Annotated in this window: 41 protein-coding genes, 7 pseudogenes and 1 riboswitch (2 of these 49 only partly in view); of the genes and pseudogenes, 29 read left to right on the top strand and 19 right to left on the bottom strand. The window is 34.5% G+C overall.

Annotated features, from left to right (window positions below; genetic code table 11):
* The 7 genes from xylE to ABLV95_RS11655 form a co-directional block, all read right to left on the bottom strand.
* Positions 1–626, bottom strand: the start of a protein-coding gene (xylE, locus tag ABLV95_RS11685) for a D-xylose transporter XylE (protein ID WP_427705948.1). The gene continues 823 nt to the left of window position 1, outside the view; 626 of the gene's 1449 nt are visible here — the first part of the coding sequence; its start codon is at positions 624–626; the stop codon falls past the left edge of the window.
* Between the two features lie 20 nt (positions 627–646).
* Entirely contained in the window at positions 647–2005 is a 1359-nt protein-coding gene (xylB, locus tag ABLV95_RS11680) for a xylulokinase (protein WP_460875765.1), read from the bottom strand.
* A gap of 138 nt (positions 2006–2143) precedes the next feature.
* A complete protein-coding gene (gene xylA / locus ABLV95_RS11675) occupies positions 2144–3466 on the bottom strand; it encodes a xylose isomerase (RefSeq protein ID WP_460872134.1) in 1323 nt (440 codons plus the stop codon).
* 144 nt (positions 3467–3610) lie between these two features.
* Complete coding sequence (locus ABLV95_RS11670; protein WP_427705954.1) at positions 3611–4747, bottom strand: ROK family protein; 1137 nt, start codon at positions 4745–4747, stop codon at positions 3611–3613.
* A gap of 395 nt (positions 4748–5142) precedes the next feature.
* Positions 5143–5895 (bottom strand): amino acid transporter, encoded by a 753-nt coding sequence (locus tag ABLV95_RS11665; RefSeq protein ID WP_460875763.1) that lies wholly within the window; start codon positions 5893–5895, stop codon positions 5143–5145.
* Positions 5896–5899: 4 nt separating this feature from the next.
* Entirely contained in the window at positions 5900–6499 is a 600-nt protein-coding gene (locus ABLV95_RS11660) for an ATP-binding cassette domain-containing protein (protein ID WP_460872132.1), read from the bottom strand.
* The gene (locus tag ABLV95_RS11655; RefSeq protein WP_460875761.1) at positions 6496–6780 is read right to left on the bottom strand and encodes an ATP-binding cassette domain-containing protein; all 285 of its coding nucleotides are present in this window, start codon (positions 6778–6780) and stop codon (positions 6496–6498) included. Before ABLV95_RS11655 ends, ABLV95_RS11660 begins: the two co-directional genes overlap by 4 nt.
* A gap of 526 nt (positions 6781–7306) precedes the next feature.
* On the opposite strand from ABLV95_RS11655, the gene ABLV95_RS11650 reads away from it, so the two are divergent.
* From ABLV95_RS11650 to ABLV95_RS11580, 15 genes and pseudogenes are all read left to right on the top strand, one after another.
* A complete protein-coding gene (locus ABLV95_RS11650; RefSeq protein WP_460875758.1) occupies positions 7307–8620 on the top strand; it encodes a YhgE/Pip family protein in 1314 nt (437 codons plus the stop codon).
* 148 nt (positions 8621–8768) lie between these two features.
* Complete coding sequence (locus tag ABLV95_RS11645) at positions 8769–8996, top strand: hypothetical protein (RefSeq protein ID WP_460875756.1); 228 nt, start codon at positions 8769–8771, stop codon at positions 8994–8996.
* A gap of 22 nt (positions 8997–9018) precedes the next feature.
* Entirely contained in the window at positions 9019–9231 is a 213-nt protein-coding gene (locus ABLV95_RS11640; protein WP_460875754.1) for a hypothetical protein, read from the top strand.
* Positions 9232–9387: 156 nt separating this feature from the next.
* Complete coding sequence (locus tag ABLV95_RS11635) at positions 9388–9942, top strand: DUF4064 domain-containing protein (protein ID WP_460872129.1); 555 nt, start codon at positions 9388–9390, stop codon at positions 9940–9942.
* A gap of 198 nt (positions 9943–10140) precedes the next feature.
* On the top strand, positions 10141–10263 hold the full coding sequence (locus ABLV95_RS11630) for a hypothetical protein (RefSeq protein WP_460872128.1): 123 nt from the start codon (positions 10141–10143) through the stop codon (positions 10261–10263).
* A gap of 411 nt (positions 10264–10674) precedes the next feature.
* Positions 10675–11598, top strand: a complete 924-nt coding sequence (locus tag ABLV95_RS11625) for an AEC family transporter (RefSeq protein ID WP_427705961.1) — start codon at positions 10675–10677, stop codon at positions 11596–11598.
* 168 nt (positions 11599–11766) lie between these two features.
* Entirely contained in the window at positions 11767–13263 is a 1497-nt protein-coding gene (gene xylB / locus ABLV95_RS11620) for a xylulokinase (RefSeq protein ID WP_427705963.1), read from the top strand.
* A 164-nt stretch (positions 13264–13427) separates the two neighbouring features.
* Positions 13428–13536: riboswitch (TPP riboswitch) on the top strand.
* A gap of 68 nt (positions 13537–13604) precedes the next feature.
* Positions 13605–14189, top strand: a complete 585-nt coding sequence (locus tag ABLV95_RS11615) for a thiamine phosphate synthase (protein WP_427708192.1) — start codon at positions 13605–13607, stop codon at positions 14187–14189.
* A pseudogene (locus ABLV95_RS11610) lies at positions 14182–15307 on the top strand (NAD(P)/FAD-dependent oxidoreductase). Before ABLV95_RS11615 ends, ABLV95_RS11610 begins: the two are co-directional and overlap by 8 nt.
* Positions 15285–15485 (top strand): sulfur carrier protein ThiS, encoded by a 201-nt coding sequence (thiS, locus tag ABLV95_RS11605; protein ID WP_069832732.1) that lies wholly within the window; start codon positions 15285–15287, stop codon positions 15483–15485. Before ABLV95_RS11610 ends, thiS begins: the two are co-directional and overlap by 23 nt.
* Position 15486: 1 nt before the next feature.
* Positions 15487–16254: a thiazole synthase gene (locus ABLV95_RS11600; protein ID WP_427705969.1), complete on the top strand. Its 768-nt coding sequence runs from the start codon at positions 15487–15489 to the stop codon at positions 16252–16254.
* Complete coding sequence (locus tag ABLV95_RS11595; protein ID WP_427705971.1) at positions 16251–17252, top strand: ThiF family adenylyltransferase; 1002 nt, start codon at positions 16251–16253, stop codon at positions 17250–17252. Before ABLV95_RS11600 ends, ABLV95_RS11595 begins: the two co-directional genes overlap by 4 nt.
* A gap of 156 nt (positions 17253–17408) precedes the next feature.
* Positions 17409–19260, top strand: a pseudogene (nrdD, locus tag ABLV95_RS11590) (anaerobic ribonucleoside-triphosphate reductase).
* Entirely contained in the window at positions 19257–19793 is a 537-nt protein-coding gene (nrdG, locus tag ABLV95_RS11585) for an anaerobic ribonucleoside-triphosphate reductase activating protein (protein WP_427705973.1), read from the top strand. Before nrdD ends, nrdG begins: the two are co-directional and overlap by 4 nt.
* 150 nt (positions 19794–19943) lie before the next feature.
* The gene (locus tag ABLV95_RS11580) at positions 19944–20927 is read left to right on the top strand and encodes a choloylglycine hydrolase family protein (RefSeq protein ID WP_427705975.1); all 984 of its coding nucleotides are present in this window, start codon (positions 19944–19946) and stop codon (positions 20925–20927) included.
* 141 nt (positions 20928–21068) lie between these two features.
* Here the strand turns inward: ABLV95_RS11580 and ABLV95_RS11575 are convergent, their stop codons facing one another.
* From ABLV95_RS11575 to ABLV95_RS11555, 5 genes and pseudogenes are all read right to left on the bottom strand, one after another.
* Positions 21069–21635, bottom strand: coding sequence for an NADPH-dependent FMN reductase (locus ABLV95_RS11575; RefSeq protein ID WP_427705977.1), 567 nt, complete (start codon positions 21633–21635; stop codon positions 21069–21071).
* Positions 21636–21645: 10 nt separating this feature from the next.
* Positions 21646–21897 carry a hypothetical protein gene (locus ABLV95_RS11570; protein ID WP_460875750.1) on the bottom strand — a complete coding sequence of 84 codons (252 nt, stop codon included), beginning with the start codon at positions 21895–21897 and terminating at the stop codon, positions 21646–21648.
* A 25-nt stretch (positions 21898–21922) separates the two neighbouring features.
* A pseudogene (locus tag ABLV95_RS11565) lies at positions 21923–22694 on the bottom strand (LLM class flavin-dependent oxidoreductase).
* A 28-nt stretch (positions 22695–22722) separates the two neighbouring features.
* A pseudogene (locus tag ABLV95_RS11560) lies at positions 22723–23650 on the bottom strand (VOC family protein).
* 255 nt (positions 23651–23905) lie between these two features.
* Entirely contained in the window at positions 23906–24532 is a 627-nt protein-coding gene (locus tag ABLV95_RS11555; RefSeq protein WP_460872125.1) for a GntR family transcriptional regulator, read from the bottom strand.
* Positions 24533–24638: 106 nt separating this feature from the next.
* Between ABLV95_RS11555 and ABLV95_RS11550 the strand changes: the two genes are divergently transcribed.
* Genes ABLV95_RS11550 through ABLV95_RS11540 form a run of 3 tightly spaced genes read left to right on the top strand, consistent with a single transcriptional unit; the run spans position 24639 to position 28288 of the window.
* Positions 24639–25514 carry an NAD(P)-binding domain-containing protein gene (locus ABLV95_RS11550; RefSeq protein ID WP_460875748.1) on the top strand — a complete coding sequence of 292 codons (876 nt, stop codon included), beginning with the start codon at positions 24639–24641 and terminating at the stop codon, positions 25512–25514.
* A 13-nt stretch (positions 25515–25527) separates the two neighbouring features.
* On the top strand, positions 25528–26910 hold the full coding sequence (locus tag ABLV95_RS11545) for a four-carbon acid sugar kinase family protein (protein WP_460875747.1): 1383 nt from the start codon (positions 25528–25530) through the stop codon (positions 26908–26910).
* A gap of 16 nt (positions 26911–26926) precedes the next feature.
* Positions 26927–28288 carry a gluconate:H+ symporter gene (locus ABLV95_RS11540; protein ID WP_427705985.1) on the top strand — a complete coding sequence of 454 codons (1362 nt, stop codon included), beginning with the start codon at positions 26927–26929 and terminating at the stop codon, positions 28286–28288.
* 75 nt (positions 28289–28363) lie between these two features.
* Here ABLV95_RS11540 and ABLV95_RS11535 read toward each other — a convergent pair whose 3' ends face one another.
* The 4 genes from ABLV95_RS11535 to ABLV95_RS11520 all read right to left on the bottom strand — a co-directional run bounded on the left by ABLV95_RS11535 (position 28364) and on the right by ABLV95_RS11520 (position 31420).
* Positions 28364–29041 carry an ABC transporter ATP-binding protein gene (locus tag ABLV95_RS11535; protein WP_069818127.1) on the bottom strand — a complete coding sequence of 226 codons (678 nt, stop codon included), beginning with the start codon at positions 29039–29041 and terminating at the stop codon, positions 28364–28366.
* Positions 29042–29059: 18 nt separating this feature from the next.
* The gene (locus ABLV95_RS11530; RefSeq protein ID WP_427705987.1) at positions 29060–30109 is read right to left on the bottom strand and encodes an ABC transporter permease; all 1050 of its coding nucleotides are present in this window, start codon (positions 30107–30109) and stop codon (positions 29060–29062) included.
* A gap of 214 nt (positions 30110–30323) precedes the next feature.
* Positions 30324–30752, bottom strand: coding sequence for a pyridoxamine 5'-phosphate oxidase family protein (locus ABLV95_RS11525; RefSeq protein ID WP_427705989.1), 429 nt, complete (start codon positions 30750–30752; stop codon positions 30324–30326).
* 179 nt (positions 30753–30931) lie between these two features.
* Complete coding sequence (locus tag ABLV95_RS11520) at positions 30932–31420, bottom strand: LysE family transporter (protein WP_460875744.1); 489 nt, start codon at positions 31418–31420, stop codon at positions 30932–30934.
* A 129-nt stretch (positions 31421–31549) separates the two neighbouring features.
* Here ABLV95_RS11520 and ABLV95_RS11515 point away from each other — a divergent pair, with 129 nt between their 5' ends.
* Positions 31550–32098 carry a helix-turn-helix domain-containing protein gene (locus ABLV95_RS11515; RefSeq protein WP_069818131.1) on the top strand — a complete coding sequence of 183 codons (549 nt, stop codon included), beginning with the start codon at positions 31550–31552 and terminating at the stop codon, positions 32096–32098.
* 97 nt (positions 32099–32195) lie between these two features.
* On the opposite strand, the pseudogene ABLV95_RS11510 reads toward ABLV95_RS11515, so the two are convergent.
* The 3 genes and pseudogenes from ABLV95_RS11510 to ABLV95_RS11500 form a co-directional block, all read right to left on the bottom strand.
* A pseudogene (locus ABLV95_RS11510) lies at positions 32196–33766 on the bottom strand (alanine/glycine:cation symporter family protein).
* Between the two features lie 230 nt (positions 33767–33996).
* Complete coding sequence (locus ABLV95_RS11505) at positions 33997–34419, bottom strand: DUF2871 domain-containing protein (RefSeq protein WP_069818133.1); 423 nt, start codon at positions 34417–34419, stop codon at positions 33997–33999.
* Positions 34420–34596: 177 nt separating this feature from the next.
* On the bottom strand, positions 34597–35457 hold the full coding sequence (locus tag ABLV95_RS11500; RefSeq protein ID WP_427705995.1) for an oxidoreductase: 861 nt from the start codon (positions 35455–35457) through the stop codon (positions 34597–34599).
* Between the two features lie 81 nt (positions 35458–35538).
* On the opposite strand from ABLV95_RS11500, the gene panB reads away from it, so the two are divergent.
* From panB to ABLV95_RS11450, 10 genes and pseudogenes are all read left to right on the top strand, one after another.
* Complete coding sequence (panB, locus tag ABLV95_RS11495) at positions 35539–36351, top strand: 3-methyl-2-oxobutanoate hydroxymethyltransferase (RefSeq protein WP_460875742.1); 813 nt, start codon at positions 35539–35541, stop codon at positions 36349–36351.
* A pseudogene (panC, locus tag ABLV95_RS11490) lies at positions 36348–37196 on the top strand (pantoate--beta-alanine ligase). The gene panB and the pseudogene panC overlap by 4 nt, the downstream one beginning before the upstream one ends.
* A gap of 261 nt (positions 37197–37457) precedes the next feature.
* Positions 37458–38948, top strand: a pseudogene (gene mqo / locus ABLV95_RS11485) (malate dehydrogenase (quinone)).
* A 566-nt stretch (positions 38949–39514) separates the two neighbouring features.
* Positions 39515–40249: a YSIRK-type signal peptide-containing protein gene (locus ABLV95_RS11480; RefSeq protein ID WP_460872119.1), complete on the top strand. Its 735-nt coding sequence runs from the start codon at positions 39515–39517 to the stop codon at positions 40247–40249.
* A gap of 27 nt (positions 40250–40276) precedes the next feature.
* Entirely contained in the window at positions 40277–41404 is a 1128-nt protein-coding gene (locus ABLV95_RS11475; protein ID WP_460872118.1) for a hypothetical protein, read from the top strand.
* Positions 41382–45974 carry an Ig-like domain-containing protein gene (locus ABLV95_RS11470; RefSeq protein WP_460875740.1) on the top strand — a complete coding sequence of 1531 codons (4593 nt, stop codon included), beginning with the start codon at positions 41382–41384 and terminating at the stop codon, positions 45972–45974. Before ABLV95_RS11475 ends, ABLV95_RS11470 begins: the two co-directional genes overlap by 23 nt.
* Before the next feature lie 131 nt (positions 45975–46105).
* Positions 46106–47626, top strand: coding sequence for an aldehyde dehydrogenase family protein (locus tag ABLV95_RS11465; protein ID WP_460872115.1), 1521 nt, complete (start codon positions 46106–46108; stop codon positions 47624–47626).
* A gap of 215 nt (positions 47627–47841) precedes the next feature.
* Complete coding sequence (locus ABLV95_RS11460) at positions 47842–51096, top strand: Ig-like domain-containing protein (protein WP_460875738.1); 3255 nt, start codon at positions 47842–47844, stop codon at positions 51094–51096.
* Positions 51053–53179 (top strand): Ig-like domain-containing protein, encoded by a 2127-nt coding sequence (locus ABLV95_RS11455; protein WP_460875736.1) that lies wholly within the window; start codon positions 51053–51055, stop codon positions 53177–53179. The genes ABLV95_RS11460 and ABLV95_RS11455 overlap by 44 nt, the downstream gene beginning before the upstream one ends.
* Positions 53131–57671: the 5' portion of an Ig-like domain-containing protein gene (locus tag ABLV95_RS11450; RefSeq protein WP_460876755.1), read on the top strand. Its footprint extends 127 nt past the window's final position; only the first 4541 of its 4668 coding nucleotides appear in the window; its start codon is at positions 53131–53133; its stop codon lies beyond the right edge, outside the window. Before ABLV95_RS11455 ends, ABLV95_RS11450 begins: the two co-directional genes overlap by 49 nt.

The following is a 57671-nucleotide window of genomic DNA, read 5'->3' as shown; positions in this document are numbered from 1 at the left end:
GGTACTAAAAATAATAAAAAGAAAAATGCAATTGCCGGAATTGCTTCAGTCATAAACATGTAACGCCATCCGATTAGTTCAATCCAACTTTGAGATTGACCAAAAGTAATACCGTAGTTCACAAAATAAACGACTAACATACCAAATATAATAGCGAATTGGTTCCATGAAACAAGTCTTCCTCTTATAGAAGAAGGGGCAATTTCACTAATATACATTGGAGATATTGCAGAGGCTAATCCTACACCAATACCACCGATGACACGATATAGATTAAATGTTATCAGTAAACCAAGACTAGATTCACCCGGTTCAAAAAATAAAAACTCAGGATAGCCTGATAAAAGTGCAGAAACTATAAATAAAATAGCCGCTACTTGTAATGATTTTTTACGACCGAGCCGACTTGAGAAAATTGAAGATAACAAGCCACCAATAATACAGCCGATTAAGGCACTAGAAACTGTAATACCATGGACAAAGCTACCGTAATCTTTAGTTAAATATTTCTGGAGGGATTGTTCAGCCCCAGAAATAACTGCAGTGTCATAGCCGAATAACAACCCGCCAAGCGTTGCGATTAAAGCTATTTTAAAGATAAACTTCTTATTATTATAAGTTGACATATATCCATCCCCTTGATAAATCACTTAAATTTACTTAGTTTTTGAGTTACTGGTTGTGTAGCGTCATAGATTGTTTTATAAATATCAAATAAGTTGTGGTATGATTTACTATTTTCTTCAATAGGAGATACTTTTTGATTATATGTAATCCATGATTGACTCATTTCATTGAAAGTATCAAACCACGATTCACCCATGGCGGCTAACATCGCCGCACCATAAGCTGGACCTTGTTCTTCAGTTCTTGTGGTAATTGCCGCATCGAAAACATCTGCTTGGATTTGGAGCCACTCATGATTTTTTGCGCCGCCCCCGATAGAAACAATTTCCTTAATGTTAATACCGTTGTTTTTCATAATTTGAATGCTTTCATTTATAGAATATGTGATACCTTCGATAACAGAACGTTTCATATCGAGTTGTGTGGTATTCGCATCCAAGCCGATAAAGCTGCCTCTAACTGCCGCGTCATTATGTGGTGTACGTTCACCGAGTAAATAAGGTGTGTACATTAATCCATTAGATCCAACCTCAGAATCAGAAATCGCTTTTAAGAATGCACTAAAATCTTCATCAGGGTCTAGTAGTTGTTTTAACCATTCCAGACTATAACCAGCGGATAAAGTTACCCCCATAATGTATTTTTGGTCAGGTACACAGTGATTAAAGTAATGCACATTGCCATCATTTTCATAGTCAGCATTATTTTCAATAGATAGTGCGACGCCAGAAGTACCAATACTTACCAATTGTTTTTGTTCATCTGTGATACCAGAGCCTAAAGCGCCACATGCGTTATCTGCGCCCCCTTGATAGACATTGATATCCCAATCGATATTTAAAGATTTTTTCACATCTTCAGTTAATTGACCACTTTTTTGATGAGAAGCAATGATATCTGGACAAATAGATGCGTCAATATCTAAACTATTTAGTAGTTCAGTAGACCAATTTTCTTCTTTCAAGCTAAACATAATTGTACCTGCCGCGTCTGAAGGTTCTGTAAAAATGTTGCCAGTTAATTTATAAACGATATAATCTTTTGGCAACATAAATTTATGGATTTTGTTGTAATTATCAATTTCATTATTTTTCAGCCACATTAGTTTAGGTAATGTAAATCCTTCTAACACAGTGTTTTGTGTGAATTTCAGTAGTGCGTCGAGACCTAATTTATTTTTGATTTCCTCAACTTCATTAGAAGTACGTGTATCATTCCATAAAATGGCAGGTCTAATGATTGCACCAGCTTGATCAATAACCACTAGGCCATGCATTTGACCTGAAAAACTAATACCAGTGATTTCTTTTTGTGCATATTTGTTTAATAAATGTTTTAAACTCTCAATTGTTGCGTCATACCAGATATCTGGATTCATTTCGCTGTATCCAGATTTAGGATGCTGACGTATGATAAGAGACGCTGTATGAATCTACAACGTCTCCATTTTTATTAACAACAATAGACTTTAAGGAACTTGTACCAATATCTATACCGATTACATAAGTCATTTTTATCAGTCTCCATTATTAATGTTTAAAATATATTGATTCATTTGAGCTTTAATTACTTCTAAACGATCAGAAGTGTTATCAATCTCATTAATGTTGAAAGCATATTCCTCTAATTCTTTAAATGAAGTATTACCTTCAACTATTTTTTTACCAATACCTTCAGCAAAAGATTTATATTTTTCATCTACAATGTTTTCAAAGAAATTATCTTCAATCATTTTGTGTGCTACTTTTAAACCAAGTGCAAATGTATCCATACCGGCGATATGCGTTAAAACTAAATCTTCTTGTTTGAATGAAGTTCTTCTTGGTTTAGCATCAAAGTTTAAACCACCTGGATTTAATCCACCATTTTTTAAGATTTCGTACATTGCTAATGTTGTATCGTAGACGTCAGTAGGGAATTCGTCTGTGTCCCAACCTAATAGTGGGTGACCTTGGTTTGCATCTACTGAACCTAATAAATCATTATCACGTGCATATCTTAATTCATGTTGGAAAGTGTGCCCGACTAATGTTGCGTGGTTTGCTTCAATATTGAATTTGAATGTTTTATCTAAGTCATATTTTTGTAAGAAAGCATGTGAAGTCGCAACATCAGTATCATATTGGTGTGTTGTAGGTTCTTTTGGCTTAGGTTCAATTAAGAATTGTCCTGTATAACCAATTTCTTCTGCATAGCTTTTAGCCAATTTTAAGAAATTAGCTAAGTTGTCTAACTCTAATTTCATGTCTGTGTTTAATAAACTTTCATAACCTTCACGTCCGCCCCAGAAAACAAAGTTTTCAGCGCCTAACTTTTTAGCGATTTCTAATGATTTCTTAACTTTTGCAGCGGCATATGCGAAAACTTCAGCGTTAGAAGAAGTTGTCGCACCATGTACAAAACGTTCGTGTGTAAAGTTGTTTGTCGTATTCCAAAGTAATTTTTTACCAGTTTGATCCATTTTTTCTTTAATAAGGTCTACAATGATATCTAAATTTTCATTAGATTCTTTTAATGTTGCACCTTCTGGAGCGATATCTATATCGTGGAAACAGAAATAATCAATACGTGTTTTTTCCATAAATTCGAAAATCGCATCAACTCTTGCTTTAGCTTTGTCCATGTCGTTTAAGTTATCCCAATCACGTTCAGCCGTACCAACGCCGAATGGGTCAGATAAGTCAGCTGTAAATGTATGCCAATAAGCCACACCAAATCTTAGGTGTTCTGCCATTGTTTTGTCGCCTACTTTTTCTTCGGGATTATAATATTTAAAACTAAAAACATTATTTGATTTAGGTCCTTCGTAATTTACTTTATCAATATTGAAATATGTCATGATAATCCTCCTATAACTAGTTGGTTAGTTTATTAAACAAACTAACTTTAGAGATAATATAGCACGGAAAATTATTTTTGTAAACGCTTTCTAAAATATTTCAAAAAATAACCCTTCTACAAAAATGTAAAAGGGTGTGTTTGTTTAGTTAGATTTTAATTGAATATCATCAATGTTTAATAATTTCTGCATAATTGCGATTGAGCCACCTAATAAGGTTGCGTGTTTCACATTCGTAGTAAGGTTGAGTTGTACGGAGTGAGTCGAATATTGATCTAGCTGTGTTTTAATCGAATCTAAAATAACAGGTAATTCATTGATTAATGTGCAGTTAACATAAATCATATCCGGATTAAATTGTGTATTTAAATTGTGAACTAATACTGCAATTTTGGTCGTAAAATATTCGATTTCTTGAATAACAATATCGTTATGTTGATGGTAAAGTTCAATAAGTTCTGGAAGTGATATATTTCGTTCAAATTGATTACTAATACTTTGAATTAATGCTTCTTGGGAGCAAATATTTTCAATTGTGTTGTATGTTTCACCGCTTTGAAGTACGAGCGTTTTACCGATTTCTCCAGCTTCGCCATTAGAGCCACGATATAATTTTTTATCGATGATTAAACCTGCACCAATGCCTTTGTGAATACTTAGAGCAATTAAATTTCTCATTTCTGAATTACTATGGATGCTTCTTTCATAAATTGCTGATAAGTTTGCTTCGTTTTCAATAATTACTGGAACTTGAGTCAGTGATCTTAACTCATCTGTAATGGAAATACCTTCACTTTCATGGAAGGGAAGGTGAATAATAGCTTGATTGTGATCTACAATACCGTGAATTGAGACAGACATACCCAACAAGCCATAGGAAGTATCATAACTTTCAGAAGTAGGTATATTTGTTTTTAATATAGCCAAGATACTACTCACTTTTTTGTCAGGTAAGTTATATGATTCATGTTTTAACACGGTACCATCAAAATAATTGTACATTAATTCTACAGAGCTATATGTTAAATCCATAGAAATATAATAACCATAATTTTTATTGATTTTTAGGAGGATTGGTTTGCGTCCGCCGCTTTTCGTACTATTACCTTCGCCCACTTCAATGACTAAGGATTTCTTTTTCAAAGCGTTTAATATATTAGAAATAGTAGCTTTATTGATTTCTAAATTCTTAGATATTTGAGTGCGTGAAATATTATGATTGTTGAAGATTTGTTTTAATACGCGTCTTTCGTTCATACTGATTTTTAAATTATTTTCCATTTTTTATTACCTCATATAAGTTTAAACAGGGTTTAAATGCGATTTTTGTCTAATATTACAACAGTGTAACACATTGCTCCAAAGTTATAGATTATAGATAAAGTTATGTTAGCGAGTAATATTAGTGATACATGTCTTATATTATATATTATAGTAGAGAGATTTAAAAAATGGTAATTGAAGATAAGATAAAACACAAAAATCATCTAAACATTTAAATGTTTAGATGATTTTATAGTGTCGACAAGATCTCCGACTTTGTTGGCAATCATTATATGCACTGCACGCTTTCCACAGGCACAGTCTGTAGTATCCAGTTAGTGATTTGAGCCGGCCCAAATCACTGTCATTCTTTAAAATATATTATAACCAATTATTCATTGTGATGTTTTAAGTTAATATTCTAAGCGTTTGAACAGTTTTAAACCTGCGAGATAACATACGATAGAGTAAACGAGTGTTATTAAAATAATAATTACGAGTTTAGTAAAGAATTCATTGATATTATTTGCTTCTTCATAGCTGTTAGGAAAGAAGTATTTAAATCCATGAATGAGCGGGGCAGCAGACATTATCATTAATAATATCACCACGCCAAGTATGTTAAAACCTGTTGAGAGTTTCATAGATAACATGATTCCAAAGAAAACAGCTATTAATGTAATCCCATAGATACCTATAATGCCTAAAATATCACTGTAGTTAATACTCGCAGAAGATGATAAAAAATCTCCCGAAGCATAATTGAATTTAATAATGTATGTAAAATATAAAACTTGAGAAGCAATGAACAATAGGATGAAATAAATAACATACATAGATAATAAAGCAGCTATTTTAGAGTTATAGAGATATGTACGGCTAATATCTTTATAAAAAATTAAACGACCAGATTCATATTCTTCATAAAAAAGAAAACTAATAAAATATGTAACTAAAATTAATGGTACAGCAAATTGTGATTGAGCAACTAAAACGCCATAATAGAAATCTAGTCCGGTGAGTCCATTTGTTTCTCCATTAATTTGCATAAAGTTAGTAGGGAGGATGAGTGTAATTAAATATAAAAATGGATAAAGTGCAATTAAGTAAAAAATTAAAGCTGAATTGCGAGTGGATATATTACAAAATATATGTTTAGTAAGCATTTTCTCACTGCCTTTCAAATTCATCATAATGGTGATACAAATTATCTTGTTCGCTGACTGTATTTACTAATGTGTAATGATTAACTACATATTTCATAATATCGTTATACTCCGCAGAATCGATTTCAATAGAAATTTCATTCATAGAAATATTTTTGATTGTTGTAAATAGGTCTAATAATTCTTGTCTATGCTCAGGATAAATTTGTTCCTTAACTACAATTTTTAAAGCTTGGTCTTTGTTGTAATCAATATGATGAAGTTTGCCATTTTTTATAATCACGAATTTATCACAAACCTCGGATAATTCATTTAACTGGTGACTTGAAATAAGAAGCGCAATGTTTCTTTCTTCCACCCATGTTCTTAAAGCGCTAATGAGCGTTTTAACACCGTCAGGATCGAGACCAACAAATGGCTCATCCATAATTGCTAATTCAGGTTCATCTAGTAAACACATCGCCAAAGATAACCTTTGTTTCATACCAAAGGAAAAGTCTTTCACTTTTTTATTTTTAGTATGTGCAAGTCCAACAAGTTCTAGAACATTATCGATATTATCAAGATATTTTTCCTTATTATTTACTTTTAAGTAGTAAATCAAATTTTTTTAGCGGAAAAGTGTTTGAAATAAACTGTATCAATCATAATGCCTACGTTTTTCATAACGTTATTATTTTTAAAAATATCTATACCATTTAAAGTGATAGATCCTGAAGTTGGTTTTTTAGACTTAGCAATAATTTTCATTAATGTAGTCTTACCAGCGCCATTTTTACCGATTAATCCAATAATATCGCCTTTATTAATCGTTAAAGAAATACCATCAAGCACATTAAATTCAGAATCTTTAAAGCGTTTATAAAGATTATCTATTTCAAGCATAATTACTACCTCCCTTTGTATAATAAAAATATCAGGTTTCATGATATTGAGAATAAAAGATAAAATTAAGTTTACTTAACTAGTATTAATCTATAAATAACACGTTTAAGGTTTATATTATATTTAATATAATGAATATATAAGGGGTGGTCAATATATATAAATACATATTTTATGAACAAATTATGTATGATGAATGCAATTAATTTACCAAATTTATATATTTTTCAGAATAAAACGCAACCTAGAAATATCAATATGTACTTCTATTAAACTGAGCTAAGTTACCATAGAGATATTTTTATATTTCGCTAATATTTTATGATTGACAAGTTATTTTCAAGAGCGTATTATATAAAAATGTACATGGGGTGTACTGTATAAATAAAAACACGCCACATATTGAAAAAATGGACGAATTCAAGGATTAACACGCTCCATAACGTAATATTTATAGCGTTTGGGATTATTTTCAAACTAATAGTACATGGGGTGTACATTTTTAAAAAAGAAAGGTAGATAGTAAATGTTTAATGAATTTAAATTTATATTTAGAAATAAAATGTTGATTGTATCTCTTATAGCCATAGCGCTTATCCCTCTAATTTATGTGGCACTATTTGTAGGCTCAATTTGGGACCCTTATGATAAGACAGATCAATTGGAAATATCTATTGTAAATCAAGACGAATCAGCCAAATTAAATGGTGAAAAAATAACAATTGGCGATGATTTGGTAGATGAATTAAAAGATAATGAGGATTTTAAATTCCAAACAGTTTCCGAGAAAAAAGCTGCACATGAATTGGAAAAAGGTAATAGTGTCGGAACAATTATTGTACCTAAAGACGCATCTAAAAATGCAACGACATTATTAGATGAAAATCCTAAAAAAATTAATTTAGAAACGCAAGTTAATCCGGGATCAAGTTACACGGGTAGTCAAACTGCTCAGAAAGCAATTGATACAGTAACAGACACAATTAAAGATGACATTCGTGAAAATTACTTAACTGAAATATTTGAGAGTACGAAAAAATCACAAGATGGTTATCAAGATACATCTGACGCACTTGGCGAAATGTCTAATGCAGAGTCACAATTAATTGATGGTAATCAGCAAGTCAGTGATGGCTTACAACAATTAGTCCCAGCCGTAGGTCAACCCGCACAGCAATTATTATCAGGTAATGACCAAGTTACTGATGGTTTAAATCAATTACAGGAAAATAATAATCAATTACAAGCTAAGTTAGATGAAGCAATCACGAGTCAGCAAGATGTTTCACTTGAAGATGACAATGAAAAAGCATTAAATAATGTGACAAAAACAAATGAAAATAATCCTACTGAGGCTGGCAATTATGGCGAAACAATTGTACCTTATATGGCGAGTGTAAGTTTATTTGTTGGAGCAGTGTCATTTAGTGCGATTTATCCTTTGAGAAAAACATTAAACAAAGGTGTTTCCTCAACTAAACAAGCGCTTGGTAAGCTATTACTTTATCTACTACAAGGTAGTTTATCAGCATTGTTTATGAGTAGCTGGGTTATATTTGCATTCAACATGTCGATTGACAACGTAGGACATTTCCTATTAGTGAGCTTCTTATGGGCTATTGCCGCAATAACGATTACGTCATTCTTAGCGTTATTCTTGGATAGAATTGGATTATTCTTATCCATGTTATTACTCATATTACAATTGAGTTCAAGTGAAGGTATGTTCCCAATTGAACTTTCAGACAGTTTCTTTAGATGGATTCATCCATTTTCTCCAATGTCCTATGCGATTCAAGGATATAGAGAAGCAATCTTTACCAATGCTCGGACACTTTGACTTTAGTTTCATTGTAATACTATTAAGTGCTATTATTATTGGAATGATATTATTACAATTCTTAGTGCTATTATGGTTTAACAAGAGAGAAAAAGTTCCGTTTTCAGTGGAATTTAAGTAAAGCTAAAGCAATATAGGGGTGAAAAGTATGGAAAATGAAAACATCAATCAAACGATAGAAGAAGCCATTACCAAATTTCAGTTTGTTATGTTGCATTTAAATAAAGAAATTGTAGAAATGATAAAGGAAACAGGTTTAGGTAATTTTCTATCAAGAGAACAAATTGAAGCAATGAGAATAATACAAACTGAAGGTAAAGTGACGATTAATGAACTTGCAATGTTGCAAAATATATTTAAAACGGCAGACTTCTAAACGTATCGTTAAATTAGAAGAAATGGGCTACGTTGAAAGAGCCTATACAGATAATAAACGTATTAAATTAGTTAAACTCAGTACAGAAGGGGAGACTTTTTTAAAAAAGGCAAATTCAGTTATGATTGAAGCTGTTAAAGAACGTATAGGTGACAAATTCACAACAGATGAAGTACATGAGTTTGTAGACCAATTGGCAAGACTTAATGACGCATTTAAAGCACATAAAAACTGATGAAAAAGGCTCGTATACAATGCGAGCCTTTTTTGTTATTTTATTATTTATCATTTCAAACATATTTTGTTTAGAATGAATAGACTTAAATATTAACAATTAGTATAATTAGCATTGTAATTGAAGCGAATAAATAGAAATAGGAGGCGCACGATTATGATAAAAAGAACAACTGAACGCGTACTCACATGGATAGGTATTGCATTGCAATTAATTGGTGTAGTACTTATCGCAGTTTTCATACCAATGATAGGTAACAATGAGGTAAAAGAAACAGTCATTCAACAAATGATGGCAGATGATCCAAGCTTCTCATATGAAGATGGTACAAATATCTTCGGTATGTTGAGTAGTTTATTAACAGCAGGTTTGGTTTTATCTATAGTAATTTTAATCATTGCAATCATTGGAGCTATTCTAATAAATAAAAAAGCTAAAGCAACAGGCATCTTACTTATTCTAGTAGGTGTTATTTCATTCTTAGGAAACTGGATAAATGCGGTATTATGGATTGTTGCAGGTGTTATGTTATTAGTAAGAAAACCAAAACAACCGATTCATGGCGATGGTGAAATGTATAATGACAATAAGCAAGACGCAGTGAATGAGCCATATGAAAGATCTAACTCTAATCAAGATCAAGATTTAAAAGACTTTGATGATTTAGATGGAAAACCGAAACAAGAGCAAAATGATCCATACAAATACTAATTAAACTCGATAATTAAATAAACCAAAAACAAACTAGGTTTCCATATGATTGGAAATCTAGTTTTTCAAATTACAAATATTATAGTCATATTCACATTCATAAAACCGTAAAAAATATGTTATATTTTAATAAAGAACTATTCTATTAAATTAATTGTTATCAGGGCTATTTTCTGATATTAAAATGGGGTGAAAAATATGATGATGGTAATTGGAATGCTATTACCTATTTTGGTAGTTGGATTTATAGTGATGTCAGTGTTAGAAGAGAAAAAAGAAATCGCAAAAAATAATATATTAAGTATTGGAAAGAAACACTAATCTTAGAATGCTTAATTACAAAATAGAGCTAATTTCTTCGTGAAATCAGCAATTTAATTGAAGGTTAGGCTTACCTCTGAGTGAAGGAAGACTAGTGGAAGTCTAATTCTCGACTCAATATGTGGAAATTATAGCGTTTTAGCTATTCAAAGTTCCAGATGACCAAGTTAAAAAGAGTCTGGATTTCAGAAGCCTAAAAATGAAATTCCATACATAAAATATTTATAAAACAACGGATTGTTTAACGTGAAACAATTTGTTGTTTTATTTTTTTACGTAAATGTAAGGATGAAAAAAGATTTTATTAGTCAGACAAACGGTAAATTAATTAATATTCTGCTATGATAAACTATAATAATTAATTTATATAAGTCTAATTCATATATGATTTTGAACAAAGGGGGGCATATAATGAGTGAAATGTTGTATATTTTACAAACTGTACTTTTACCTATTTTTATCATGATTTTTTTAGGATTTATTTTACAAAAGAAATTCACTTTAGATTTAAAAACACTAGCTAAATTAAATATATATGTGTTTGTTCCAGGTTTTATATTTGTGAAGTTTTATAAAACAGACTTTGCTATAAAGCTTTTATTTTACATAGTTATTTTCTTTATTTTGTATATGATCGTCCTATATGTCATTGGTAAACTGTTGTCTACTATTCGTAAAACAGATAAAGGGGAAGCTACAACGCTGACGAATAGTATTCTGTTTTTCAATTCAGGTAATTACGGCGTTCCAGTTAATGATTTAGTTTTTAAGGGCGATCCATTGGCTATGTCTGTGCAGGTTATTGTGTTGTCATTACAAAATATATTCACTTTTTCATACGGGATTTTTGCGATTCAGTCATTGCAAATTGGGAAATTAAAGGCGCTACTTGGATATTTTAAAATGCCAGTTTTATACGCTTTGGTGTTAGCTATTATTTTAAATTATAATAATGTGCCAATCCCAGAATTTATTTGGACGCCAGCAAATTACGTAGCGGATGCAATGATTGCTATTGCGTTATTATTGCTAGGTGCTCAAATTGCGAATATTAAATTCAGCTTTAAATGGTCAATTTCTTATATTTATATATTTGTGAGATTAGTTATTGGCCCACTCATTGCTTTAGTGATTATTAAGTTACTTGGTTTAGAAGGCGTGATTGCACAAACATTATTTATTGCTTCTGCTATGCCAACATCGGTAAATAGTTCAGTTATTGCACAAGAATATGATAACCATCCAGAACTTGCTGCACAATTGGTCTTTTTATCAACATTACTAAGTGCAGTAACAGTAGTCATCGTCATCTATTTTTCTAGAATTCTATTTTAAATATCTAGTCAACATTTTGGGGGCCGGAATACGAAATCAAATTTTGATTTCTGTTCCGTTCCCTTTTTTTTAGAATTTTGATTTTTTTATCGAACGTGTTATAAATAGGTCGTATATCACATATTACGAAATAAAAATTTAAAATCTATTTATAAAGGACCGATTAAATTGACTGATGCAGTGTTAGGTATCGATATTGGAACAAGCTCCGTTAAAGTAATAGCAGTAAATAGACAAGGTAAAGTTTTACAGAGTGCAAGCGAATCTCTAGATATCATACAGCCACAAAATGGGTTTAATGAGCAACATCCAGAAGCGTGGTTTGAAGCAACTAAACAATGTATTAAGCGATTAATGGTGACAGATGAAGTTAAGTATATGCATATTAGCGGACTATCACTTTCAGGACAAATGCATAGTTTAGTGATATTGGACGATAATGACGAACCACTAAGAAATGCCATTCTTTGGAACGATACAAGGACTACACCGCAATGTGAAGTTATTAAAGAAAAACTAGGTGATTATGTGTTAGATAATCCTGTATTAGAAGGTTTTACACTTACGAAATTATTATGGATAAAGGAAAATGAACCTGAACATTGGCGCAATACTAAAGTATTTTTATTACCTAAGGATTATGTTCGATTCAAATTAACTGGCAAGTTAAATATGGAATATTCAGATGCCTCGAGTACATTATTATTTGATCATAAGTGCAAAGCTTGGGATGAAAATATTGGTAAACAATTTGGTGTTCATAATATTTACCCTGAACTTGTAGCTTCACATAAATTAGTAGGCTATATGGACGACAAGATAGCAAAAGAACTCGGACTAAATGCGCAAGTGGCTGTTATAGCAGGCGGTGGTGATAATGCATGTGGAGCGCTTGGTGCGGGAATGATTAAAACGAATGAAACACTCTGCAGTATTGGCACTTCAGGCGTGGTTTTATCATGTGAAAGTGAAAAACATACGGAATATCGCCGAAATATGCATTACTTTAATCATGCATTAGAAGATATGTCTTATGTTATGGGCGTGACACTTGCCGCAGGAGACAGTTTGCAGTGGTTACGCCGAAATATATTAGGACATTTAAGCTATGATGAAATTATTACTGTGGCAAGCCAATCACAGGTTGGCAGTAATGGATTATTATTCACACCCTATCTATCGGGAGAACGTACGCCACATGGGGACTCCAACATTAGAGGGAGCTTTATAGGTTTAAGCGCCTTACACAGTAGAGGTGACATGGCACGGGCAGTTATTGAAGGTATAACTTTTTCTTTATTCGAGTCGATAAAGTATTTACGCGATTGTGGTAAAGATATTCAACATATCGTGTCTATCGGTGGCGGTGCAAAAAGCGACTTTTGGTTGCAATTACAAGCGGATATATTTAATACTGAAATTAGTAAATTGAAATATGAAGAAGGACCTTGTATGGGTGCGGCAATCTTGGCTGTATATGGTCTAGGATGGTATGAAAGTATCGAAGCGGCTACAAAGCAATTTATACGTTATGAAAAATCTTTTAAACCAGATAGTGAGAAGCACAAACAATATATGCTGTATTTTGATTTATATCAAAGTGTATACCGACAAACTCAAAGCCTTACAGCTGGTTTACTAAAAATTTCTAAAGCTAAAACATAGTTACAAGTTGAATTATTTAAAAATAAGTAATAGTATCGACTTTAACACTTAGAAATCAACTTAAATTATAATACCACTTGAAATAATCAATGGAATAGGTTAAGTTGTATGTAATAATTCTTCAACACATATTTAATAATTATTATAAAAAATCAAATAGCTTAAATAACCACTGGAAGTGCCTTGCATAAGGCTGAGACCGAAGTAGTAACTTGGGAATTCCTTGAACCTGATCCAGTTTGTACTGGCGTAGGAAAGTGGCGTTATAAACATGCGAATTCGTTAATCCAACGTCATTTTTCTTACCAGAAAAATGACGTTTTTTATTTGGAGTGAAAACATTGTTTATAGCAATTACACAGTATAAGTATTTAAATTCAGTAGACATTAAGCAGTATATCAATATAGCGCAGTTTATAGACTATTTAATTATCAGAACACCAATGGAGACGACTGAATTGATTGATTGGGTTAATTTGCTTAGCCAATCCGGCTTTCCTAAAAGTAAAATAATTATTCATGACAATTTAACTGTATTAACACGATGCAAGTTACGTGCGATTCATTTTAAAGAAAAAGATGAACGCATAGCGGATTTTAAATGTAATCATCCTGACATCCAAGTCAGTATGTCTACACACGACACAAAACATATAGCGCAAGCAGAAGCATTACAGTTAGCTTTTGTCTTATATGGACATATTTTTAAAACCAGTTCTAAACCGAATCAACATCCAAGAACAGAAAATGAAATAAATAAAGCGTTAAAATTCAATATCCCAATTATCGCGTTAGGTGGTATCAATACACAAACTTTAAAAGAGCTACCTAATGGATTCAAAGGCATTGCAGGGATTTCCATTTTTGCGCAACAAAACATAAATGAAATCAAACAGCTGAAGGAGGCTTGGAAGACGTATGTATGATGTCATAATCATTGGCTCCGGTGTAATGGGTATGTCAATCGCAAGAGAATTAAGTAAATCAGATATCAAAATTGCTGTGATAGATCGTGATATACCAGGGAAACATGCTTCATTTAAAGCTGGAGGAATGCTTGGTGCTCAAAATGAATTTACTGAAGACAGTGATTTGTTTCATATAGCGCGAGAGGCTCAAGAAATGTTCGAGCCACTGAGGGATAGTTTGCTAGATGAAGTAGGCCTAGATATTGAATATCTGGATAGTGGTTTAATTAAACTCGCAAGTAGTATTGATGATAACCCAAGTGTTGAAAAGCAATACAAATTTCTGCATCAATACAACCGAGCTGTGGAATTATTGCCTGCAAAGTCACTGAAACAAAGAACGAATGGCAACGTAATATCAGACAATTTATCCGCGATGTATATACCGAATGATAATCAAATCAATGCCAATAAGTACACGAAAGCATTATTAAAATCGTTAGAACAACGAGGCATTCATCGTATTTACAACACAGAAGTTAGTGAAATAACACCATTAAATCCGGGCTATCGTGTGGTAACGCATACAGATGTGTTAACTGCGGAAAAGGTAATGGTCGCTCGGAGGAGCTTGGAGTGGGAAATTATTGAGCCACTACATGCCAAACAGTAGTGTTACAGGAGTTAAAGGTGAAGTGTTACTTGTAGAGCATCCCAATCTGTCTTTAGAAACAACGTTATTTACTACAAATGGTTGTTACGTTGTTCCGAAAATGAAAAATCGTTATTTAATTGGAGCTACAAGTTACTTTGATGATTATTCAGTAGGCGTCTCGCAATTAGGGAAAAAATGGTTGTTACAACAGGCTACGACGCATATTCCTAAATTAAGAGCAGGTAAATTAATCAATCAATGGTCAGGCGTTAGACCTTATACCTCAGGTGAAAAACCCATTATGGATGAAGTAGCTAAACATTTATTTATTATTTCAGGACATTATCGCAATGGCATTTTATTATCACCTTACGTTGGAAAATGGATGAGCAATTGGATTCAGTATGATCGTAAGCCGGAACAATTTGCAGATTTTATAATTGAAAGGGGTAAGACCAATGAAGTGCATTATAAATGGTGACAACTTTACTTTTGATAAGACATTAAGTATTCAGGAAGTGATTCAAGAACTAGATTTGGATGAAACACGTATGATTGTGGAACATAATGACCAATTAATTCAGCGAGAACAGTTTTCAAAGCATAAGGTTACGGATGAAGATCGTTTGGAATTATTAGAATTTGTAGGAGGCGGATAACATGTTCAATATAGGAGAATTTAAGTTGAATTCAAGATTATTATTAGGTACAGGGAAATTTGATAGTGAAGCAATACAAACGGAAGCAATCGAGGCTTCCGGGACAGAGGTTTTGACCTTTGCAGTACGTCGAATGAATTTATACGATAAAAATTTACCCAATCCATTAGCGAAAGTAGACTTAACTAAATTCATTACTTTTCCTAATACTGCAGGTGCCAAATCAGCAGAAGAAGCAGTCCGCATAGCTGAAATCGCAAATCATGCGGGTGTCTGTGACATGATTAAAGTAGAAGTTATAGGAGACGATGAAACATTATTGCCCGACCCTTTAGAAACGTATAAAGCTTGTGAAATCTTGTTAGATAAAGGTTATACAGTTTGTCCTTATATTTCTAATGATGTGGTATTAGCAAAACGATTAGAAGATTTAGGTGTGCATGCCATTATGCCACTCGCATCACCGATAGGCACGGGCAGAGGTATTAATAATCCTTTGAATTTACGTTATATTATCGAAAAAGTAAATGTTCCTGTCATAGTTGATGCGGGTATCGGTTCTCCTAAAGATGTCTGTCATGCAATGGAACTCGGTGCAGATGGTATCCTACTTAATACGGCAATATCTAGTGCACAAAATCCAGTGAAAATGGCCGAAGCAATGAAATTAGGTATTAATGCGGGTAGGTTGAGTTATGAAGCGGGAAGAATACCAGTGAAATACACAGCACAAGCTTCGAGTCCTACTGAAGGTATAGGATTCCTATGACACAACGCTATGATCGACAAATGCGTTATGAAGCATTTGGTAAATATGGACAAGCACAATTGCAACAGACACATGTCATGATCATGGGCGCAGGTGCGCTTGGAAGCCAATGTGCAGAGTTGCTAACTCGAATGGGTGTTGGTCAGCTCACCATTATCGATATGGATATTGTAGAACAATCCAATTTACACAGACAGGCTACTTATGTTGAAGCAGATGCCACGCAAATGCTGCCTAAAGTAGAAGCGTTAAAAGTGCATCTTGGACAAATTAATAGTGAAGTTCAAGTACAGGCGTTATATCAAGAGATTACAAATACAAATATTGAAGTATTACTCTGTCAACATCAACCTGACATTGTTCTAGATGGAATGGATCATTTTGCGATTAGATATTTGATTAATGAAGTTTGTCATAAATTAGGTGTGCCATGGATTTATGGTGCAGCTGTAGGCAGTAAGGGCACAGTATATGCTATTGATTATCAGGGGCCATGCTTAAAATGTATGCTTGGTACAACGCCATCTACAGGGGAAAGTTGCGCAATAAATGGTGTGCTTCCTCCAGTAATTCACCAAGTGGCAAGCATGGAAGTCTCAGAGTTATTAAGGTGGCTGTCTGGAAAAGGTTTTTCTAAAAAATTAACAACGATGGATTGCTTTACGATGCAATATAAAACACTCAATATAGATTCATTAAAAAATAGTAACTGCCCTATCTGTAACGAAGGAAATTATGAATATCTCAACATGGCTCAACCAAATTCTATTGAAAAACAGTGCGGTAATGTATTTCTACTGAGATTTACTCCTCAAATATTTAAATATACAGATTTACTTCCAGTGAAAGTTATGAAAAGTAATCATTTCGCTAAAATGATAGCTTATCGAGATTATCAAATAACGCTATTTAAAGACGGCAGAATGAACGTGTATGGTATTGAAAATGAAGACCAAGCAGTAGCATTATATGAAGAATTTCTAAAATGCTTAAAGTGATAAATGAGTTAATGCATTTATTGCAAAAACAAACTAAAGTTCATGAAATGTTTAAAAATATATGACAAATTCGTTAACGTAGATGTTCATATTTGAATCACTATATATAGTGTTATAAATTAAAATAAAACGCAATATATAGTAAAGAGGGATAACGTGAATAAACTTGAAACGAATTTAAAAAATCTTATTACTAAAGATCCTACAGTAGTTAATGAAAATGCCAATAAAGATAGTTCTACTTTTTCAACAATGAGAGATTTAACAGCGGGGGTCGTTTCTAAATCATATGCACTGGACTATTTACTTCCAAAGCATGTGGCTGAAGCACATAAACAGGGAGATATTCATTTTCATGATCTAGATTATCATCCTTTTCAACCGCTAACGAATTGTTGCTTAATTGATGCTGAAAGTATGCTAGAAGATGGTTTTCAAATAGGTAACGCAACAGTGACTTCACCGAAATCGATTCAAACAGCATCTGCGCAGTTAGTACAGATTATTGCGAATGTATCGAGTAGTCAGTATGGTGGTTGCACGATTGATAGAGTAGATGAATTGTTAAGTAAGTACGCTCAATTTAATGAGCAAAAACACCGCAAAGTTGCAGAAAAATTTGTGCATGCGGCGGATATTGATACATATGTGGATAATCAAGTGACACAAGATATAGGTGATGCTATTGAGAGCTTAGAGTATGAAATAAATACTTTATATACATCTAATGGACAGACACCGTTTGTAACACTTGGTTTTGGACTCGGTTTAGATAAATATAGCCGTAAAATTCAGCAAGCAATTTTTCAAACGCGTATTAAAGGCTTAGGTAAAGACCGCATTACCGCAATTTTTCCTAAATTAGTATTTTCCATTAAAAAAGGCGTGAATTTCAGCGAATCAGATCCTAATTATGACATTAAACAACTTGCTTTAAAATGTTCTACAAAGCGTATGTACCCAGATATTTTAAATTATGATAAAACTGTTGAATTACTAGGTGATTTCAAAGCGCCGATGGGATGTCGTTCATTTTTACCAAGCATGGAAAAATGAAGCAGGTGAATATGAAAATAATGGTAGATGTAATCTTGGAGTAGTAACACTCAATGTACCACGTATTGCATTAGAATCTGATGGTGATATAGAACTATTTTGGAAATTATTCCATGAACGTATGAATATCATGCATGATGCGTTAGTGTATCGTTTAGAGCGAATAGCAGAAGCAACACCTGATAATGCTCCTATTTTATATAAAAATGGCGCATTTAAGCATCGCTTAACAGACAATGATAATGTGATGGACCTATTTAAAGGTCAACGTGCAACATTATCTATGGGTTATATCGGTTTATATGAAGCGGCTACAGTATTCTTTGGTCCGAATTGGGAAAGTAAATCCAAAGGTAAAGCATTTACGTTAGCTATTTTAAAAGCTATGAAAATTTATCAACTGCGTTGGACAGAAAAATACGATGTGTGGTTCAGCATCTATAGTACACCGAGCGAATCTTTAACAGATAGATTTTGCAGATTAGATCGAGAAAAATTTGGGGATGTTGCTGATATTACAGATAAAGGTTACTACCAAAATTCATTCCATTATGATGTACGTAAAGACATTACACCATTTAAGAAAATTGATTTTGAAAAAGATTATCCTGTATATGCAAGCGGTGGGTATATTCACTATTGCGAATATCCAAAGCTCAATCATAATTTGAAAGCTTTGGAAGCGGTGTGGGATTATTCCTATGACAAGGTGAGTTATCTAGGGACGAATATTCCTATAGACCATTGTCGTAAATGTGATTTTAAAGGAGATTTCAAAACAACGGCTAAAGGTTATCAATGCCCTGAATGTGGTAATGATGACCCAACAACTGTAGATGTCGTTAAACGAACTTGCGGTTATTTAGGCAATCCTGTACAACGGCCGACAATTGAAGGTCGACATAAAGAAATGTGTGCACGCGTTAAGCACTTGAAAGATACGACATTATGAAAATCTTAGAAATCACTAAGGGACAAGGTTATATTGCCAAAATAGAAGCGCAGAGTTTTGTTGATGGCGAAGGGGTGAGATGCAGTATGTATGTTTCTGGTTGTCCTTTTGCCTGTGAAAATTGCTATAACAAAGCTGCTCAAAATTTTAGATACGGAGAGCGTTTTAATGACCCGATTTTAGAAGAAATTATGAATTATTGCGAACCAGATTATTTTTCAGGTTTAAGCATTTTAGGTGGCGAACCTTTCTGTAATGTAGATATTACTTTAAAATGTGCCCAAGTATTGAGGCAACGTTTTGGTAATTCCAAATCGTTATGGGTATGGACAGGATTTTTATATGAATATTTAGTTCAAGATACTGCTGAGAGAAGGGCATTACTTGAGCTCATTGATGTATTAGTAGATGGGCCTTTTATCAATCATTTGTTTCAACCGAACTTACCTTATAAAGGTTCATTAAATCAACGCATTATTGATGTACCAACTTCATTGAGCACAGGCAAACGATGCGAATATATTACGAATTAAAAAAGAACTTAGTTTTTAATATTTTAACTCGGTTACGCAAGCGAATTAGTATTAATATAGTAAGAAGTTTCCTAATATGGAGAGGAACAAGAAACTGAATGTAATCACTATAGATAGAGATTGAGCATAGCGTAAAGGAGTAGATTATGAATGTGTACAGGATTTTCATTCTTATCAAAAAGTAACCAGGCGATTTTAGGACGTACAATGGATTTTGTTTATCATTTGGACGGACAACCCGCAGTACAACCACGTCATTTTTATTGGGAATCGCGTGTTGGATATAAAGGTGAGACGTTGTATGGTTTTATCGGAGCAGGCAGTGATATGGCAGGCTTTGTATTTGGAGACGGCGTGAATGAACACGGCGTGGGTGCTTCCGTACAGTACTTTAGAGGTTATGCATCGTATGCCTCTGAAGTACGAGAAGGCTTTATAAATATTAGCCAAAATGAAATTATTACATGGATACTTGGCTATAATAAAGATATTGAGGATTTAATCGAAAATGCTAAATCAGTCAATGTAGTAGCGCATGTAGTAAACGAAATTGCAGAAGTTCCACCACTGCATTACCACATTTCTGATGATACAGGCAGATCTGTCGAACTTACCTTTCAAGATGGTCGTGTCATCATAAATGAAAATCCAATCGGTGTATTAACGAATAACCCAGATTTAAATTGGCACTATGAAAATTTAAGAAATTATACAAATATTACGCCTCATAAACCACAGGAAAGTACATTTATGGGGCAACCGCTAAAATCCTTAGGAAATGAAGGGGGCACTTATGGGTTGCCAGGTGGCTATACAGCACCAGAGCGATTCGTGCGTACTGCATTTTTTAAAAATTATCTTATAAACAGTGACAAACCTGAGTATGATGTATTAGATGCTTTCAAATTATTAGATGGCATTAGTATTCCTAAAGGTGCTGTGCTTGATGAAAATGGAGAATTGCATTATACCCTTTACCAAACTGTGTTCAATTTAACAACACGCACAATGTATGTTAAATGGTACGATACAAACCAAATAACTGAATTGCAATTAACTGAAGACCTCATCACAAAAAAAGATATTACAGTTTTTGAAACAGCTAAAGGTTTAGTTACCAATAAATTGAATTAATAACACATTGATTATAATGATGAAAGATTAAAAAATACGGAGAGACGATGATATTTATCGTTTCTCCGTATTTTTATAAAAACACAACAATTTTATAATTAAAAATTAGCGTACTTAAGTTTAATTCGTGAAATTCACACATTAAAAGTCATACTGGTCATTTTCTTCTTCTATTATTTGTGAATACACTTTGGCGACGCGTAATGTTGATGTTGCTAATTCATCTATTCTAAATAAGATATCATCATTTACAATCGTACCTTGTGAGAAATCACGTTCTTCTATAAAGACATAAGTTTGAATAATGTGTGCCTTCATATAACCTAATATTGGTTTTAATTGTGTTTCAGGAATTAAATAATGCTTAGGCGAACCGGCCGTGGCTATGATTCCGATAACTTTATCTCTAAAAGCGTTAACAGGAAGTAGATCAAATACGTTTTTTAAAGTGCCAGGAATGGAAGCTTGGAATATTGGGAAACCAATAAAAATAATATCGGCTTGCATTAAGGCAGTAGTGAATTCTAAAGTATCGCCTGAATAATCTAAATAATTGCGACCATCACTAAATGACAAATTCAAATTTTTTAAATCAAAGAATTGAATTTCATGTTCTTCATATTGATGAGAAATTGCTTCGTTTAAATATGTCATAGCTGTACTTGTTTTTGAACCGACAGTTGAACCGGATAGAATTACGATCTTCATACTAAGTCACCTACTTTTTCAGATGTTTTTTGACTCCAGGTATAATTTCATTACCGATAAGTTCGATATTTTTCATGATTTTATCGAAAGGTACACCACCAAAATCAATTTGGGCCATAAACCTTTGATGATTATATAGTTCATGTTGGTAAAGTATTTTTTCAATGATTTGCTGAGGGCTTCCTACCATTAGAGCATCTCTATAATCAGGTGTATTTGCAAATTGTTGTTTTGGATAACCAGTACCTCTTATAAACGACATACCGACATTAATATGAGGGTAAAATTCACGTAAAGCTCGCTTGGGTTGTATCAGCAGTATAGAATAAACTTGCTGTAGAAACAGGTAATGCTTCTGCAGAATTGTCAAAGCCATATTCTTTGGCAGTTAAACGGTATTCGTCTATAGCATTTTTAAATGCCATTGCCGGACCACCTAAAGTTGTAATCATCATTGGAATACCTTGACGACCAGCCTTGATGGCACTAGCAACAGGGCCACCTACCGCTCTCCAAATGGGTAACACATTATCAACAGGCCTTGGATAAATTTCTATGTTATTTAAGTCAGGTCTGAACTTACCAGACCAAGTAATTTTATTTGTTTTATTAAGCTCTAAAAGTAAATTTAATTTCTCTTCATAAAGTTCGTCGTAGTCATTTAAATCTAAACCAAATAAATCAAATATACCAGTGCGTGATGCTCTTCCCGCTACGATTTCTGCGCGACCGTGAGAAATAAGGTCTAGTGTTGCAAAGTCTTCAAAAACTCTAACTGGATCAGCAAGCACTAATAATAGAGGATGAACTAGAGATTTTAATCGTATTTGTTGCTTGTGCGATTGCACCTAAAATAACAGTGTGTGCTTGTGTAGTAAAATGTTCTTGATGGCTTTCACCAACGCCGAAAACATTGATACCTGCTTGTTCAGCTAATTGACTCGCTTCGATTAATTCTTGTATACGTTTTTCAGAACTTACTTTTTCACCTTTATGAGGATTAAGTAAGTGGTCTCCAAGTGAATAAAGACCAAATTCTAATGGGGTGTTTTCATTCATTTTTAATTTAGCCATATCGTATCATCCTTTATAAATCATGTAGTTTAGACTCTATTTCTGTTCTTTGGTTTTCCATAAAATCTGGCAAATTGAGTTGTTTTCCTAGGTTTTCAATATCTGTATCAACCGTGAATCCAGGTGAGGCAGTTGCAAATTCATACATAATACTATTATGTCGATAATAAAGAGATTTGAAAAAGTAGCGGTCTATAATACCACTATTATTTCCTGGGTTATGATTGATTGTATTTAATACGGCTTCTAAATTTGAATCTTTTGGTGTGTTCACGGCGATATGATGTACATATCCTTGACCAGGACGCGCACGTTCCCCTTGTTGTTCAATAACTACAAAATCAGTATACAAACCTTCTTGATCTAATGTCATAACTGTTTCGTCAGTGTCTTGACGAAGTGCGTAATTTAATTCGTTTTTTAAAAAATCGATGGTTGGTTGAGCTTTACGTACTCTAAGCTCAACGGGTCCCATACCTAATATTTGATGTTGTACAGGAACATCCGTATAAGGATTTTTTCTCCAAGTTGTGGGGATTTTATAATCATCGTTAACAAGCAATACGATTTCTAGATTATCGACATCTTTAAATAATAGTGCTCGGCTGATTTAAATATGTCATATCAGTTGTCGTAATATTAGCATCTGTGAGACGTGACTTGAAATAAGATAGTGCGACTTCATTTGGAACAAGTAGTGATAAACGATGTATAGAATTTGTACCAGGACGATTCTTACCTACATTTGGAATTTCAAAAAAACTTAGTAACGTACCGACAGAGCCAATTTCATCACCGAAAAATAAGTGATACATAGTTGGATTATCTTGGTTCACAGATTTTTCAACCAAGCGTAATCCTAATATTTGAGTGTAGAAGTCTTTGTTTATTTGAGCATCTTTTGTATACATTGAAATGTGATGATGACCGACAATATTCATATGTGTACCCCCGCATTATGATAATTTCTAGTTTTAATACTCATTACCTATTTAAAAGAAAATAAACCGATGTAGTATAAAAAGTATACTAGTTATCTATAATATATGTCGAAAGTGGAAAAAAGCAATAACTGTGAACTATTATAAGTATACATAGTTTTCATTTAGTTATATTAGTTCTAGAAATCTATAATTAGTCGAAATAAAAATAGGCATGGATACATTGAATTACTATGTATCTATGCCTATTTGATGTTATTCAGTTTTTTTAAAATCTAAATAATAGAGACTGAATTCTAAATCATTTTTAAGATGTGTTTCTAATAATTCAACAGCTAAATCTATGTCTCTGTTAAATAGTGCCGCAACAATTTCCTTATGTTCTTCGATTAATCCAGGACGGCGTTGATTAATCACAGTTTGACTAAATAGATAGATAAAACTTTTATATTTTTGATACGTATCGAGTATAAATTGATTATTTGTAGCTGCAATAATCTTTTGATGGAACTTGTCATTCGTTTCAATAATTTGAGATTCAGATTCTTTATCGATATTTATTTCGGCATACTTATTTAATTCTTCTAAATCTTCTTTTGTGTATACTACTGTCGCTTTTCTTAATGCATAGGTTTCTAATAAAATACGCATTTCAAAAATTTGTCTATATTCTTCACTTGTTGGCATGAAAATATAAGAGTTTTTAATAAAATATTCTAATTCTAGTTGTTTCAAAGCCTCGCGTATAGGTGTTCTGCTTACATCATACTTCTTAGCAAGTTTAGCTTCTGTAATCTTTTCATCTTTTTTTAATTCACCAGAAATAATATCATTTCTAATCTTTTGATAAACAGTTAATTCATTAGTGTTCAATTTCTTCACCTCATTATAATAAGTGTACTATAAATAATTCTTTGAATAAATGTATACATTTTAACCGTTCTAGTATACAATAATGTTTGTAAACGTTTTCAGGAGGGTGTAATTTATGAAAATAGGATTTATTGGTCTCGGTATAATGGGAAAACCAATGGTTAAGCATTACTTGAAAGAGAATGTAACGGTTCTCGTTAATGATTTAAATAAAGAAGCAGAAGCAGAAGTTATTAATGAGGGGGCACAAGCAGTATCTGTAAAACAAATGGCTCAAGAAGTAGATCACATTATTACTTCATTACCTAATGGTGAAATTGTAAAAGCAGTTTTATATAGTGGAAAAGATGCAATTTTAAATCAGTCAGATATTAGTGTTCAGACAGTTGTTGATACAAGTTCGTTAACGCCAAATGAGTCGTTAGAGATAAGTAAAGTTTTGAAAGAAAAGCAAATTAAATATATAGACGCACCTGTAAGTGGCGGTGAGCCATTAGCAATTACTGGTGAACTCTCAGTCATGATTGGTTGTGATGAATCAGATTTAGAAATCGTTCAGAGCGTTCTAAAACCAATTGCAAAATCTGTGATAAGAGTCGGTGATGTTGGTGCGGGAAGTGTTGTTAAATTAGCGAATCAAATTATAGTAAATACAAATATCGCAACACTTTCTGAAGCAGTTGTACTTGCGAAAAAATTTGATATTGACTTAGAAAGTATGCATGAGGCAATTAAAGGCGGCCTTGCAGGTTCAAATGTTATGGAAGCAAAATTTCCTAAGATGATTGAAGAAGATTATCAACCTGGTGGCACACTTAATATAAACCTGAAAGATATGAAGAATGTAAGTTCGACAGCAGATACAGTTGGACTTACATTACCTTTAGCAAACCAAGTCAAAGAAATATATAAATCAGAAGTAGCCCAAGGGAATGGCGCAAATGATCATTCTGGTATTATAAAATATTTTGAAAAAATTAATAATATATAAATGAGGTGAGAAAGTGCTAACTGAAGATATAATTAACCAAAAAAACAATGACGAGATTGATAAGCAGTTAGATGACTTTAAATATAAAATCATAGTTTTGGATGATGATCCAACTGGTACACAAACAGTTAAAGACTTACCTGTGTATACAGATTGGTCGGAAGATTTAATTGAAGATGGATTTAAGCAAGAGAATCATATGTTTTATATATTAACTAATTCTAGAGCATTGAATGAACAAGAAACGACAAAATTGCATCAGGAGATTAGTCGAAATATAGAATTGGTTTCTCGACGTTTAGACTACCCGTTTATTGTAATTAGTAGGGGTGATTCCACTCTAAGAGGTCACTTTTACCTAGAACCTAAGGTCTTAAGTGAAGCTTCAGAACAAGCATTTGATGCGGTGTTTTATTTACCGGAATTTTTTGAAGGTGAGAGGTATACATATAACGGCGTCCATTATCTTAAAGAAGATGGGAGATATACCCCTGTTTCTGAAAGTGAATTTGCCAATGATACTACATTTGGTTTTGAATCCCAAACGATGGCAGATTTTATAGAAGAGAAGAGTTCTGGTGACGTTAAAGCTGAAAATGTACACCACATTACACTATCTCAAATAAGAGAAAGAAATAAGGAAAGTATATTACAAACATTTCACGAAGTATCAAACTTTGATGCAGTAGTGGTAGATGCATTGAATGATGAAGATATGGATTATTTTGTCTCTTGTTTAACTGCATTTTTAGCGAATGATGATAAGAAATTTATGTTTAGAACAGCGACGTCCTTTGTGAAATCGATGTGTCAGACTCCAGGTGAAATCATTAACCTAAATCAATTTAGTAATAATAACCATGGTGGTTTGATTATCGTTGGATCACATGTGAAGAAAACATCATTACAATTACATCATTTACTAAATAATACGCATATCAATCCAATTGAATTTGATGTTAAGTCAGTTACTAAAGCAGATTTAAACATATATATAGATAAAAGAATTCAAGAAGTAGAAGATTTAATTAAAAATAGTAAAGATGTGGTTGTGTATACTTCTAGAGATGTTATAAAAACTGAAGATTTAACAAATAATTTAGGGATTTCTACAAACATTTCAAATGCTTTGGTAGAAATTGTAAGGGGCTTAAGCATAAAACCAAAGTTTATTATTGCAAAAGGCGGAATAACTTCTAGTGATGTTGCAACTAAAGGCTTGGAAATTAAAAAAGCACAAGTAATTGGGCAAATAACACAGGGCGTACCTGTGTGGATGACTGGTGAAGAAGCAAAATATTCTAATATGCCTTATGTTATTTTCCCGGGAAATATTGGTAGTACTAATACGTTAACCAATGTATACAAAATGAACAGTAGTATAAAAGAGAATTAGAAGGTAGGGAGATAAAATGATGGGAGAAATGTGGCCATTAATTGCTGTAGTAATAGGGGTACTTATATTATTAATGTTAATTATTTGGCTTAAATTAAATACATTTATTGCATTAATCATTACTTCAATGGTAACAGGTATATTGCTAGGTATGCCTTTAGACACGATTGTCACAACTATTGAAAAAGGTATGGGCGATACTTTAGGGCATATTGCCATTATCTTTGGTCTAGGGTCCATTTTAGGAAAACTGTTATCTGACGGTGGTGGTGCAACACGTATTGCAGACACACTTATAAACGTTTTTGGTGAAAAATATGTGACATGGGCTATGATTATTGCTTCATTTATTATTGGTATTTCATTATTTTTAGAAGTAGCATTTGTATTATTAATTCCATTAGTATTTACATTAGCAAAAAGAATGGAAATCTCAAATTTAAAAGTCGGATTACCAATGGCAACATCAATTGCTATAACACATGGATTTTTACCACCTCATCCAGGTCCTGTAGCGATTTCTGAAGCTGTTAATGCAAATATTGGTTATGTGTTAATGTATGGAATTATTATTGGAATTCCATTAGCAATTATTGTTGGCGGAACATTTCCTATAATTGCACATAAGCTGACACCAGAAGCTTTTAAAAGAGAAGGAAATCAAGTAGCAGTTGGAGAAATGAAGGAATACGATCAAGATCAATTACCTAGTTTTGGTATTAGTCTACTAACAGCACTTGCGCCAGTTATATTGATGTTATTGGCGACAGTGGTACAACTCATTACGGGTAATGATGATGGTAATGCCAAAGGATTTGAAGGTTTTATTTACTTTATTGGTACTTCTGTAACTGCAATGCTTATCGCTGTGTTGTTTGCGATATATACAATGGGAATTAGACGTAATCAAACAATGAAGGAAATTATGGACACTGTTTCTAACGCAATTACACCAATTGCTATGTTAATACTTATCATTGGTGGTGGTGGGACGTTCAAACAAATATTAATTGATGGTGGCGTTGGTGACACTATATCAGAAATATTTAAAGGCACAGAAATGTCACCAATCGTTCTTGCATGGCTAGCTGCTGCTTTATTACGTACAGCATTAGGCTCCACGACAGTAGCGGCGATATCTTCAGTAGGAATTGTATTACCTTTATTACAAACTGCAGATGTGAATATCTCTTTAGTAGTATTAGCAATTGGAGCAGGGAGTATTTTCTGTTCACATGTTAATGATGCAGGTTTCTGGATGTTCAAAGAATACTTTGGCTTAACTATGAAAGAAACATTTTTAACATGGACACTACTAGAGTCTATATTATCTGTGGTAGGTCTTATTTTAATATTAATCACAAATTTAATTATATGATTTTAATTATTAATTAAAATAAAAATATCCCTTCATAAATATGCACTTAAATGTGAATACTATGAAGGGATTTTATTATGCTTTGTTGTCCTGAGTGAGCGTAAGCATACCATCTTCCATGTGATATACACTATCACAATACTCAGTTAGTCGTTCATCATGCGTAACAACGATGCAAGTTTTGTTTTGTTCCATCGTTTGTTCTTTTAAAATTTTCATTACTTCCATTGCATTGTTCGTGTCTAATGAAGCGGTTGGTTCGTCAGCTAAAATAATTGATGGTTTTGTATAAAGTGCTTTAGCAATCGCAACGCGTTGCTTTTGTCCGCCAGATATTTCACTTGGGAGTTTATTCTCAAGCACCGCAATATCAAGTTGCTTAACAAGTTGGTTATAACTTGCTTCGTCTAGCACATCTTTTTTCTGTTTTTGTAGTAACTTAAATTGCTGTTTTACATTTAGAAATGGCACAAGATTCGTAGCTTGAAGAATAAAACCGATTTCTTGCATCCTCGTTTTGGCTAATTCTTTCAGCGAAAGTTGAGATACTTGTTTATCATTGATGATAATTTCACCAGATGTGGGCGTCTGTAATGCGCCGGCCATTGTTAGGAATGTACTTTTTCCAGAACCAGAGGGTCCGATAATGGCAATCAGTTCATTTTTATTAAATTTCAAAGATGTAGGTTTTACAGCTTCAATTGTTTGATTCCCATCTTTAAAGCTTTTAGTGACGTTTTTAAATTCTAGCATTTATTTATACACTCCTATTTATCCTATTGCCTTGAGTGGATCTACTTTTCTAATCGTCAATATCGAGAAGAGGCTACCTAATAGAGAAACTATGATAAGGACGACGCCGTATACTAATAACGTAGTAACATCAAATTTAACTGGGACCACACTTGGTAAAAAGGCACCAGTAAGTAAAGTTAGCGCAAGACCAATCACTGTACCAATCATCGCAATGATGAACGTTTGTGATAATACAACTTTTGCTAAATATCCATTTGTGAAACCTTGTGCTTTTAACACACCGAATAAATTAGTTTTTTGTAACGTAATGACATATAAAAAGATGCCAATCACTGTTGCAGAAATAATAAATAAGAATGTAATCATAAAGTTTAACGTTAAGTTTTGAGCTTGATAACCTGGTAAGTTTTCAACGAAACTTTCAATTTCTATAGCTTCTAAATCACTATTTAAATCTTGTTTATTCCAATCTTTATCTCTGACCACGACCGCATTGGTTTTATCTTCATTTAATGAAGGATTAATTTTTTGTATTGTACTATTATTAGAAAACAGCACTGGAGAGGCATTGTATTTAGCACTTTCACTAAAGCCTACAATTTTCAATTTTTCATCTGATTGTGATAACGATAATTTATCTCCTATTTTAAATCCTTTATCTTTTAGAGTTTCATCGGCTACTACTTCATTGTCAGATTTAACTTTTTTGCCTTCTATCATATCAGGTACTAGGAAAGAATCAGAAGTGACACCAAATAGTAAGGCATTTTCTTCTGCATTACCATTAGAAGCGATAACACCTGTCTGTTTTAAAGTCGTTTGTTTATCATATGTATTTCCGACATCATCTTTATTGAACGAAGACTGCTCTACAGTTTCATTTGCATCTTTATTTAATACAATAGCATCGGCTTGCCATTTATCGATACCTTCCCTATTCATATTCATCAGTCCGCTTGCTAAGCCAGATAAAAGGAAGAGTAGGTAACTAATCATAATTAAGACACCGATAATCAAGCTGAATTTCAACTTGTTACGTTTAATTTCATTCCATGCTAAAAACATAAATTACCTCCTATATGTAAATTGTCACTAGATTTATATAAATTAAAAAATTCATTTTCAACTTATTTTATAAAGCTTACTTCTATAATAACCTATTTAAATATAGAATGTATTCATTTTCTATGTGAAAAAGACAGTGTATCTTGAATCGTAGATTATTTAACGAAAGACAAAACACTTGTATAAGTTATTACTTATACAAGTGTTTTGAAAATTAACCTTCAAAATTTATAGTTTGTGGTTCGTCTAATGTTTTATCATTCATTATCTTAAGAGATTTTGGATGAGCTTTAACTACACATAGTTCTGGGTCAGTTTTGTTATCGAAAAATGATTTGTCTTGGTTTTTCCATAACCAATCAATTGTTTCTTGATCTTGAACAATTGATAATGTGGCATCAATTTCTAGAAAACTACGATTATTTGTATCATCGTAACCAATTAAAATATGTGCACGTGGGTTTGACTCAATTTCTTCAATTTTTATTGAGTTAACATTTGTTTTTGTATAAAGCGTGTTACCGTCATTATAAAAAATCATATATCTACTGTTAGGTATATGATTATATGCGGTAGATAACACCCCGACACGTGATGTGTTGAGTATTTCGTTAATCTTGTTAGTTAAATTAGTATTATCCATATATGAATCACCTCTATATATTTTATTCCCTAATAGTGAGAATTAAAAAGTAAATTCAAAGGAAATTTAATAAAGTTCAATTTGATAATAATCATTCTAAAATCATCATAAATGCTAAAACTACAAGACATGCAGACATACTAACTTTATAGATGAATTCATATTTTAATAGAATTTTTTTAAAACAAAGGCCCATAACGGCCCAGTGCGACTGCACCTGAAACACCGATAAGTGCAATGATAATTGTATAACTCAGTGTAGCAAGAAAACTTATATTTTGAGTAGTGACATAGGTCACGATAGCAGTAAGTACATAAACGATTGTTTTAGGATTCATATATTGAAGAAGCAAACCATCTCTCATACGATACGTATTGCTTTGTTGAGCGTCTTTACTATCATGTTTAAATACAGAATAAGCAAGATACAATAAGTAAATAAATCCCACTATTTTAATTACAAATATAAAACTTGAAAAGTAAGCGACCATATATTCACTAAATAACAAGCAAAACATGGAAAGCGTTAAAAAACCTAATCCAATACCAATTAAGAATTTCGCAGTGCCTTTAAGACCTAATTTTAAAACGCCGTCTAATGCTAATAAATTGTTAGGGCCAGGGGTATAACTCATAAAAAACGTATAAAAAATAAATGATATAAACAAATTGCATTCTCCCTTCATTATCCTGTATTATGGAAATATAATCACAAAACTTCCGCTCAATAGGATATTTCCTTTTAAAAGGATTTTATATCCATTGAACAGGAAAGTCAATATAAAAGGGGTCAAATAATGGAATTTCATAAAATAGTAGCTAAGAATATTTACTTATATAGAAAGAAAAATAAGATTAGCTTGGACAAATTATCAAAACTCACAGGGGTGAGCACATCTTCATTAAATGAAATTGAAAAAGGTAATACGATTCCTTCAATAAATACCGTTTGGAAAATTAGTAATGGTTTAAAATTATCGTTTAGTAGTTTAATGAATGAGGCAGAGTCAGATTATACACAGTTAAAAAAAGAAGATGTTGTACCTGTGACTGAAGATGAGGGAAAATATCGTGTTTATCCATATTTCCCATTTGAAAAGAGTAAGTCCTTTGAATTCTTTTATGTAGAGCTCGATCCAGGAGCAACATTAGATGCAGAACCCCATTTATCCGGTTCAGAGGAATCGATTATTGTAATTGATGGGCAATTAGAAATGCATTTAGAACATGAAACGCTTCATTTAGGCGAAGGCGATGCCTTGAGGTTCAAATCAGACATCTCTCATAGTTATATTAATAATGGAGAAAATATGACTCTAATATCTATGGTTATTGACTATCAATAAATTAAAACCCATGTTCCTCGATGTAGTTGAGGGCATGGGTTTTGTTATATAATTCATACTATAAAATAAGTTTATAAAGTTTTGCTCTGAATATTTATTATTCTTGTTTATGAGCATCTTCATTATTTTTTTCTCTGTTAAACCAAAAATATGCATTAGGAGCATCTTGTTGAGTGGGTTTATAAACAGCCAAGCTGCCAGAGCCTTTCGATTTTTTCTGATTTTCAAAATCTTTTAAAGCACGAAAGGCGGGTTTACATAAAATCCATATAGCTATAATATTTAGCCATGCCATCATACCAACACCTACATCGCCCATGGCCCACGCGAGCATCAGCGGTTTTAATAGTGCCGTATGCAGTGGCAAAAATAAGTAGGAAACGAGTCAATGTAATATAAAAATTTGATTTTTTAGTACTCATATTTCTAGTGAGATACGCAATATTTGTTTCAGTAATGTACGAATAAGCTAATATGGTAGTAAATGCAAAGAAAAACAATGCAATAGCTATAAAATAAGAGCCGAACCCAGCAAAATTTGGATCAAATTGGTAGCTATCACCTTGAAATGCTTTATCGATACCAGATTGTACATACATGGCAGTCCCAGAAAAATCTTTAGAGCCATCTGCATTCAATACATAAACACCATTATCTTCAATTAAATTAGGCTGTCCCTGTGTATTCTCTGTGCCATCTGTTGTATTATAAGTTCCTGAAATTAAAATAATTAATGCGGTAGCTGTACAGACGAAAATAGTATCTATATAAGCTGAGAAAGCTTGTACAAGCCCTTGTTTTGCTGGGTGAGATACTTCTGCTCGCTGAAGCTGCATGGGGCCCTGTCCCTTGACCTGCTTCATTTGAATATAATCCACGTTTTACACCAATTTCAATCATTGCGCCAATAATGCCACCAAAAGTAGATTGCAACCCTAGTGCAGATTTAAAAATAAGTGCGAACAATGCAGGAACTTCTTCAATATTTAAAAAAATTACAATAACAGCTAATAAAATGTAAGCTATAGCCATAAAAGGGACAATTGCTGTTGCCATACTGGCAATGCGTTTAATTCCACCAAAAATGATAAGCGATAGTAATATTACGAGAAAAATAGTGACTGCCCATTTTGGAACGCTAAAAGCACTATGTAATGAAGTTGCAATTGCATTGGACTGTACGCCTGGCATTAAAAGTCCGATTGAAATAATAGTCACTATGGCAAATATCAACGCAAATATTTTTCCGAACTTTCCTCCAATACCATTTTCAATGTAATAAGCAGGGCCGCCTCTGTATTCCCCATTTTCCTTTTGTTTATATATTTGTCCCAATGTAGACTCTACAAATGCAGTGCTTGCGCCTAGTAAAGCTGTCACCCACATCCAGAAGACTGCACCGGGGCCGCCAATAAATATGGCTGCTGACACACCAACGATATTCCCTGTGCCAACTCTGCCCGCTAAAGATAATGAAATAGCTTGAAAACTAGAGATACCTTGTGGAGATTTTTCTCCTTTGAATAATAAACGTATCATTTCTTTAAATTGTCTCACTTGTGCGAAGCGAGTAATAAGTGAAAATATCAGTCCTGTTATTAATAAACCAAAAACTAACGGAGGACTCCATATAATTTTATCTAAGAAATCAATGAATTCTGTAATCAAATTAATTCTCCTAACATAAAATGGATTTTATACTGACTTATGTAAGCGCTTGCTCGCAATTGTACACGTCTGAAATCTGTGAGCAAGAGTGTCAATTAATTCATTAACATTTTAATGAATTAAAATATGGAATTAATTTTTAATAATTTTATATATGGAGGGAATTGAAAAAATACAAAAAAATCTGTTCAAGTTTCTATTATTGAGACTTGAACAGATTTTTTGTTATGCTATTTTCTTTTTTCTGCAGTGGCGTTAATTCTTTTGTTTAATAACACAAAGAATAATATGAATGCGATAGAAATAAAGATGTGACCTAAACCAGCAATGCCCGCGATTGCAGGACTTACACTGAATCCTTTGATAGTAGCAATACCATTCACAAATTGCATTGCTACAGTTACTAATACGCCTAAGTGGAAAATATAAAAGAAACTATTAAATAATTTACTATTACGAGTCAATTTAAGTTGATGTTCGATAACCATGAAAATCAAGAACATAATTGTACCTAAAACTAATAAATGTGTGTGCGTTACATTTAATTGCGAATAATCGCTGAAATTTTCTCCTTTTGACATTTCTCTATAAAACAAACCACTAAGTAATCCTAATAAAGTATAAAAGGCAGAGCTGAACATTAATTTTTTCATTTTTTCTTCCTCCAAATTGTTAATAACTATAATATAAAGTGATTTTATGAACTGTTTATGAACAGCATAAAAATAAATTAACAGTTTATAGCAATATGAAAGAAAAGCATGATAACGAATGAAATATAAATTTTAATATTGGCATATCAAGTAGAATAAATTTTAAAAAATAACATATTAATATTTTTGTTGTGCCAATAATAGTGGATAAATAGTATCGAGTACAGGTGTAACCAATTGATGTTCTCTTGCTTTTTTGAATAGAAAGCCTTGGATGCCTGCTATTTCTAATGGATTAGCTGAGATGATGTCATAATACATACTTGTGCCCATTTGATTGGGATAACCTTTGTAAATTGTCATAATATCATCGACAATGTCATCATCAAAGTACACATTTTCAGCTTGTGCAATGGCTACACCTTCAACTAATAGTTGCTTGCAAAGGTGTTTGATACCCGGAACTTGAAGTACTTCGGCAGTACGACGACTTAATGCAGTGACACTATTAATGGCTAAATTAACAAGCAGTTTATACCAAATGGCATAATCAATATCGTTTGTGAGTTCAACTTCTAAAGAAGAGCCCGCTACAATATCACGGAATGCACGCGTTTCTGGACAATCTTCTAAAATGAGTTTGTGATCACGATAATGCGTTACGGTAGAATCAGATTTTTGTCCGCTAATATAAACAACAGCTTGAAATACGTGAGGATGTTCAAAGCGTGACAACTGACCGTGCCCATTTTGAGCGAGTATAATAATGGTTTGCTCATGGATTAAATGTTCCATTTCTCTTAATACATCATCAAGTTGAGGTATTTTAACAGCAATAATTAAAACATCAACTGGGTTTTGATCAGTTATTAATGGCGTAACCTGTAAAGTGCGTTCATGTTCAGTATTATTATTGGCATAGTAGGTGAGCGTTTGAGGTCGGCGACCGAGTAAGCGTAAATCAGGATGTGTTGCTAAAAGATCAATTGCAATCGTGCTACCTACTGCGCCAGGTCCAATTATTGCAATTTTGTTCATGTTTTTAATTTCCTTTTCTAAGTAGATTGGTTAGTATATGGATAACAATACAAATATAACAAACTGCGGAGATGATTTTAATTGAAAACATTAAATCAGTTAATAGATATGAAACAGAGTAACGATAAGATATCAATGGTGACAGCATATGATTATCCTAGTGCGAAGCAAGTTGAAGCGACACAGATAGATACAATATTAGTTGGTGATTCATTAGGGATGACGGTCTTAGGTTATGACAGCACAGTACAAGTAACAGTAGACGATATGATTCATCATGCCAAAGCTGTACGACGAGGTGCGCCAGACACATTTGTAATTGTAGATGTGCCTTTTGGTGCGGTAGGTGTAAACGAACAGTCGGATTTAGAAACAGCTGTAAAGTTATATCAACAAACTCAAGCGAATGCGATTAAGGCTGAAGGTGCGCATTTAACTCAATATATTGAAAGTTGTAGCAATATGGGTATCCCAGTTGTTTCACATCTTGGGTTAACACCCCAAAGTGTTGGTATAACAGGGTATAAAATGCAGGCAAATACCAAAGAAGCAGCGCAACAACTTATAAATGATGCGTATGCTGTACAACAAGCAGGTGCTGTTATGTTAGTGTTAGAAGCTATTCCAAGCGATTTAGCTGCTAAAATCACTGAAAATTTAGATATCCCAGTTATTGGAATTGGCGCTGGTAAAGGCACAGATGGACAAGTATTGGTGTATCACGATTTACTAAATTATGAAGTGAATCATCAAGCGAAATTTGTTAAACAATATGGTGATTTTTCAAAAGGTGTTCAAGCATTATCTCAATATGATACTGAAGTTAAGTCACAACAATTTCCGAGTGATGCGTACACTTACAAAAAGCAGGTCATGAATGAGGTGTCTGAATGACTGAGTTAATTACTACTATAGAAGAAATGACTGAGATGTCTAAGCAATGGAGAAAATCAAATAAATCAGTGGGCTTTGTACCTACGATGGGCGCCTTACATGAGGGCCATTTAAAAATGATGTCACAATCTATTTCTGAAAATGATATGACAGTTATTAGTGTATTTGTAAATCCACTGCAATTTGGGCCTGATGAAGATTTAGATGCGTATCCTCGAGACATTGAAAGTGACACAGCAAAAGCGACTGTCAGTAGGCGTAGATTATATTTTTTATCCGAGTGAAAAAGAAATGTATCCGGAACAACCTACAATTGAAGTGAAGGCTGGACGTCTAGCGTCAGTATTAGAAGGCGCACAGCGTCCGGGTCATTTTGACGGCGTAGTGACAGTAGTAAATAAACTGTTCAATATTATACAACCACAGCGTGCTTATTTTGGAAAAAAGATGCACAGCAGTTAGCTATAGTGGAAAAAATGGTTGAAGACTTTAATCATGCAATTGATATTGTAGGCGTAGACATTGTTCGTGAAGCGGATGGTCTAGCTAAAAGTTCACGTAATATTTATTTAACACCAGATGAAAGAGCAGAAGCGCCTCACCTCTATAAAAGTTTGCAGTTAGCACAATCATTATATAATCAAGGTGAACGCAGCAGTTTGAAAATCATTGAAGCTACCCGTGATTATATACAACAATATACGAGCGGGGATATCGAAACAGTAGCAATTTATAGCTATCCTCAACTTGTCGAGCAACATGAAATTACAGATAGAATTTTTATATCGTCGGCAGTCAAATTTAGCCAGGCACGTCTAATAGATAATATTATTATCGGTGATTAATTTGTCTTAATGTATTTACATGTTTAGTGAACAATTCAGTTAGATACAATATTCTCTCAATATACAATTTACATTTTCTTAGTGTTGATTTATCATATATAGAGAGAGATATTTATCGAGAAAACGATTATATGATAATTAAATAGTTTTAAGGGTATAAATACAGTAGTGAAAATGATGTATGTGTTATCTCAAGAACGAAACAACTATGTTTTATCTTATATAATTAATTAAAAAGTGATCACGAGAGGTGGTAAAAAAATGAGTGAATCTAACTCAAAAGATGTCATTTTAATTGGTGCTTGGTGTTTTAAGTACAACATTCGGTACGATGTTAAAAGATCTTGCACCAGAATGGAATATAAAACTTTTTGAAAGACTCGAAAAACCTGCAATTGAAAGTTCTAACGAACGCCACAATGCTGGTACTGGACATGCCGCATTATGTGAATTGAACTATACAGTTGAACAAAAAGACGGTTCAATCGATATCGAAAAAGCAAAAGAAATTAACGAACAATTTGAGATTTCAAAACAATTTTGGTCTCACTTAGTAAAAAGTAATCAAATTCAAGATCCACAAGAATTTATACGCCCATTACCGCATATTAGTTTTGTGCAAGGCGATAAAAATGTGAATTTCTTGAAGAGACGTTATGAAGCACTTGCGCCTTTATCAATGTTTAAAGGTATAGAATATACAGAAGACCATAAAAAACTACAAGAGTGGATGCCATTAATGATGGAAGGCCGCGATCCAGAAGAAGTAGTTGCGGCTAGTAAAATAAACGAAGGTACAGATGTGAACTTCGGTGAACTTACAAGAAAAATGGCTAAAAACTTAAACGAACATGAAAATGCAGAACTTTTCTACAAACATGAAGTTCAAGACTTCAGCCGTCGTAAAGATGGTAAATGGGAAGTTAAAATTAAAGACCTTAAAACTAATAAAGTAGAACATCACATTACTGACTATCTATTTATTGGTGCAGGTGGTGCTTGCAATTCCAATGCTACAAAAAACTGGTATTCCAGAAAGTAAGCATTTAGGTGGTTTCCCAATTACAGGAGAATTCTTAGTATGTAATAATCCTGATGTTGTAGCTAAGCACGAAGTTAAAGCTTATGGTAAAGAACCTGAAGGTACACCGCCAATGACGGTGCCTCACTTAGATAGACGCTATATCCAAGATGAAAACTCATTATTATTTGGACCATTCGCGGCGATTGGCCCTAAATTCTTGAAAAATGGTTCTAATTTAGATTTATTTAAATCAATTAACCCTAGCAACATAATCACTATGTTAGCTGCAGACGGCGAAAAACTTCCCGTTAATTAAATATTCTATTCAAGAAGTATTAGCTAAAAAAGAAGATCGAATGAAAGAATTACGTCGATTTGTTCCTGATGCTAAAGATAAAGATTGGGATATTATGCAAGCTGGTAAACGTGTTCAAGTTATCAAAGATACAAAAGAACACGGTAGAGGATTTATTCAATTCGGTACAGAAGTTGTAAATTCAAAAGACCATTCTGTAATTGCATTATTAGGTGAATCTCCAGGTGCTTCTACTTCAGTTTCAGTTGCATTAGAAGTAATCGAGAAAAACTTCCCAGATTATATGGCTGAATGGGAACCTAAGTTGAAAGAAATCATTCCATCTTATGGTAAATCATTAATTGAAGATTACGCATTATTAAAAGAAATACGACAAGCAAATAATGCTGAACTTGAATTAAACAATAAATAATAAGTAATAAACTATCCCTTGAAGTATCATGCTTCAAGGGATTTTTGTATCTAATTTTAATTTTTTTAAATACTACAAACATGTCAAAATTAATTAATGACATTTCTTACTATTTTAACTATTAAACTTCTATTTTTTTATTTACATTGATGTCAACTGTATTTATAATATTTAAGAACTCAAGTTACAAATGCTACTTTTAAGATACAATAAGAAGTTTATTTTGAATTTTCAATACTAATTAATAATAATATAAAGTTCATGTATACGCATAACATCTAATAGTAAAACCCTACAATTAACCTTCAGTATAATCCTACACGAACTTAATCGTTAACTTTCAAGTTTAAAAGCAGAACTTTTTTAATGCTATTCATTTTAAATTATTATCTAATGCATTTTACATTTAATAAGGTAAACGCATAAAATCATTATTTGTTTTATTATTTATTAAAGGAATTCAACTTTTCTATTTTAGATGATATTAAAAATTAAAAAACTTCTTGTGTTTTAAAACTAATTGTGTAATATTGAGTTGTACAAATCTATTTTGAGGTGGAAATATTATGAAAAACAAACAAGGGTTTTTACCTAATAAAATGAATAAATATTCTATTAGGAAATTTACAGTTGGGACGGCGTCACTTTTAATTGGAGCTACATTAGTCTTCGGTGTGGGAAGCGAAGCACAAGCAACTGAGTTAGACGCGATTACAACCAATGATAGTAGAATTAATAAAGGGGAAGCATTGGATATAAGTGATATAAAAAGCATTGAAACAGAAACGCAAAATGTAGAAAAAGAATCAATTACTAATTCAACTGAAATTATAGATACAGAGAAAAATGCAGAAAAGACTGAACCTAATACATCACAAATAGAAACGGATACTACAGAAAATGTTCAAGATACGAATAATACTGTAGAAACAGCAAAAGAAAATACAGCTAGCGAGACTTCTATAGACAACAAAAATCAAGAAGTTAACGATACGGATACTACAGAAAATAATGTTATTAAAGAAGAAACATCAACGAATGAAACAACAGAAACTGAAGAACCAAAAGCTGAAAATTCACAAACTACTAACGTAAATGAAAAGACATTAACAACTGAAGAATCATTAAATTCTGGAGAAAAAGCGACTACAAATGATGAAGTAAATATGGATGAGTCAAAAACAACTGATGAAAACCAGTCGGAAATTACTGAACAGAAAATAGAAATTGAGAAAACACCTCAGAAACCAACAGAGTCAATTAACGAAGAAATACAAAAAGAAGAAACAGAAGCAATATAACGAACAGAAATAGCTAGCGACAGCAATGTGAATAATAAAACTGAAAAGACAGATTCGGAAAACACAATAATTGAATCAGATTTGACACAACAACTATCAACTACTACAGATAAAGAAGCAGAAGTTAAATCCTATTTAAGTACTGAATTGTCAGATGAAGATACGACAGCAATTATAGATCAAGCAAATATTAATTTTGAAGAAGCATCTGATGAAGAAATCAATAATGAAATCCTAAAAGCACTAGCGATTCAATTAGCTAATGAACAAGATGCGAATACAATTTTAGCTACGCCAAAAAGAACTATGCTTCGTACTATGGTAGCACCAACAGCATTGGTAACAGCCAGTGAACCAAATGAACAAATAGATAAATCACTTGACTATATGGACAACTATACATTCGCTAGTTTAATCTTTGATCCAGTAGCATTATCTTCTCAAGCTGTTTTAGATGGTAAAGAAATCAATTTTAATATTGAAAGTTATATGTCAGGAGCAAACTCTGGGGATAGATATAAGATTGATTTGAAACTAGATCCAATTATTGCTAAGCATGTTACTAAAATATCGGTGAATCCAGCCAATCGTAGCAATCCAGTAGAATTAGTACGTCTAACTGATGACCAAGGTAATCCAACAAATACATGGGAAGTTAATTTTATCAGAGCAAATGATGGATTGTTTGGTGGTGCTGAATTGTTAGGACAATATACAGCTGAAAACGGTAAGATTTATTTGGATGATACAGTAAGAAATATACTTAAAGAAGCAGGTGATTTAAGTAACAATAAATTAAATTACCAAATGTTTGTGAGAGATTCTAGAGATAATAAAATTGTACGTACTACAGAAAGTAGTGGCTATTTCTTAACAAATGCAGACTCAGATTTAATACAGTTACAAGATAAGATATCCACTGCAAATAGTAAATCATTTACCTCAAGTAGTGGCTCTGCGGTGTTTAATACAGATATTGGTAATAATGGTGGCATTATAATAGACCAACAAGTTATGAAAGATGGCATTTTCAATTATAATATGGCTGGAAATAAGCAATGGTCATACAATTATCAAATTGATAAAGATTTGTTACCTTATATCGAAGGCGCTGAATTACACATGTATGATTATGCTCGGCTTAGGTGGATTTGATAAAACGTATTATCCTGCTAACAAAGTAGCTGATTTAACGTTAGATTCGATTGGTAATGGCAAAATCACAAGTGAGAATTTAAACAACTTGATATCATTCAATAATGGTTTGCCAGAAACTGTAGGTATGAGAATCGTTTTAAAATTAAATCAAAGTGTAAATAATATCTTAACTAAAGAAGCATTGTATGATTCTGCAGGTAATTTAATTAGTGAAACAACTAAGCAAAAAGAAGATTTTACATTTGCAGGCTATTTAACTGATAACGCCGGTCTACTTATCAATAATACAATGGGTACTTCAACATTAGCATTACAAGATTATGATAAAGATGGTCTGTTAGATAGATATGAACGTCAAGTATCATTTAGTGATGCTGAGGTTGTAGATACTGATGGTGATGGGAAAAATGATGGAGATGAAGTAGTCAAATATAAAACATCTCCACTTGTAGGTTTACCAATAGCTGCAGATATTAATATGTCAGATACTGTAGTAAGTGGTTCAGTCCCATTAAAAGAAGGAGCAGTTTCGCAAACTGCAAAAGTAATTAATGCCAATAACCAAGTCATTGGTACTGCATCAGTAAATAGTGATGGAACATTTAGCGTTGTTATACCTAAGTCACCTTCAGGTGTATATACAATAGCTATTGATTCACCAAATTATGATAACGATGAAGTAAGCAAATTTAATATTATTGATAATACGATAGTTCCTACACCGACGATAGATCCAGTAGATGATAATGATACAGTACTTGTTGTTCATGGTGCTACAGGGTCAACAATCACTGTTACTGACAGCGACCGCAATGTAATAGGAACAGTGAAAATAGCAAGTGACACTACTTTTGGGAACATTATATTATCTAATCCACTTAAAGCAGGTACAGTACTGACTTCAACTGCTAGTGAAAATGGTAAGACAAGTTCTCCATCTAAAGCAATAACGGTTACTGATGCAACCGCACCTGACGCTCCAATAATTAATCCTGTTACAAGTGAAGATACACAAGTGAGTGGGACGGCAGAGCCAGGAACGTCAGTTAGAATTAATTTTCCTGGTGGAGGATATACTGCGATAACTACAGATAGCAATGGCAATTATACGATTGATATACCTCATGGTGTAATACTTGATGGTGGCGAATCAATCACAGCAACTTCAAAAGACGACGCAGGTAATATATCCGAAACATCGACAATAACAGTAATTGATATAACAGCGCCAGAAGCACCAACGGTGGAAGAAGTAACGAGTGAAGATACACAAGTTAGTGGTACTGCTGAACCAAATTCAGAAGTAACTGTAACATTCCCAGACGGAACAACAGTAACAGGTACAACAGATGAGCAAGGCAACTACACAGTAAAAATTCCAGAGAAAGTTGAGCTTGAAGGCGGCGAATCAATCACAGCGACTTCAAAAGACGACGCGGGTAATATATCTGAAACAGCAACAACAACAGTTATTGATATCACAGCACCCGAGACACCAACGGTGGAAGAGTTAACAAGTGAAGATACACAAGTCAGTGGCACAGCAGAACCAAATTCAGAAGTAACAGTAACATTCCCAGACGGAACAACAGTAACAGGTACAACAGATGAAGACGGTAACTATACAATAGACATTCCATCAAACGTAGATTTAGAAGGTGGAGAAGAAGTAAAAGTTGTAGCTACTGATAAAGACGGCAATGTATCTGAAGAAGCAACAACAACAGTTATTGATATCACAGCACCCGAGACACCAACGGTGGAAGAGTTAACAAGTGAAGATACAGAAGTAAGTGGCACAGCAGAGCCAAATTCAGAAGTAACAGTAACGTTCCCAGACGGAACAACAGCGACTGGCACAACGGATGAGCAAGGCAATTACACAGTAGAGATTCCTTCGAACATTGATTTAGAAGGTGGAGAAGAAGTAAAAGTTGTAGCTACTGATAAAGACGGCAATGTATCTGAAGAAGGATCAACAACTGTAACTGATATCACAGCGCCAGAAGCACCAACGGTGAAAGAAGTAACAAGTGAAGATACACAAGTCAGTGGCACAGCCGAACCGAATTCAGAAGTAACCGTAACATTCCCAGACGGAACAACAGCAACAGGCACAACAGATGAAGACGGTAACTATACAATAGATATTCCATCAAACATTGATTTAGAAGGTGGAGAAGAAGTAAAAGTTGTAACTACTGATAAAGATGGCAATGTATCTGAAGAAGGATCAACAACAGTAACTGATGTGACAGCACCAGAAGCGCCAACGGTGGAAGAGTTAACAAGTGAAGCTACACAAGTCAGTGGTACTGCTGAACCAAATTCAGAAGTAACAGTAACGTTCCCAGACGGAACAACAGCGACTGGCACAACGGATGAGCAAGGCAATTACACAGTAGAGATTCCTTCGAACATTGATTTAGAAGGTGGAGAAGAAGTAAAAGTTGTAGCTACTGATAAAGATGGCAATGTATCCGAAGAAGGATCAACAACAGTAACTGATGTGACAGCGCCAGAAGCACCAACGGTGGAAGAAGTAACGAGTGAAGATACACAAGTTAGTGGTACTGCTGAACCAAATTCAGAAGTAACTGTAACATTCCCAGATGGAACAACAGCAACAGGTACAACAGATGAAGAAGGAAACTACACAGTAAAAATTCCAGAGAATGTTGAGCTTGAAGGCGGAGAAGAAGTGAAAGTTGTAGCTACTGATAAAGATGGCAATGTATCCGAAGAAGGATCAACAACAGTAACTGATATCACAGCGCCAGAAGCACCAACGGTGAAAGAAGTAACGAGTGAAGATACACAAGTCAGTGGCACAGCAGAGCCAAATTCAGAAGTAACCGTAACATTCCCAGATGGTACAACAGCAACAGGTACAACAGATGAGCAAGGCAATTACACAGTAGAGATTCCTTCGAACATTGATTTAATAGGTGAAGAAGAAGTAAAAGTTGTAGCTACTGATAAAGATGGCAATGTATCTGAAGAAGGATCAACAACAGTAACTGATGTGACAGCACCAGAAGCACCAACGGTGAAAGAAGTAACGAGTGAAGCTACACAAGTCAGTGGCACAGCCGAACCAAATTCAGAAGTAACAGTAACGTTCCCAGACGGAACAACAGCGACTGGCACAACGGATGAGCAAGGCAATTACACAGTAGAGATTCCTTCGAACATTGATTTAATAGGTGAAGAAGAAGTAAAAGTTGTAGCTACTGATAAAGATGGCAATGTATCCGAAGAAGGATCAACAACAGTAACTGATATCACAGCGCCAGAAGCACCAACGGTGAAAGAAGTAACGAGTGAAGCTACACAAGTCAGTGGCACAGCAGAGCCAAATTCAGAAGTAACCGTAACATTCCCAGATGGAACAACAGCAACAGGTACAACAGATGAGCAAGGCAATTACACAGTAGAGATTCCTTCGAACATTGATTTAATAGGTGAAGAAGAAGTAAAAGTTGTAGCTACTGATAAAGATGGCAATGTATCCGAAGAAGGATCAACAACAGTAACTGATGTGACAGCACCAGAAGCACCAACGGTGAAAGAAGTAACGAGTGAAGCTACACAAGTCAGTGGCACAGCAGAACCGAATTCAGAAGTAACAGTAACGTTCCCAGACGGAACAACAGCGACTGGCACAACGGATGAGCAAGGCAATTACACAGTAGAGATTCCTTCGAACATTGATTTAGAAGGTGGAGAAGAAGTAAAAGTTGTAGCTACTGATAAAGACGGCAATGTATCTGAAGAAGGATCAACAACTGTAACTGATATCACAGCGCCAGAAGCACCAACGGTGGAAGAGTTAACAAGTGAAGATACACAAGTCAGTGGTATTGCTGAACCAAATTCAGAAGTAACCGTAACATTCCCAGATGGAACAACAGTAACAGGCACAACAGATGAAGACGGAAACTATACAATAGATATTCCATCAAACATTGATTTAGTAGGTGGAGAAGAAATCGCCGTTACTTCAACCGATAAAGATGGAAATATTTCTGAAAGTACTAAAGTTATAGTTATTAATAAAGAAGAAACGCCAAATACAGGAGAAACACCAAGTACAGGCGAGGCACCAAGTACAGGCGAAACGCCAAGTACAGGCGAGGCACCAAGTACAGGCGAGAGACCAAGTACAGGCGAAACGCCAAATACAGGCGAAACACCAAATACAGACGAGACACCAAGTACAGGCGAAACGCCAAATACAGGAGAAACACTAAATACAAGTGAAACTGTAATTAAAAAAGGAAAGCTAAGCAAGTCACAAAATATAAGTACAAACGAAAATTCAGAAATTAAAAAAACAAGCGACAATCGTATTTTGAATAACAATACATTGGATTCAAATATTAATGACAAATCAAAACGCGCCAATAGCAACAAACTTAATTCAGAAAATGAATTGCCGGAAACAGGTCAAGATGAAACACGTAATAGCACTTTATTCGGCACATTAATTGCAGGATTAGGCGGCTTAATATTGCTTGTGATGCGTCGTAGAAAAAAAGAAGAAGACGAAAACAAATTGTCATAATAAAATAATATTGTAAAGGCTTTTCATCCATTAAGGGTGGAGAGCCTTTTCTTATAAAATTCAAATATTATATAAGAAAGCGCTTACTTTATTTTGGTGAGGGTATAAGACCCAATAAAGGAGGTTTTACAATGATATATACAAATCCAAATCAAGAAGATGCAAAATACAAAGTGAAATCGAAATATGCTAATTTTATAGGTGGAAAATGGGTTGAACCCCAAGAAGGAAATTATTTTGATAATATTTCACCAGTTACAGGTGAAAGTTATGCCAAGATACCAAAGTCCACACAAAAAGATGTTGATTTAGCTGTTGAAGCTGCCCAGAAAGCACAAGTTGAATGGGGTAAAAAATCATTATCTGAAAGATCACAGTTATTGTTAGATATAGCTGATCGCATTGAAGAAAATTTAGAATATTTAGCAGTAATAGAAACTTTTGATAATGGAAAGCCAGTGAGAGAAACACTTACTGCAGATTTACCATTAGTAGTAGATCATTTTAGGTATTTTGCAGGTGTGATTCGAGCCGAAGAAGGTGGCATTTCACAAATAGATAATGATACAGTTGCATATCATTACAAAGAACCATTAGGTGTAATTGGACAAATTATCCCTTGGAACTTCCCTTTACTTATGGCAACTTGGAAGATTGCTCCAGCGATTGTAACAGGTAATACAGTGGTACTTAAGCCTGCAGAACAAACACCAGTATCGATTTTACATTTTATTGAACTGATAGAAGATATTTTACCAGAAGGTGTGCTTAATATAGTAAATGGCTTCGGCAATGAAACTGGTGAAGCACTAGCCACGCATAAAAACATAAATAAAGTTGCGTTTACAGGTGAAACAACAACTGGAAAAATTATTATGAAGAATGCTAGTGACAATGTCATACCGGTTACACTTGAACTGGGTGGTAAATCACCGAATGTATTTTTCAAAGATATCATGGATAAAGATGACGAATTTTTAGAAAAAGCTGTTGAAGGCTTAGTCATGTTTGCACTAAATCAAGGTGAGGTATGTACATGTCCTTCAAGAGCACTTATTCATGAAGACATCTATGAAAAATTTATAGCTTTATGTATAGAAAAAGTGAATAAAATAAAATTAGGAAATCCTTTAGATGAAACAACAATGGTTGGTGCGCAAACTTCAAATGAGCAACAAGAAAAAATCAAAAAATACTTAGATATTGGTAAAGAAGAAGGTGCTGAAATTCTTGTAGGTGGAAATGTTAGACAAGAAAACGAGAATTTAGAAAATGGATTTTATATTGAGCCAACGATATTCAAAGGTGACCAAAGTATGCGTATTTTCCAAGAAGAAATATTTGGTCCGGTATTATCTGTCGCAACTTTTAAAACAAATGAAGAAGCTCTAGAAATGGCGAATGATACGATTTATGGTCTTGGGGCAGGTATTTGGACGAGAAATCAAAATACTGCGTATCGCATAGGCAGAGGAATTCAAGCAGGACGTGTATGGGTTAATAATTATCATACTTATCCAGCGCATGTCGCTTTTGGCGGGTATAAAATGAGTGGTATTGGTCGAGAAAATCATTTAATGATGTTAGACCATTATCAACAAACTAAAAATTTACTTGTAAGTTATGATACAAAACCAACAGGTCTATTTTAATGAAAAAGAAATAAATATAATGAGAAATTTAAAACTATTGCGCTAATGCGTGATAGTTTTTTTGTTGTTACTAAAATTATTTCCAATTGTATATTTTCGTGAACCTAATAAATAATTTTCTAACTTAATTTTTATATTTAAATCCATATAAAACTCTTAAAAAAATAATACAATTGTGATATTGTATTATCGACTAAGAATAATGGAGGAAAATAATGAAAAACAATCATGATTTAACACCCAATAGAAAGAATAAATATTCTATTAGAAAACTTTCAGTTGGCACAGCGTCATTATTAGTAGGAAGCGTATTAGTATTCGGATTATCTAACGATGCGAATGCAGCAGAAAACGATCTTCCAAAAGATTCCAAAGCACTCAGTACTAATGTGAATGAAGATGATAACCACTTAGTTAATACAGAAAAAGCAAATAGCAACAAACAAGAGCCAGTCAATGACTTTTCAGAAAGCCATGATATTCAGAAGGACAATTTAAAAGCAAGTCATAGTGCTTCAGAGCAAAGTATTGTTCAAAGTAAGCCAACAGCAAATAACACAAATGAAATTGACACTAGCAATAAAGAACCAGAAGTAGCTGTAAATACTAATGAAAGTAAAGTTACTGACAATAAAGAGAATAATAACAACGCGACGAATGTAATTGAAAAAGAAAATGCGGCGTCAAAATCTAATAAAACTAATGAAGAGAATAGTGAAATTGTAAAAATCGAGAATAAACTAAAAGCTGATAATAAAGCAAATGGTGAAAAAGAAACTAATGTAATTGAAAAAGAAAACAAAGAAAATAGTGAAATTATAAAAAACGAAAATAAAAAAGTTAATAATGTTGATGACACATCTCCAAATTACGAGGATAGACAAACAAGTGATGTAGCAGAGGAAACTACAATAAACCAAAGCGAGGCACAATCTAAACAAACAAGAGATGTTAATAGTTATATAGCAAATAATACTAGTAATAAAATAAAAGCAAAAGATGAAGTAAATACACAAAGAGAAAATACTAATTCAGCTAATGCGAACACTGCCGCAGATAGAAGTGGAAGTGAAAGAGCAAGAGCGAGAGCGCTGAATACAAATGAATCCAATAATAATGTTGCTAAAGTGAGAAGAACTCGTTCAGTCATAATCAGAAAAAAATCACCCAGAGCAATGACAGAAGATAGTTCTTTGGAAACATTAGATTACTCAGATAACTATACATTCCAAACCTTGATTTTTGATCCTAGTATATTAACAAGTAACGAAGTTTTAAACGGTAAAACGATTCCATTTGAAATCCATAGTTATTTGACTGGGGCAAATTCTGGAGATAGATATAAAATAAATTTACAACTAGACCCAGTGATAGCTAACCATGTGACAAGAATTACTGTTAATCCTGTTGGTAGTACATCACCAGTAGAGTTAGTTAGATTATCTAATAAGCAAGGTAAATTGACTAACATTTGGCAAGTTAATTTCATTAGAGCAAATGGTGGTTTATTTGGTGGTGCAGAAATATTATCGCAATATACAGCCACTGGAGGACGTATGGAACTTGACACTACCGTTAAAAATATCTTGAACAGTATGAAAAATAAAAAAGATAAGTTAAATTATCTAATATATGTGAAAGACGATTTTGAAAATAAAAAAATACAAACCTCAGAAACCAGTGGTTATTTTTTAACACCATCAGATACAGAAATAAATAACATTACCCCATCACAATCTAATAATGCCAATAATGCATTTAAAGCAAGTAGTGGAACAGTACAATTTGATTCTACAATCGGTAATTTCGGTGGTGCAATCATAGATCATCAAATATTAAAGAATGGAATATTTAACTATGGTGGAAAAATACTTGATCTTGGGTTAAATAAACAATGGGCATACCATTATCAAATTGATCCAGCTTTATTACCATATATTTCTTCAATAGAATTACATAAATTAGATTTTAATGGTGTAAGTGGTTTTGATAAGAAATATTATAAAGGAAATAGAGTAGCAACGCTTGCAGTTGATGCAAATGGTAGAGGTACTATTACAGATACTGACTTAAATCAACTCATAGAATTTAATAATTCATTACCAGAAACTGTAGGTATTAGAATTGTACTTGTATATAATCAAAGCCCTAATAATATATTAACTAGGGGTGCTTCTTATGATGCGAACGGTAATTTAATACCTAGTACAACCCGAGTAAAAGAAGACTTTGCATTTAATGGATACTTAACAGATAGAAATGGAGGAATGATCGCTAATACTTTTGGTTCTTCAACGTACTACATTCAAGATATAGATAAAGATGGTTTGACGGATAATTTTGAAATTCATAAATCTCATTCTGACCCATTTAATGGTGATACAGATAGAGATGGTAAAAATGATGGAGACGAAGTTTTAAGATATCAGACCTCTCCATTAGTAGGCAAACCTATTGTAAATGATATCACGACAGAGGATACCATCATTAACGGTGATGTCCCATTAGATCAATATGCAGCAAATCAAAAAGTGAAAATTTTGAACGCAAATGGCACGGTAGTAAGTCAAGGTACGGTGAATAGTAACGGTACATTTAGATTAAACGTATCGAAATTAACGCCTGGTACTTATAAGGTGGCTATAGACTCACCTAACTATCGAAATGATGAGGTAAATACATTTAAGGTAATTGATATAAAATCATTATTAAAACCAAGTATTGCCCCGGTTAACGATCAAAGTACAAGCCTTCAAGTCAATGGTGTTGGAGGATCTACTATTGTGGTCAAAGATAATAATAACAAGGTTATTGGAAAAGTGGTGTTAGGAAACAGCGAGACAACGAAAACATTGCAGTTGACCCAACCACTTAAAGGCGGAACAATTTTGACTGCTACTGCTACAAAGAATGGAAAAACGAGCTATGCATCAGATCCAGTAACTGTGACAGATATAACAGCACCAAACGCACCAGTGGTGAATGAAGTCACAAGTGAAGGTACACAAGTAACAGGAACAGGTGAAGCAGGATCGACGATTACAGTTCAATTCCCAGATGGAAGTGTGGCAACAGGCACAGTAGATAATCAAGGCAACTACGCAATCGATGTTCCAACGAACGTAGATTTAGTAGGAAATGAAGAGTTAGTTGTCACATCAACAGATGGTGCGGGCAATGTATCAGCAGAAACAAGACTAACAGTCACAGATGCGACAGCACCAAACGCACCAACGGTGAATGAAGTAACAAGCGAAGGAACACAAATTACGGGAACAGGTGAAGCAGGATCGACGATTACAGTTCAATTCCCAGATGGAAGTGTGGCAACAGGCACAGCAGATAGTCAAGGCAACTACGCAATCGATGTTCCAACGAACGTAGATTTAGTAGGGAACGAAGAATTGTTAGTTACATCAACAGATGGTGCTCGGCAATGTATCACCGGAAACAAGATTGACTGTTACTGATGTGACGGCACCAGACGCACCAACGGTGGATGAGGTTACAAGTGAAGGCACGCAAGTAAGTGGAACAGGTGAAGCAAATTCAACAATTACAGTGAAGTTTCCGGATGGAAGTGTGGCAACTGGTACAGTCGATAATCAAGGAAATTACATGATCGATTTACCATTAGATAAGCAATTGAATGGCAATGAAGGGTTGGTTATCACATCAACAGATGGATCAGGAAACGTATCACCAAAAACAAGATTAACAGTTACAGATGCGACAGCACCAGACGCACCAACGGTGAATGAAGTTACAAGTGAAGGTACGCAAGTTACGGGAACAGGTGAACCAGGCTCAACGATTACGGTTAAATTCCCAGATGGAAGTGTGGCAACTGGTACAGTCGATAATCAAGGAAATTACATGATCGATTTACCATTAGATAAGCAATTGAATGGCAATGAAGAGTTGGTTATCACATCAACAGATGGATCAGGAAACGTATCACCAGAAACAAGATTAACAGTTACAGATGCGACAGCGCCAGTAGCCCCAACGGTAAATGAAGTTACAAGTGAAGGTACACAAGTAACAGGAACAGGTGAAGCAGGATCGACGATTACAGTTCAATTCCCAGATGGAAGTACAGTTACAGGTACAGTCGATAATCAAGGCAACTATGTAATAGATATCCCGACAAACATAGATTTAGTAGGCAATGAAGAGTTAGTAGTTACGGCTACTGATGGATCAGGAAACGTATCGTCAGAAACAAGATTAACAGTTAAAGATACAACAGTACCTACAGCCCCAATGGTGAATGAGGTTACAAGCGAAGGTACACAAGTAACAGGAACAGGTGAAGCAGGTTCAACAATTACAGTTCAATTCCCAGATGGAAGTGTGGCAACAGGCACAGCAGATAATCAAGGCAATTACGCAATCGATGTTCCGACAAACCTAGATTTAGTAGGCAACGAAGAATTGGTAGTTACATCAACAGATGGTGCGGGCAATGTATCAGCAGAAACAAGACTAACAGTCACAGATGCGACAGCACCAAACGCACCAACGGTGAATGAAGTAACAAGTGAGGTCACACAAGTAAGTGGAACAGGCGAAGCAGGCTCAACAATTACAGTTCAATTCCCAGATGGAAGTACAGTTACAGGTACAGTCGATAATCAAGGGAATTACGCGATCGATTTACCATTAGATAAGCAATTGAATGGAAACGAAGAGTTAGTTATCACATCAACAGACGCATCAGGCAATGTATCGCCAGAAACAAGACTAACAGTTACAGACGTAACGGCACCAGTAACTCCAACGGTGAATGAAGTCACAAGTGAAGGCACGCAAGTAAGTGGAACAGGCGAACCAAGCTCAACGATTACGGTTCAATTCCCAGATGGAAGTGTATTAACAGGTAAAGTAGATGATCAAGGAAATTACGTGATTGATTTACCAGTAGACAAGCAAATAAATGGAAACGAAGAGTTAGTTATCATATCAACAGATCCATCAGGAAATGTATCGCCAGAAACACGATTGACTGTTACTGATGTGACGGCGCCGGTAGAACCGATGGTGAATGAAGTTACAAGTGAAGGCACGCAAGTCACAGGAACAGGTGAACCAGGATCAACAATTACAGTTAAATTCCCAGATGGAAGTGTGGCAACAGGTACAGCAGATAATCAAGGGAATTACGTGATTGATGTTCCAACAAACGTAGATTTAGTAGGCAATGAAGAGCTCGTAGTGACATCAACAGATGGTGCGGGCAATGTATCACCGGAAACAAGACTAACAGTCACAGATGCGACAGCACCAAACGCACCAATGGTAAATGAAGTTACAAGTGAAGGCACGCAAGTAAGTGGAACAGGTGAACCAAATTCAACAATTACAGTGAAGTTCCCAGACGGAAGTGTTGTAACTGGTGTGGTGGATAATCAAGGAAACTACGTAATAGATATCCCGACAAACTTAGATTTAGTAGGGAACGAAGAATTGGTAGTTACATCAACAGATAGTGTGGGCAATGTATCGTCAGAAACACGATTAACTGTTACAGATGTGACCGCACACAAGTAACAGGAACAGGTGAAGCAGGATCGACGATTATAGTTCAATTCCCAGATGGAAGTAGAGTTACAGGAACAGTCGATAATCAAGGGAATTACGTAATCGATTTACCAGTAGATAAGGAATTGAATGGCAATGAAGATTTGGTTATCACATCAACAGATAGTGTGGGCAATGTATCGTCAGAAACACGATTAACTGTTACAGATGTGACCGCACCAGTAACACCAACGGTGAATGAAGTAACAAGTGAAGGCACGCAAGTAAGTGGAACAGGTGAAGCAGGATCGACGATTACAGTTCAATTCCCAGATGGAAGTACAGTTACAGGTACAGTCGATAATCAAGGCAACTACGTAATTGATATTCCGACAAATGTAGATTTAGTAGGCAATGAAGAGTTAGTAGTTACGGCTACTGATGAATCAGGAAATGTATCTTCAGAAACAAGATTAACTGTTGAAGATACAACAGTACCAAACGCACCGATGGTGGATGAGGTTACAAGCGAAGGTACACAAATTACGGGAACAGGTGAAGCAGGTTCAACAATTACGGTTAAATTCCCAGATGGAAGTGTGTTAACAGGTAAAGTAGATGATCAAGGAAATTACGTGATTGATTTACCATTAGATAAGCAATTGAATGGAAACGAAGACTTGGTTATCACATCAACAGATGCATCAGGAAACGTATCGCCAGAAACAAGGTTAACGGTTAAAGATACGACAGCACCAGACGCACCAACGGTGAATGAAGTGACAAGTGAAGGTACGCAAGTAACAGGAACAGGCGAACTAGGCTCAACAATCACAGTTAAATTCCCAGATGGAAGTGTGTTAACAGGTTCAGTAGATGACCAAGGAAATTACGCGATTGATTTACCATTAGATAAGCAATTGAATGGAAACGAAGAGTTAGTTGTCACATCAACAGATGGATCAGGAAACGTATCACCAGAAACAAGAATGACTGTTACAGATGTGACGGCACCGGCAACACCAACGGTGAATGAAGTTACAAGTGAAGGTACACAAGTAACAGGAACAGGTGAAGCAGGATCGACGATTACAGTTCAATTCCCAGATGGAAGTACAGTTACAGGTACAGTCGATAATCAAGGCAACTATGCAATAGATATCCTAGCAAACATAGATTTAGTAGGCAATGAAGAGTTAGTAGTTACGGCTACTGATGGATCAGGAAACGTATCGTCAGAAACACGATTAACAGTTAAAGATGCGACAGTACCAAACGCACCGATGGTGAATGAAGTTACAAGTGTAAGTACGCAAGTAACGGGAACAGGCGAACCAAATTCAACGATTACGGTTAAATTCCCGGATGGAAGTGTAGTAACGGGAACAGCAGATAATCAAGGCAACTACGCAATAGATATCCCAACAAACGTAGATTTAGTAGGCAACGAAGAGTTAGTTGTCACATCAACAGATGTTTCTGGCAATGTATCAGCAGAAACACGATTAACGGTTAAAGATGCGACAGTACCAAATGCACCAACGGTGAATGAAGTGACAAGTGAAGGCACGCAAGTCACAGGAACAGGTGAACCAGGATCAACAATTACAGTTCAATTCCCAGATGGAAGTGTGGTTACAGGAACAGTCGATAATCAAGGCAACTACGCAATAGATATTCCAACCAATGTAGATTTGACAGGTAACGAAGAGTTAGTTATCACATCAACAGACGCATCAGGTAACGTATCGCCAGAAACACGATTAACGGTTAAAGATACGACAGCGCCTGTAGCACCGATGGTGAATGAAGTAACAAGTGAAAGTACGCAAGTCACAGGAACAGGCGAACCAGGATCAACAATCACAGTTAAATTCCCAGACGGAAGTGTGGCAACAGGTACAGTAGATGATCAAGGAAATTACGTGATAGATTTACCATTAGATAAGCAATTAAATGGTAACGAAGATTTGGTTATCACATCAACAGATGGATCAGGAAACGTATCGTCAGAAACAAGATTGACTGTTAAAGATACGACAGTACCAAACGCACCGATGGTGAATGAAGTGACAAGTGAAAGTACGCAAGTCACAGGAACAGGCGAACCAGGATCAACAATCACAGTTAAATTCCCAGACGGAAGTGTGGCAACAGGTACAGTAGATGATCAAGGAAATTACGTGATAGATTTACCATTAGATAAGCAATTAAATGGTAACGAAGATTTGGTTATCACATCAACAGATGGATCAGGAAACGTATCGTCAGAAACAAGATTGACTGTTAAAGATACGACAGTACCAAACGCACCGATGGTGAATGAAGTTACAAGTGAAGGTACGCAAGTAACAGGAACAGGCGAACCAGGATCAACAATCACAGTTAAATTCCCAGACGGAAGTGTGGCAACGGGTACAGTCGATAAACAAGGAAATTACGCGATCGATTTACCATTAGATAAGCAATTGAATGGCAACGAAGAGTTAGTTATCACATCAACAGATGGATCAGGAAATGTATCTTCAGAAACAAGATTGACTATTAAAGATGCGACAGCACCAAATGCACCAACGGTGAATGAAGTGACAAGTGAAGGCACGCAAGTCACAGGAACAGGCGAACCAGGATCAACAATCACAGTTAAATTCCCAGACGGAAGTGTGGCAACGGGTACAGTCGATAAACAAGGAAATTACGCGATCGATTTACCATTAGATAAGCAATTGAATGGCAACGAAGAGTTAGTTATCACATCAACAGATGGATCAGGAAATGTATCTTCAGAAACAAGATTGACTATTAAAGATGCGACAGCACCAAATGCACCAACGGTGAATGAAGTGACAAGTGAAGGCACGCAAGTCACAGGAACAGGTGAACCAGGATCAACAATTACAGTTCAATTCCCAGATGGAAGTGTGGTTACAGGAACAGTCGATAATCAAGGAAACTACGCAATTGATATTCCAACCAATGTAGATTTGACAGGTAACGAAGAGTTAGTTATCACATCAACAGACGCATCAGGTAACGTATCGCCAGAAATAAGATTAACGGTTAAAGATACGACAGCGCCTGTAGCACCGATGGTGAATGAAGTGACAAGTGAAAGTACGCAAGTCACAGGAACAGGCGAACCAGGATCAACAATCACAGTTAAATTTCCAGACGGAAGTGTGGCAACAGGTACAGTAGATGATCAAGGAAATTACGTGATAGATTTACCATTAGATAAGCAATTAAATGGTAACGAAGATTTGGTTATCACATCAACAGATGGATCAGGAAACGTATCGTCAGAAACAAGATTGACTGTTAAAGATACGACAGTACCAAACGCACCGATGGTGAATGAAGTTACAAGTGAAGGTACGCAAGTGACAGGAACAGGCGAACCAGGATCAACAATCACAGTTAAATTCCCAGACGGAAGTGTGGCAACGGGTACAGTCGATAATCAAGGAAATTACGCGATCGATTTACCATTAGATAAGCAATTGAATGGCAACGAAGAGTTAGTTATCACATCAACAGATGTTTCTGGCAATGTATCAGCAGAAACAAGATTAACAGTCACAGATGCGACAGCACCTGTAGCACCAACGGTGAATGAAGTTACAAGTGAAGGCACGCAAGTGACAGGGACAGGTGAACCAGGCTCAACAATCACAGTTCAATTCCCAGATGGAAGTGTGGCAACAGGCACAGCAGACAATCAAGGTAACTACGCAATAGATATCCCAACAAACGTGGACTTAGTAGGTAATGAAGAACTCATAGTGACATCGACAGATGTTTCTGGCAATGTATCACCGGAAACAAGATTGACTGTTACTGATGTGACGGCACCGGTAGCACCAACGGTGAATGAAGTGACAAGTGAAGGCACACAAGTTAGGGGAACAAGTGAACCAGGCTCAACGATTACGGTTCAATTCCCAGATGGAAGTGTAGTAACGGGAACAGCAGATAATCAAGGAAACTACGCAATAGATATTCCGACAAACGTAGATTTAGTAGGCAACGAAGAATTGGTAGTTACATCAACAGATGTTTCTGGCAATGTATCAGCAGAAACAAGATTAACAGTTACAGATGCGACGGCACCGGTAGCACCAATGGTAAATGAAGTTACAAGTGAAGGCACACAAGTTACGGGAACAAGTGAACCAGGCTCAACGATTACGATCCAATTCCCAGATGGAAGCGTGGCAACAGGCAGAGCAGACAGTCAAGGCAACTACGCAATAGATGTTCCAACGAACGTAGATTTAGTAGGGAACGAAGAATTGATAGTTACATCAACAGATGGTGCGGGCAATGTATCACCGGAAACAAGATTGACTGTTACTGATGTGACGGCACCGGCAACACCGACGGTGAATGAAGTAACGAGTGGAGACATGAAAGTAACAGGAACAGGCGAACCAGGCTCAACAATTACAGTTAAATTCCCAGATGGAAGTGTAGTAACGGGAACAGCAGATAATCAAGGAAACTACGCAATAGATATCCCAAC

It is taken from the genome of Staphylococcus sp. Mo2-1, from assembly GCF_046721385.1.
Lineage (GTDB): Bacteria > Bacillota > Bacilli > Staphylococcales > Staphylococcaceae > Staphylococcus > Staphylococcus equorum_A.
This window is presented reverse-complemented; position numbering and strand designations above follow the sequence as displayed.

Excerpts from the sequence above, each read along its gene's own strand:
- ABLV95_RS11665 (WP_460875763.1), bottom strand. The coding sequence starts at position 5,895 with ATGCTTACTAAACATATATTTTGTAATATATCCACTCGCAATTCAGCT.
- ABLV95_RS11525 (WP_427705989.1), bottom strand. The coding sequence starts at position 30,752 with ATGGATAATACTAATTTAACTAACAAGATTAACGAAATACTCAACACA.
- ABLV95_RS11635 (WP_460872129.1), top strand. The coding sequence starts at position 9,388 with ATGATAAAAAGAACAACTGAACGCGTACTCACATGGATAGGTATTGCA.
- ABLV95_RS11640 (WP_460875754.1), top strand. The coding sequence starts at position 9,019 with ATGGGCTACGTTGAAAGAGCCTATACAGATAATAAACGTATTAAATTA.
- ABLV95_RS11575 (WP_427705977.1), bottom strand. The coding sequence starts at position 21,635 with ATGAAGATCGTAATTCTATCCGGTTCAACTGTCGGTTCAAAAACAAGT.
- ABLV95_RS11625 (WP_427705961.1), top strand. The coding sequence starts at position 10,675 with ATGAGTGAAATGTTGTATATTTTACAAACTGTACTTTTACCTATTTTT.
- ABLV95_RS11595 (WP_427705971.1), top strand. The coding sequence starts at position 16,251 with ATGACACAACGCTATGATCGACAAATGCGTTATGAAGCATTTGGTAAA.
- ABLV95_RS11530 (WP_427705987.1), bottom strand. The coding sequence starts at position 30,109 with ATGTTTTTAGCATGGAATGAAATTAAACGTAACAAGTTGAAATTCAGC.
- ABLV95_RS11535 (WP_069818127.1), bottom strand. The coding sequence starts at position 29,041 with ATGCTAGAATTTAAAAACGTCACTAAAAGCTTTAAAGATGGGAATCAA.
- ABLV95_RS11515 (WP_069818131.1), top strand. The coding sequence starts at position 31,550 with ATGGAATTTCATAAAATAGTAGCTAAGAATATTTACTTATATAGAAAG.
- ABLV95_RS11630 (WP_460872128.1), top strand. The coding sequence starts at position 10,141 with ATGATGATGGTAATTGGAATGCTATTACCTATTTTGGTAGTTGGATTT.
- ABLV95_RS11600 (WP_427705969.1), top strand. The coding sequence starts at position 15,487 with ATGTTCAATATAGGAGAATTTAAGTTGAATTCAAGATTATTATTAGGT.
- xylA (WP_460872134.1), bottom strand. The coding sequence starts at position 3,466 with ATGACATATTTCAATATTGATAAAGTAAATTACGAAGGACCTAAATCA.
- ABLV95_RS11470 (WP_460875740.1), top strand. The coding sequence starts at position 41,382 with ATGCTCGGCTTAGGTGGATTTGATAAAACGTATTATCCTGCTAACAAA.
- thiS (WP_069832732.1), top strand. The coding sequence starts at position 15,285 with ATGAAGTGCATTATAAATGGTGACAACTTTACTTTTGATAAGACATTA.
- ABLV95_RS11460 (WP_460875738.1), top strand. The coding sequence starts at position 47,842 with ATGAAAAACAATCATGATTTAACACCCAATAGAAAGAATAAATATTCT.
- ABLV95_RS11465 (WP_460872115.1), top strand. The coding sequence starts at position 46,106 with ATGATATATACAAATCCAAATCAAGAAGATGCAAAATACAAAGTGAAA.
- ABLV95_RS11650 (WP_460875758.1), top strand. The coding sequence starts at position 7,307 with ATGTTTAATGAATTTAAATTTATATTTAGAAATAAAATGTTGATTGTA.
- ABLV95_RS11480 (WP_460872119.1), top strand. The coding sequence starts at position 39,515 with ATGAAAAACAAACAAGGGTTTTTACCTAATAAAATGAATAAATATTCT.
- ABLV95_RS11645 (WP_460875756.1), top strand. The coding sequence starts at position 8,769 with ATGGAAAATGAAAACATCAATCAAACGATAGAAGAAGCCATTACCAAA.
- ABLV95_RS11550 (WP_460875748.1), top strand. The coding sequence starts at position 24,639 with ATGAAAATAGGATTTATTGGTCTCGGTATAATGGGAAAACCAATGGTT.
- ABLV95_RS11505 (WP_069818133.1), bottom strand. The coding sequence starts at position 34,419 with ATGAAAAAATTAATGTTCAGCTCTGCCTTTTATACTTTATTAGGATTA.
- ABLV95_RS11540 (WP_427705985.1), top strand. The coding sequence starts at position 26,927 with ATGATGGGAGAAATGTGGCCATTAATTGCTGTAGTAATAGGGGTACTT.
- ABLV95_RS11670 (WP_427705954.1), bottom strand. The coding sequence starts at position 4,747 with ATGGAAAATAATTTAAAAATCAGTATGAACGAAAGACGCGTATTAAAA.
- ABLV95_RS11570 (WP_460875750.1), bottom strand. The coding sequence starts at position 21,897 with ATGTCGTTTATAAGAGGTACTGGTTATCCAAAACAACAATTTGCAAAT.
- nrdG (WP_427705973.1), top strand. The coding sequence starts at position 19,257 with ATGAAAATCTTAGAAATCACTAAGGGACAAGGTTATATTGCCAAAATA.
- ABLV95_RS11655 (WP_460875761.1), bottom strand. The coding sequence starts at position 6,780 with ATGCTTGAAATAGATAATCTTTATAAACGCTTTAAAGATTCTGAATTT.
- ABLV95_RS11500 (WP_427705995.1), bottom strand. The coding sequence starts at position 35,457 with ATGAACAAAATTGCAATAATTGGACCTGGCGCAGTAGGTAGCACGATT.
- ABLV95_RS11580 (WP_427705975.1), top strand. The coding sequence starts at position 19,944 with ATGTGTACAGGATTTTCATTCTTATCAAAAAGTAACCAGGCGATTTTA.
- xylB (WP_460875765.1), bottom strand. The coding sequence starts at position 2,005 with ATGAATCCAGATATCTGGTATGACGCAACAATTGAGAGTTTAAAACAT.